Origin of the sequence: Streptomyces colonosanans, from assembly GCF_001866645.1 — a bacterium.
GTDB classification, from domain to species: Bacteria; Actinomycetota; Actinomycetes; order Streptomycetales; family Streptomycetaceae; genus Streptomyces; species Streptomyces colonosanans.
Genome location: NZ_MLYP01000029.1, coordinates 57,496 through 99,963 on the forward strand (window position 1 = coordinate 57,496; position 42,468 = coordinate 99,963).

The window sequence follows — 42,468 nt, forward strand, 5'->3', positions numbered from 1 at the left end:
GGATCAGGTGGCGCTGCCGGCGCTGACGTCCGCTTCGACGAATCCGGTGCCCGGCCGGCTCGTGCTCATCGACGAGCTCGGACGAATGGAGTTGGCTTCCGCCTCATTCAGGGAGGTCGTCCGGTCCGTTTTCGAGGCCGACATGGATGTCGTCGCGACCGTTCACGCCCACAGCGACCCGTTCACCGACGCGCTGAAACGGCGCCCCGACGTCGAACTCATCGCCATCACCAGGGCGAACCGGGACGCTCTCCCCGGCGAACTGGCGACACGGCTGGAGAACCGGTGACAGACACCTACGAGCACTGCTCAGCGACTGCGGCGCGGCATACTCGCCATTGAGCCGGAGGCAGCATGCCGCCCACCCCTACGCGGCTCCGTGGGATCCCGCGATGGCACAGCGTGCTGAACGTCCCAGAGCCCCACCGGCTTCAGCCGGCGGGCACCGTACGGGCGGCGGTGATGAACGCCTCCAACTCGTGGGCGATGTCCGGTCCGGTTGGCTGGTAGACGATCTCGGTGATGCCCTGCTCTGCGTATTCGGCGAGGCGGTCGGCCAGTTGTGCGGCCGATCCGGTCACTGTGGTGGTCGGGATCGCGGCCCAGCTGCCGGCTGCCCAGGCGGCCCGGTCGGCGGCGTTGAGGGCGACCAGGTGCTGGTCGTGGACTGCTAGGTGCCGCTCTCGTTCGGGAACCTGGTTGACCACGTCCAGCCATGCTTGCCCGCCGGGCAGCGTGGTCACGTCGCCGCCGAACTCGTAGGCGGCGTGATAGGCCAGCGCGTTGCCCGGCCCGGCGGCGGCGCGGACTCGGGGCGAGTCCAGGGACTCGCCCTCGGCCAGCACGGTGCCGTGCACGCCGAGCGCCGCCCAGGTGAACTCCTTGGCGAACGCGGTCTCGCCGTTGACGGTGAACAGACCGTCGGCAAGTTCCTTCGCGACGGCGAAACCCTTGGGACCCAGCGCCGAGATCAGCACGGGCACGTCGATCGGGCGGGACGGGGCGTGGCCGACCGGGTGCAGCATGCGCATGCGGCCGCCGCCCCAGTCGACGATCTCGCCGTGCAGCAAGGCGCGGAAGACACGGACGTACTCGCCGAGATAGGCCCAGGTTGTGGACTTGGCACCCATGGCCCGGGCACCGGTGAATCCGGTGCCGAAGGCGACGGCGACCCGCCCCGGTGCCAGGGCGCACAGGGCGGCGGCACCCGAGGCGTTGACCATCGGCTGACGGAGGTTGGGCACCAGCACGCCTGGCCCCAGTCCGATGCGTTGGGTGCGTTCGGCAGCCAACGCCAGCATCATCCACACGTCCGGGCTCTGCTGGGGAGTGTCGAACAGCCAGGCTCGGTCGTAGCCCAGTTGCTCGGAAACGGCAATGTGCGCCGGTGCGTCGAGGGAGGTCGGGAACTGGCTGGAAATCTTCATGAGGTGCCCTCTGATTCGAACCACGTTGTTCATGGTCATCTCCAGATACTCCACCCCTTGCGGGTCGTTCCTCTGATACCCCACGCACTCGTCTCGATCATCGATCAACGTTTTTGACGCGCCCCGCAGCATCGCCGAACGCGCCGCCATCAACCCGACCGGCCCAACACCGAAGCCCGGGTCGGGCTACGCCGGGTATGCCGTCTGCAGGATGCGATCGGCTGTATACACCGAGTCGACCAGCGGATGCAGCGCCAGCGCCCGCAGCGCGAGAGTGCGTTCACCGCTCGCCGCCGCCTCGATCACGGCCCGCTCCACCGCCTTGACGCTCAGCATGAGCCCGAGCTGGTCGGGCGCTACGGCGCCGGTGGCGAGCGGGGTGGCGCCGACGGCGTCCACCAGGCAGGGCACCTCCACGACCGCCTCCGAGTCCAGGCCCGGGACGGCCGTGCGGTTGCGGACGTTGAGGATGAGCGTCGTGCGCTCGTTGCGGGCGATCGCCCGCATCAGGGCCAGCGCGACGCGGTCGTAGCCGCCGCCCTCGAGGTCGCAGGCGTCGCGCTCCCAGCCGCCCGTGCTCTCCCGGCTCTCGGCCATGTACGTCGCCTCGCGCTCCTGGCGCGTACGCTCCCACACCTCCAGCGCACCGGCGGGCTCGGCGGCCGCCTGAGCGTAGAAGACATCCTGCTGGTCGCGCAGGAACTCCCCACGGGTGGCCGGTGCCTGGCGCAGCGCGGCGACCGCTTCGCGGTTGAAGTAGTAGTAGTGCAGGTACTCGTTGGGCAGCGCGCCCAACGTTCGCAGCCAGTCCGCGCCGAAGAGCTTGCCCTCCTCGAAGGACTCCAGCGCGGCGGCATCGGCAAGCAGTTCGGGCAGCCGGTCGTGGCCGTCGACGGTGATCCGGCGCAGCCAGCCGAGGTGGTTGAGCCCGACGTAGTCGTAGCCCGCGCGGTCGGGGTCGGCGCCCACCGCGCGGGCGGCGCGCCGGCACAGCCCGACCGGCGAGTCGCAGATGCCGATGACGCGGTCGCCGAGGACGCGCTGCATGGCCTCGGTGACCATGCCCGCCGGGTTGGTGAAGTTGATGACCCAGGCGTCCGGCGCGACGGCCGCGACCCGCTCGGCGATCCGCACCGCCTCCGGCACGGTGCGCAGGCCGTACAGCACGCCGCCCGCGCCGACCGTCTCCTGGCCGAGGACGCCCTCGTCCAGGGCGGCGCGCTCGTCGCGGCTGCGGCCCTGCAGGCCGCCGACGCGGATCGCGGAGAAGACGAAGTCCGCGCCGCGCAGGGCCTCGTCGAGGTCCGTCGTGGTGCGTACGGCCGGGCCGGGCGGGCGGCCCGTCCCCGGCCCGGTGAGCTGTGCGGCCTGCTCGGCCAGCACCGCGGCGATCGCGTCGAGGCGCCGCCGGTCGGTGTCGTACAGCACCAGTTCGGTGCACCGGCCCGCCGCGTCGCCGTCGTCCGTCAGCAGCGCGCGGTACACGAGCGGTACCCGGAACCCGCCGCCGCCCAGCAGAATCAGCCTCATACGGTGATTACCTCCGTCCCGGCCTCGCGGAACGCCGCGAGCGTGGCTGGGTCCGATGTGTCGTTGGTGATCAGGACGTCGATCTCCGGCGCCCCGCAGACAAGGGCGAGACCACTCTCGCCGGGGAACTTGCCGGCGCTCGCGAGCAGCACGACCTGCCGCGCGGCGGCGATCATGGCGCGCTTCACGGGCACCTCCACGTGCGTGCTGTCCAACACGCCGCCGCTGGACACCACGCCGCTCGCGCCGAGGAAGAGCCGGCCGACGTACAGCTCACGCAGATTGGACTCGGTGAGGAAGCCCACCAGGGAGAGGTAGTTACGGCGCACCTCCCCGCCGAGCAGGATCAGCCGCACCTCGGGGTCGTCGCGCAGCTCCTCGTACACCGCGAGGTTGCTGGTGACGACTGTGACGGGGCGGCCGCGCAGCAGCTTGGCGAGCTGGTGCGTGGTGGTGCCGATGTCCAGCAGGAGCGTGTCGCCGTCCTCGACCAGTTCGGCCGCACGGGCGGCTATCGCGGTCTTGGCCGGCAGGTCGTCCACGGCCATTTCGGCGAAGGGCCGCTCGTCGTCGGTGCGCGCGGCCACCGCCCCGCCGTAGACGCGAGTGAGCCGGCCGGCGTCGTCGAGCTCGGTCAGGTCACGGCGGGCCGTGGCCTCGCTCACGCCGAGCCTCTTGGCGATCTCCCGGACCGGGAGCACGCCTTCCTCGCCCAGGATGGTCAGCAGACTGCGGTGCCGCGTCTCTCGCAACATGCCCGCAATGTACTGCAGTTGAGCGACTGTGCACGAGTCTGATCGATCTCTTGCATGTACACGACTCTCGGTGCAAGGTGTCGGTCAACATGCAGCTCCGATCAGGAAGGGCGCGCAGGTGAGCACTCCTTCGACGGTCGCGAAATCCGTCGACCCGCTGGCAGACATACGCCTCCCCGGCGACCCCGAGTACGACGTGTACCTGACCGGGACCGTGTTCCTCGACATCATCTTCACAGGCCTGGACCACGCCCCCGTACGCGGCACCGAGAACTGGGCCCGCGGTATGGGGCTGAGCCCCGGCGGCATCGCAAACATGGCCACCGCGCTGGCCCGCCTCGGGCTGCGCACCACGCTCGCGTCCGCCTTCGGCACCGACCTGTACGGCGATTACTGCTGGGACAGCCTCTCCCGCAGCGAGGGGGTCGACCTCGGCCACTCGCGCCGGGTGGCCGGCTGGCACTCGCCGGTAACGGTGTCGATGGCGTACGAGGGCGAGCGCACGATGGTGACGCACGAGCACCCCGCTCCCCCGCCGTGCCTCTGCGGCCCGCCGCGCACACGGGCCTGCGTGGCCACGCTGGAGCCCGGTCGGCAGGACGACTGGCTGCGCGAGACGGAACGGCAGGGCGGCAAGATCTTCGCCGACGTGGGCTGGGACGACAGCGGACGCTGGGACCTGGCGGCGCTGCATGATCTCGATCGCTGCCACGTCTTCCTGCCCAACGCCACGGAGGCCCAGCACTACACGCGTACCGACTGCCCGCAGGAGGCCGTGCGCGCGCTGGCCGAGCTGGTGCCGATCGCGGTCGTGACCATGGGCCCCGAGGGCGCGGTCGCCATCGACTCGGTCACCGGCGAGACGGCGGAGGTGCCCGGGGTGCCGGTGATGGCCATGGACCCGACGGGCGCGGGCGACGTCTTCGTCGCGGGCTTCATGACGGGGACGCTCGCCGGATGGCCGCTGGACGACCGGATCGCGTTCGCCAACCTGACCGCCGCCCTGTCCGTGGAGCACTTCGGCGGCTCGCTGGCCGCGCCGGGCTGGCCGGAGGTGGCCGCCTGGTGGCAGACGGTGCGCCGGCCGCACGGCTCCGACGAACTGGCCCGGCGCTACGCCTTCCTGGACGAGCTGATCCCCGCGGTGCAGGTCCCAGGGCTGCGGCTGCGCGCGGTGCCGACCATCGGCTTCCGGGACGAGCGAGCCCGACGAGACGTCCCCGACGACGTCCCCGGCGAAGTCCAGTGAGGCCCCATTGAGACGAGGAGTGGGAATGCGAGGAGTTCGCGCGATGGTGCCGCGTACCGGCACACGACGCGTCAGGCGGAGCATGCTGCCGGTCACCCTCGTCGCCAGCCTGACCCTGCTGGCCACCGGGTGCGTGCCGGGCACCGACGGGTCGCAGGCCGGCGGGGCAGCCGGGGCCGGGAGCACGGCCGTGCCGGATCCGGCGCGCGCCGGCAACGTCACGCTCACCGTGTGGGACCAGGAAACCCGCGGCGGCACGAACGGCGAGATCGAGCAACTCAACAAGGAGTTCGAGAAGAAGTACCCGAACGTCCGCATCAAGCGGGTCTCGCGGAGCTTCTCCGACCTCAAGACCACCTTGAAGCTCGCGATTTCCGGCAACAACCCGCCGGACGTGGTGCAGGCGAACCAGGGCTACCCGGACATGGTGTCCTTCGTCCAGGCCGGGCTGCTCGCTCCGCTGGACACGTACGCGGGCATCTACGACTGGAACACCCGCTACCCCACCACGCTGCTCAATCTCAACCGGGTCTCGACCGACGGCCACCACTTCGGCACCGGCCGGCTCTACGGGATATCCCAGACCGGTGAGTTCGTCGGCATCTACTACAACAAGGACGTCCTGGCGAAGGCCGGCGTGCAGCCGCCGAAGACCTGGGCGGACTTCACCACGAGCCTCGGCACGCTGAAGCAGAGGGGCGAGCTGCCGATCCAGTTCGGCAACCTGGACAAGTACCCGGCGATCCACACCTTCGGCGTGCTCCAGGACCAGCTCGGCGGGGCGCAGGCACGTGACACGGTCCTCGGCCGCGGCCAGGGCTTCGACAACGCCTACACCAAGGACGCGGCCGCCACCCTGTCCGACTGGGTCAAGAAGGGCTACCTGCCCAAGGGCGCCAACGGGCTCGGCTACGACGACGCCGCCAAGAAGTTCACCGGCGGCGACGGCGCGTACCTGATCACCGGCACCTGGCTGCAGGCCGACCTGAAGAAGCCGATGGGCGGCAAGCTGGGCCTCATCCCGCCGCCGCCCGCCAAGACCGACGCCACCCCGATGACCACCGGCGGCCAGGGGCTTGCCTGGTCGATCACATCGCGGTCCCATCACCCCGAAGTCGCCGCTGCCTACCTCGACTTCATCACGAACCCGCACGCGTCCGATGTCATGACCGAGCACGGCGTGCTGCCCGCGCTGCTCGATCGGGCCGCGGCCAAGATCGACCCGGAGAGCAGCGAAGGACAGATGATCGCCGGCTGGCGGCGGCTGACCGCGGGCGACGGCCTGGTGCCGTACCTCGACTACGCCACGCCGAGCTTCTACGACACCACGTCCAAGGCGCTGCAGGACCTCATCGCCGGCAACAGCGACCCCGAGGAGTTCGCGGCGTCCCTGCAGAAGGACTACGGCGGCTTCATGAAGAAGCAGCGCGACAATTCGGCGGGGTCGAAGTGACCGCCCTCCGCGACCGCTACCGCCGCCGCGCGCCCGGCGAGCCGCGCGCCATCGGCTACCTCTACGTGCTGCCGGCGCTCGCCCTGTACGGCGTGTTCCTGCTGTACCCCTTCGGCCAGTCGGTGTGGCTGTCGCTGCTGCACTGGGACGGGCTGACGCGGGCCACCTGGGCCGGGTTCGGCAACTACGCGGACCTCTTCACGGATCCGAGCCTGCGCGCGCCGTTCGTCCACGCGCTTGTCCTGCTGCTGTTCTACGCCGCCCTGCCGGTGGCCATCGGCCTGCTGCTGGCGGCCGTGATGTCGCGGATCCGGGTGAAGGGCATGACCTTCTTCCGCACCGTGCTGTTCCTGCCGCAGGTCCTCGCCATGGTCGTGGTCGGTGTCGCCTGGCGCTCCATCCTCGCCCCCGACGGCCTGCTCAACGACACCCTGAAGGCTGTCGGTCTCGGCTCGCTGACCCGGGCTTGGCTGGGCGACTACGACTGGGCGCTGCCGGCGGTCGGCGCCGTCGGCACCTGGGTGGAGACCGGGCTGTGCATGGTGCTCTTCCTCGCCGGCACGCAGCGCATCCCGCGTGAGCTGTACGAGGCGGCGCGGATCGACGGCGCGGGCGCGATACGTGAGTTCTTCAGCGTCACGCTGCCCGGCCTGCGGGCGGAGACAGCGGTGGCGCTGACCCTCACCATCGTGGCGGGCCTGCGCAACTTCGACCTGATCTACATCACCACCAGCGGCGGCCCGGGCAACTCCACGTCGGTGCCGGCGTACGAGGTCTACCACCGGGCCTTCGAGACCAACCAGGTCGGCTCGGCGGCCGCCGTCGGCGTCGCCCTCACCGTCCTGATCTTCGCACTGACCGTCACGGTCTCCCGGCTCGTCGAAGGGCGGCGGTCATGATCTCGCGCACCGAACGCGGCGCCACGTACGCGATCCTGACGCTCTTCGCGGTCATCTCGCTGACGCCGGTGATCGGCATCCTCTCCACCGCCTTCGGCCGCCAGGGCGCGCTGGGCACCGGCTTCTCACTGCCCGAGGGCGGGCTGCACTGGGGCAACTTCGCGGACGCCTGGACGCGCGGACATTTTGCTACCTATCTGAGCAATTCACTGCTGGTGACCTTGGTCGTGGTGGTGGTGACGGCGGTGCTGGCGATCCTGGCCGGCTACGCATTCGGCGTGATGAGCTTCCCCGGCTCGACGGTGCTGTTCTACCTGTTCGTCATCGGCCTCACGCTGCCGCAGGAGGCGCTGGTCGTCCCGCTCTACTTCGACCTGCGGTACGTGGAGCTGACGGACACGTACTGGGCGCTGATCCTGCCGCAGATCGCCCAGTCGCTGGCCTTCGGCGTCTTCTGGCTGCGCGCCTACTTCCGCGGCAGCGCCCGCTCCGTCATCGAGGCGGCGCGGTTGGACGGCGCCTCCACCTGGACCACGCTGTGGTGGATCCTGGTGCCGATGGGCCGACCCGCCATCACCACCATGATCGTCATCACCTTCATGTGGACATGGAACGAGTTCCTCATGGCCCTGGTGATGATCAGCAACGAGTCCCTGCGCACGGTCCCGCTGGGCCTGGCCTTCTTCCAGGGCCAGCACACGGCTGAGACGTCACTGCTGGCGGCGGCGTCGGTGCTGATCGCGCTGCCGGTGGTGGTCGTGTACGTGGCGCTGCAGCGCCGCTTCATCGAGGGCATACTGACGGGCGCGGTGAAGGAGTAGGGCCCGCCGCACACTGACGGCGCGCCTCGCGCCGATCCAACCAACGCGTCCAGCACTGGAGTGCTGGACGCGGTGCTTTCGGCGCGCTCGACGCCTGCGTTCCCGTCCACGTGGCGGTGCGAGCGCACGCTTCGTCCTGCGCCCATCGGCCAGGACCGCCGTGCACGGTGTGCGCGTGAGACCTTCGGAGCAGCGTCGCAGACCTGCCGCGCTCATGGTGCACGGCGGTCTCTTACGTCGTCTGGGGGCCGTACTGACTACCGCGCTGATGCTCTGCGCCTTCCTGGTGACGGGTGGTGGCACCGCACAGGCAGCCGACCCGGACACGCACCGGGTGGCCACGTGGAACATGCAGGTCGGCAGCGACCGCTGGCAGGGCGCTGCCGTGATCGCCCGGGAGAACTCGGTGCTCGCGCTCCAGGAAGTCCCCAGAACCCCTCCGGCCTCGGCGACCTACACAGGAACCATCGGCAATATCGACACGTACTTCTGGGACGTCGGCGGCGGCAACTTCCCGCATTCAGCCCTCCCGAAGCCTGCAGTGCCGGGGGCGTCGTGGGTGCTGTCGCCTGGCCGACGCGGGCGTACGCTGCGGGAGCCGGCCGGGGCTGCCCTGAGGACCGGTCACTTTCGCCAGAACAGGTGGTGTGTCACGCCACTCGGGCTGGGCACGACCTCAAGGTGGAACCGGTCGAGCAGCTCATCGGGTAACTCCCAGAGGCGTAGTCCGGTTCCGAGTTTCACCGGCGAGACCGCCACGTGCATGGTGTCGACGAGGTCGGCATCGAGGAACTGCCGGATGGTGGTGACCCCGCCGCCGAGCCGGACGTCCTTGCCCTGCGCCGCCTCCCTCGCCTGCCCGAGGACCGTGACCGGATCGCTGTCGACGAAGTGGAACGTGGTGTCGGAGAGCGTGATCGAAGGTCGCTTGTGGTGGGTCATGACGAACACCGGGGTGCGGAACGGGGGCTCGTCACCCCACCAGCCACGCCACTCATGGTCCTGCCAGGGTCCGCGCTGGGGCCCGAACTTGTTGCGGCCCATGATCTCGGCACCGATGTTGCGCGCGTAGTCCCGGGTGAAGTAGTCGTCGAGGCCCCGGCTGCCCCCAGGATCGGTGCGCATGGGCCAGCTCGCCGTGGCACCGGCCCAGGCGAACAGCCGCTCGGGATTGGCATGGCCGAACGGACTCTCAAGGGCGCAGGTCATGTGGCGGAGCCACCTGTCCTGCGGCGCCGTGCGGCATGGGGGTCCCCCCTGCTCGAGCTAAGCCGAGAGCTTGGGGGAGTGCGTGCCGGGCGTCGGGGCGCAGACGGGGAACTCAGAACAGGCCCTAGAGGCCGCTGTCGGCGTACACCCCTGCTCCCAGTCGCGTACGGCCCAACGTCCCCAGCCGGTGCCGCCCCATGTGCCGATAACTCGGCGCCCTGGAAGTGCACTTGCTACCGTCGAGCCCGCTGCTACGCGGCCGGGCCGCCGCCATGACGGCCACGGCACGACACCGGAAAACAACAACCCGCGAGATCGCCGGGCGGGCAGGTCGGCGGGCGCCGCGGCCCTTGTCCGAGATCACGATGCGAGGACGCGGCCGGCGGCGACGGCTGACGCCACGGTGCCGCCGATGACGACGGCCCAGGCGGCGACCATCGGGACGCGGGTGCTCCAGGTGCGCAGCGCGGGCGAGTTCGTGGCTCGGGCGAGGAACGCGTCGCGACCGCGCAGTACCGCGAGGCCGACGCCGGTCAGGGTCAGCGCCATGCCGGCACCGAACGCCGCCACCATCGCGATTGCCGCGCCTACCCGGCCGGTCAGCAGTCCGCTGAGGAGGACCAGGAACGCCGACGGGGAGGGGAGCAGGCCGCCGGATGTGCCGAGCAGCAGGATGCCGCGCCAGGTGAGCAGGGACTTGGACGTAGGGATGTGGTGACTGTGGCCGTGGTGGTGTTCGTGGCCACGCCCGTGTTCGTGACCATGCCCGTGTTCGTGGCCATGCCCGTGGTGGTGACCGTGACTGTGACCGTGCTTGCGGTTGGTCAGGTGGCGTCGGAGCAGGCCGATGCCCACGGCGACCACGACCAGGGCCGCGATCAGCTGCAGCCAGTTCGTGACCGCGGCGACGTCCGGTGCGTGCTCGGCGGCGAGCCAGAAGGCCACGGCGAGTACGGCGACCGACGCGGTGTGCATGAGGGCCACGATGGCGCCGAGCCACACCGCGTCCCGCGCCTTGCCCCGGCCGGCCAGGAGGTACCCGGCCGCCAGCGACTTTCCGTGGCCGGGGGCGCAAGCGTGGAAGGCACCCACGGCCGCCGAGACGAGGAGGGCCAGTGGCAGGACGACACCGTGGTCCAGCAGTGCGGCAAGGTCCGTGGTCCATACGGTCGCCGGACCCGTGGATGCGGTGGCGGTGGAGTTGCCGGCTCCGCCGAGGGCGAGGGTACGGGCGGGGTCGCTCGCCGTGTGCAGGCCGCCGCCACCCTTCTGTGTCACGGAGATCGTGCGATAAGCCGGGTTGACGTCGGTCAGCGCGGTGATGGTCACAGCGACCGTGTCCACGGCGTGCGGGCAGGTGTAATGGATCAGGGCGCCCTTGCTCGCGAGCTGCGCGGTGTCCACGGCGCCCAGTCGGCACTCGCGCCCGTCCTGGCGCACGGTGATGTGCGAGCCGAGGTAGGCCGCGTCGTCCCCCTGGGCCGCCTGGTGCAGGACGTCCAGGTCGTTCTGCTGGGCCGACCAGGTGATCTCGACGGTGCGGCCTTCGGCCCTGACCTGGGCGACCGGTGGTGCGCCGAAGGGGTGCGCCTCGGCCGTGCCTGTGGTGCCGAGCAGCGCCAGTGCGGCGGCCAGGCCGATCAGGAGGAGACGGGCGGCGTGGGTCCGGAGGGTGCGGAGGATATGCACAGTGGTGGTCCCGTCGGGAGTGGAGCGCCGCGAGTTGCCTCCCCTGGCGGGGGAGGCAACTCGCGGACGGTGGATCAGTGGCCGTTACCGCGCAGGTGGCGGGCAGCCAGTGCGTGGAGTGTGCCGTCGTCGGTGGGGGCGAAGACATAGTCACCGCTGACGGAGAGCGCCGAGGTCACGGCGGCACCGAGGTTGTACTCGGACAGCAGCTTGCCGGTGGCGCGGTCCAGGACGACCAGGCGGCCGTCGCGGGTGCCCGCGTACACCAGGTCCTTGGTGACCAGGGCGTGCATCGCGGGCGAGTTGAGGTCCCCGCTGCACCCCACGGGGGTCCTGCCGTGCTGGTAGCCGACCTTGGTCTCCCAGATCGGCTTGGACGGGTCGGCCGCGGTGGTGTCGTAGGCGCGGATGGCGCCGTCGCGGCTGGCGACGTAGGCGGTGGTGCCCCAGATCGCGGGGCTGGTCAGCGGGGCCGGGCCACTCTCGCCGCAGCCGCTGCCGCCGCCCAGCGGGGACTGCCACTGCACCGCACCGGTGCTGACGTTGTGCCCGCGGACGCCGCTGTTCGTCATCGTCACCAGCTGGGGGTCCCCGTTGGCCGGGTCGGTCAGGGCCGGGGAGGAGTGGCTGGCGATGTCGCCGTTGGTGTCCTTCGCCCACAGCTGGTGGCAGCCGACGAGGTCCATGGCGACCACCGTGTTGCTGGAACCGGTGTGCAGGTAGGCGATGTCGGAGCCGGGCTGGCGAACCGCCGTGCTGTGGAACTGGCCCCAGCTCGTCGCGCCGTTGAAGCCGCCCAGCAGGTCGCCGGTGTTGGCGTCACGGCACTCGACCTTGCTCCAGTTCTGGTAGACGGCGACGGTGCGGTGCTCGGCGTTCAGGTCGAAGACGGTGACCGGACCACCGGCGCGCCCATAGCGGCGGACGGTGTCGCCGTACTGCTTCTCGTCCTCGATCTGCTGCCAGACGACGTGGCCGTCCTCGGCGTCCAGAGCGTAGATCCGGCCGACGGCGGTGGTCAGGTAGACCTTGCCGTCGTGGTAGGTCGGCGCCGACTCGGCGTCACCGTCCAGGTAGGTGCGCCAGATCTCGCGGCCGGACTTGATGTCGTAGGCCAGCATCATGTGGTGCGGCGAGTCGAACGCCCGGGAGGAGACGATCACCTTGCCGTCCACGACGACCGAACCGTTGAGGTTGAACTGCTCGCCGGTGTTGGCCGCCCACTGCAGGTCGAGCTCGGTGCCCGGGTCGTCGGCGCTGGCGGAGCGACCCGCCTCGTCGCGACCCTGACGCAGCCAGTCCTGGCCGGCCTTCGGCTCGGCGACCTTGCCCTCGGGCACCACCGTGAAGGTGTTGGTGACGGTGGGCCACGCCTTGCCGCGAGTGTCGACCGCGGTCATCTCGGCCGTGTAGGTGTCCGGCTGCATGCCGGGGAGGCTGCTGCTGATCCGGGTCCAGGAGGTCCGGGCGGCCGGGCAGGGCTCCGGGGTGCCGCCGGGGGCCGTGTAGCAGTTCTCGATACCGGTCTTGCGGACCTTGGTGCCGAACTTCATCCGCTCCTTGTGCCAGCGGACGTGGCCGCGCGAGTCGCGGATGGTCAGCGAGGCCGTGGCCGGGGTACGACCGGCGTCCTCGGTGTACAGCTCGATCGGGATTCCGGCGCTGTTGCCGTGCACACTGCCCTGGGCGGGGCTGACCAGCCCGACCGCATTGCGGACGTCGAACTGGCGGTGGGTGCCCATCACATAGCCGGTGTCCTCGTTCTGCTTCGTGTTCGGGTCATCGTAGATGCCCTTGAAGTCGAGGATCTTGAAGTCCGCGCGGGCACCGTCGATGCCGTACTCGCCCTGGTTGTTGATCTCAACCGAGCGGTCGAAGGCACCACGGCGGTACTCGGCCTGCTGGTTGTGGCCCGCGGCGAAGAGTCGCACGTCGTACTTCGACAGCTCGTCGACGGTCGGCTGCATGCCGGCCCCCGGACCCCACTGGGTGAACAGCGAGCGGTGTGCGAAGACGAACACCTGCTTGCCGACTGCGTGGCGCTGGAGGTCCTCGCGCAGCCAATCCAACTGCGGCTTCAGGCCGCTGGAGTCGTAGTTGTCCTCAAGGACGACGATGTGACGGCCGTTGCGGTCGAAGCTGTACCACTCCGGGCCGAGGTTGCGGCGGTAGTACTCCAGGCTGCCGCCATAGCCCTTGGAGGTGGCGGTGCCGCCGACGTCGTGGTTGCCGACCACGGGGTAGAAGGGCATGCCGAGCTTGCCCTCGGTCAGGCCCTTGCGCAGGACGTCGTAACCGCCCTGGCGGCGCGGCTCGTCCGCGTAGTCGGTCACGGTGTTGTCGCCGGTCGTGATCGCCATGGTGGCGCCGTCGACCTCGGACATCGCCTCGACTTGCTTGGGCCACCACTTCGACGCGCTCTCGGCGGCGCCGTCCGTGGTGTTGCTGACCTCGATGTCGGAGTTCATCACCCACTTTTCGGTGGGGTTGGCGGCGTTCCTGTCCTTGACGAGGGCGAAGTCGATGCCGGAGCCGCCCTCCTCCGGGACCTTGTGGAAGAACTGCGGGATGTAGTCCTCACGCAGTGCGGGGGTGTAGCCGTTCGGGGAGACGATGCTGATGAGGTCGGTCTCCCGGCGGGTCGGGTCCATCTGAAGGCTGTACGAGCCGTCGGGGCCGGTCGTGGTCCAGACGGAGCCGTCGGTGACGTCGACCCCGGGCATCAAAGCCTCGCCGGCGTCGCGCTTGCCGTTGCCGTTGGTGTCCTCGAACACCGTGCCGGTGACGGTGACGGTGTTCGCGGTTGCCGCTGCGTCCTCGAGGAGCGGAGCCGCTGCGGCCACCTGGGGAGCCAGGCAGGACAGCGCGACGGCGCCGACGGTGGCCAGCTTGACCCGCTTGCGGTTGGCGCCGACCTTGGCGACCAGCTGGGCGAGCTGGAGCCGCCCGGTGCGGATCTGCCACACCGCGAGCAGCAGCGCGGCGGCCAGCGCGATGCCGAGCGCCACCGCTGCCCACGGGAAGGTGGGGAGCGCGTGGGCACCCGATGCGTCGACAACGGGAGTTGCTGCGTTGGCGTTGACGGTGGTGCCGTCGAACTCGGTGACGACCTGGGTCAGCCCGCCCTGCTTCAGCATGGCGCTCAGGTCGAGCTTGTCGACGTGGCAGTTCCACGCGAGCTCGACCACGACGCCGCCAGGGACGCCGCCGGAGTCTCCGGCGACGCCGGAGCCCGTGGCGGGGCAGCTCGTCGTGCTCAGCAGGCGCGAGGCCCAGACGCCCGCGTTCTGCGGTGACACCACGTCACGGTGGACGATCAGCCGCCCGCTGGTGACGTCGGTCTTGGTGGAGACGACGAGTTCGCCGTGCTCCGGCGACACATGCGCCGCGGCGGGCTGCACACAGATACCCAGCATGGAAAAGAGCACCGCAAGGCCAAGCCCTGCTGCTCTGCGTAGGAATTTCATAGGCAAGGAAGCTAGCTTGACTGGACAAGTTTCGGATCCCAGAGAGAGTGATCTTCATCGAACGGCCCCGGGGAATTCACGTGAGGACGCGTCAGGTCTCGACCTCACCCCGCAGTCCGCCCGCAAACCGACAGGTCAGCCCTGGAATTGTGTGGACGAGCCGGGCAGGTTCGGATGTACTGACTCTGCCGCCCGCTGCGCTCAACCGCCTGACGGAGACACGCAATGTGCGTGCACGGTATGCCGCTGCAACACCTACCAGACACCTGCCACGGATCTCCTGCGGTTAGCAGATTTGTCCGGACAACTCTCCCTATCTCAAGGCGCGTAGCGTGCGCCGGGTAGGGACGGCCGACCAGGTGAGGACACCGTGGGCGGCAACCGTCTGCTGACGGGCAGTGGATTCGATCGCAACAACGTGCATCCGGTCGCCTGCCCCGGCGCGGATCCGCCGCCTCTCACCTGCAGGAGCACCACGCGCAGAGAGACCGTCCTCCCTCACCCAGCAGGGCCGCACCCGAGGCGTCGGCACGATCCATCAGCCGCTCGACGACCTCGTCCACCAGCTTGTCCTCGACCGGCTCGGCGACGGGCATCTCCCTGTCGTTCATGTTCGTCCGTTCCGGCTGGCGAAGGCCCCGGCCAGGCCCCAGCCAGCCTGTCACAGCGCGGACTTACACGATCTTTCAGGCACACCCTCGTCACACTCCTCCGCCACGTCGCAACCGCGACGTCGGCCGCAAGTGTGGCGTAGTGGAGGGCCCGTCCGGGCGAGTTGGGTGTCCCTCGAACGTGTGTTGACGATGTCCCGGGGCCGTCGGGAGGGCTTACGCCTTGTCGTGGGCGTCGAGGAACGCTTCGAGGCCGGTCAGGTCGTCGGTGTTCAGGAAGTCGACTCCGGCGGCGAGCAGTTCACGCCAGAGCGCGTCGCGGGCCGGGCCAGGCCGGTCCGGCGTGGCCCAGAAGCGGACCTGCTGTCCGCGCGCGTGGGCGGCGGAGACGATGCCGCGCAGCTTGTCCCGCTCGGCGGCGGGCATCGGGCCGTCGCCCTGCCAGGTGAAGTTCAGGGTCCAGTTGTCGCTGATCAGCGAAGTGAAGGTGGCCGGGGTCGCCGTGCCGAGGTCGGACAGTCGCCCGTCGTAGAAGGCGTGACGCACCTGCTGGGCCTGCATCGGGCCGCGGGCGGCACGGTCGCCCGAGATGACGGCCGTCAGGGCGGCGGGGCGCACCTTGCCGTGCGCGTACGTGGTGAACAGGTGCCGATAGCGCTGGAGGTGGCGGTCGAGTTCGAGGTACGTCGACGAGCCCTCCGTCTTGATGTCGATGAGGAGCTGCAGGGGTTCGCGCCAGCCGCGGTAGACGGAGCCGTGGTTGGCCTTGATGCGCTGCGCCAGTGGTTCGAGGTAGAGCGATTCGAGGGTGCGGGAGGGGTCGAGGTCCACCGGATCGTGGGCGACGAGCAGCTGCCCGCCGACGAGGTAGATGTCGGCCTCGACGCTGCCGAAACGGTGGTCCAGCGCGTCGAAGAGGGGCCGGGTGTGCTCGTAGTCGTTGTGCGCGTGGGCATGGAGCAGTGGACGGGGACCACGGCCGCGCTCGCTCGCCTGCGCGTACGCAGCGGGGGCTGCAACAGCGCCGACGAGGGCGGCGCCGAGGGTGGTGAGGGCTCTGCGGCGGGTGGTGTGGAGCATGCTCTGCCTCCCTGGAGTACCGTATGTGACGCCAGTGAGTATGGGGCCAATGCACTCCAAAGGGTGTGCGTGGAACCGGAGTTGGCCGGATCGACTTCACCGGTTCACTTCTGCGGACGGTGTTGTCGACGGGTCAGGCTGGTGCATGAGTTGAGTTGTGTGGGGTGTGGTGGGGCCGGGAGGTGACCCCAGGGGTCAGGCCCCTGTGAACTGGGCGGTGACGCCGGTGATGCGGTCCCCAGGCGGCGAAGCGGACCCGTTCCGGGCTGGCTGCACCGCAGTCCCTCCGGGAGGCCTCGGGCCGGCGCCTGGCCGCCGGTCAGCGCAACGGTCGCCGCCGGGGTCACCGTGGTGACCCCGGCGGCGACAAGAACGGCCCCGAGGCCGACGGCCAGGCCTCGCACCCGGGGCGGGCGGGCGGGGGGCCTGCGGATCCTGTCGTCACGTCGCCTGTCGATGGGGGTGGTACGGACCGGATGGTCCCCGCACCCGCTTGGTGCGACGCCGTTCTTGGGCGCCGCGCCTCAGTGCTGCGGCGGTGCGGTGGTCGGCCCGAGGTCGGGCTCTTCGCGCAGTTCCACCGTGAGCGGGGCGCTGGTTCCGCCGAGGTCGAGCACGAGGATCTCGTTGCCCGCTGCCCGCCACAGTGGCGCCGGGGCGTAGAGGGTGCGCTGGGGGCCCTTCTCGGTCCACAGGCGGCCGAGGAGGAAGCCGTTGAGCCAGACCAGGGTGCGGTCGCTGCCTGGGACGGCGAGGAAGGCGTCCGCCGGTTCCGGTAGATCGACGACGGCGCGGTGGAAGACGGGGCCGTCAGCAACCTCGGTGGCCGGGGTGGTGGGCAGAACGCTCAGATCGTCGAGGGTCAGGACCCGCACGTCCCAGCCGAACAGGTGCTGGTGGTCCAGGCGCACGCCGGCGATCAGACCCTTGCGGTCGGCCAGGTGCGGCCCGTAGTTGACCCGGCCGAAGGGTTCGACGAGGATCTCCAGCTCGGCGCCGCCCTCGGGGACGACCAGCTCCAGGGTGGGGGCCGGGTTGTCGCGTTCGAGCACGCCGACCAGCTGTCCGTCGAGGAAGACCTGCGCGAGGTCCCGGACGCCGTCGACGGTCAGCGTGGCGGGTCCGGCAGGTCCGTTGATGCGGTGACGGTAGTGGACGAGCCCGTGGTGGTGGCCGAGCTTCTCGATCGGTTCGGGAGCCGGGCGGCGCAGCGGGGTGGAGAGGAGATCCAGGCTGTCGCGCAGGGCCGCGACGGGAGCGGCGGCGACGGTCCGCGGGCGGACGCGGCGCGCCTGCCTGGGCAACTCGCCCTCGGGCAGCGGCACATAGCGGCCGATGACCTCGCGGAACCGATGGAACTTCTCGGTCAGCTCGCCTGCCTCGCCGATCGGGGCGTCGTAGTCGTAGCTGGTGACGGTGGGCATGTAGCCGGGGTCAGCGAGGGTCTTGCCCGTGTGGTTGGCGCCGGCCCACCAGCCGAAGTTGGTGCCGCCGTGGCCCATGTAGATGTTGACCGATCCCCCGGCGGCCAGAATTCCTGCCAGCGCCTCAGCGGCGTCGGCGGCATCGCGGACGTGGTGCACGTCCCCGAAGTGGTCGAACCAGCCGTTCCAGAACTCCATGCAGACCAGCGGGGAGTCGGGCCGGAACTTGGCGAGCTCGGCGAACGCCTCCTTGGGGTGGGAGCCGAAGTTGACGGTGGCGAGCACCCCGGGCAGCGTTCCGCCGGCGAGCATGCGCGGTTCGGGGCCATCGGAAGTGAAGAGCAGGCAGTCGATGCCCCGGGCGATGAGACCCGTCTTCAGATGCTCGAGGTAGTCCGCGTCGTTACCGTAGCTGCCGTACTCGTTCTCGACCTGGACGGCGACGATGGGGCCACCCTGTGAGACCTGGAGTTCGGCGAGGACGGGGATGAGCTGGTCGAACCACTGGTCCACTGCGGCCAGGTAGGCCGGGTCGGCGGTACGCAGGTGCAGGGACTCGTCGGCGAGCAGCCAGGCGGGCAGGCCACCGAGGTCCCACTCGGCGCAGATGTAGGGACCGGGGCGGGCGATGACGTCGAGTCCGAGCGCGTCGGCCTGGCGGATGAACGCGGCGACGTCGTGCCAGCCGTCGAAGCGGGCCGGGCCGGCGGTGGGCTGGTGGAAGTTCCAGGCGATGTAGATCTCTACTGTGTTGCAGCCCATGGCCCGCAGCCGTGCCAGCCGGTCGTGCCACAGGTCGGGGTGAATGCGGAAGTAGTGCACGGCGGCCGAGACCACGCGGTGCTCGCGGCCCCCGCGCAGGAAGCGATGGCCGTCAACGGTAAGTGCTGGTCGTGTGTTCATGCGTGGTGCCTTCGGTGATGGTCGGCGGGGTCCGGCTCGGACGGCGGTAGGCAGGGTCGGGCGGGCGGCGGGCACCGCCCAGGGATCGATGGTGCCCGGCGCCGACCGGTGAAAGGGGTGTCAGCAGGTCCACTGCTGGTTGGTGCCGGCGGCAAACGGTGGCGATGTGCTGAGCAGCCCGGCGCGGTTCCTGCGCCTCGTGATCGGTGCATGGACCGCTCTTTGCGAGAGTGGTCCGGTTACTTGACGGCACCTGCCGTCAGACCGCTGCGCCAGAAGCGCTGCAGTGCGACGAAGGCGACGAGCAACGGGACCAGTGAGACGAACGCCCCGGTGATCGGGAGTATCGGCGGGACGCCATTGGCGAACGACGAGCGCCACTGGACCAGGCCGACGGTCACGGGCAGCTTGGAGGCGTCGTTGAGCATGAGCGCGGGCAGCAGGTAGTTGTTCCAGACACTGACGAACTGGAACAGAAAGATCGTCACCAGGGCCGGGGACATCACCGGCAGCGCGATGCGGAAGAAGGTCCGCTGCTCCCCCGCTCCGTCCATACGCGCCGCCTCCAACAGTTCGTCCGGCACGGACGCGGAGGCGTATATACGCGACAGGTACACCCCGAACGGGCTGACGAAGCTGGGCAGAAGAATGGCCCAGTAGGAGTTGGTCAGTTGGAGCTTGGCCATCATCAGGAAGAGCGGCAGGGCGAACATCGGCGCGGGGATGAGCACCGACGCGAGAATCACGTTGAAGATCGCCTCGCGGCCGCGGAACCGGTACTTGGCCAGTGCGAAACCGGCCATGACCGACAGCAGGGTGCTGACCGCGGCGCCGACCAGGCTGTAGAGCGCACTGTTGGCCAGCCAGGAGGAGAACACCCCTCCCTGGAAAGAGAAGACCCGGCTGACATTGGCCCCCAGGTCGAAGTGTGAGAACCACAGCGGGCTGCCCTGATAGAGGTACCCCTCGCCCTTGGTCGCGGAGACCATGAGCCACCAGAGCGGGATGAGGGTGTAGAGGGCCATCAGGCCGAGCACTGCGTTGACGACCAGGCGTCCGGTGAGCGGGGTCCGGGTGGCGGTCATGCGTCGGCCGTCCTTCGCTGAGTGAACTTCAGGAACCCGAAGGAGAGGACCAGCGTCACGAGAGCCAGCAGGACGGACTCGGCCGCGGCGAGGTTCGGGTCCGCCTGCGAGGCGTTGAGCGTGGTGTTCATGATCGGGCTGAACTTGTTGGATGCCCCGGGGATCCGCGCGGCCGCCAGCACGGCGGGCTCGGTGTAGAGCTGGGCGGTGCCGATGATGGAGAAGACCGTGGTCAGCACGAGTGCCGGGCGGACGAGCGGGATCTTGACGTGCCAGGCCAGGCGCCAGCCGGTGCAGTTGTCGAGCGTGGCGGCCTCGATGACCTCGCCGGGGACGGTCTGGAGTGCCGAGTAGATGATCAGCATGTTGTAGCCGGTCCAGCCCCAGGTGATCATGTTGCCGATCGACGCCGGGACCCAGCCGGCGGACAGGAAGTCAGTGTGGATGCCGATCGCGGCCAGCGGCCCGGTGAACGGCGAGAGGTCCTTGACCAGCAGGAACGACCACATCACGGCTGCGATCGCGCCCGGCAGCGCGTAGGGCAGGAAGAAGGTCAGCCGGAAGGTCTTCCTGAACCGGGCCGAGCGCGAGTCCAGCAGCAGTGCGAGCAGCAGGGCCAGGCCGAGCATCAGCGGCACCTGGAGGACACCGAGCAGCGCGACCCGTCCGAGCGAGCCCATGAAGTCGCCGTCGTGCAGCGCGTCGACGAAGTTGTCGAAGCCGGCGAACTGCGTGGTCTGCGCCCCGCCGAACAAGCCCTGACGGTGCACCTTGAAGAAGCTCTGGTAGAGGGCGTAGCCGATCGGCGCGAGCATCATCGCCGTGAACAGGACCCCGAAGGGGACCAGGAAGCCCGCGGCGTTCAGGGATGTGCGGCGACGGTATCGGCGGCTCGGCCCCGCGCCCGAGCGCGGACGCGGCCGCGCGGGCGATGGCGCGGTCTGTGTGCTCATGATGTTCCTCGCGCGGATGCGGTGCGGACTGAGATGGCAGGGCTCGCGACGCCGCAGGCGGCAGCGACGCCGCGAGCCCTGGGGAGCTGCTGACGGCCCTCGGCATCAGCCGCCGGTCACGGAGAGCCCCAGGCTCTTGATCTTGTCGATCGTCTTCTGCTGGACCGTCGTCGTCGCCTGGGCGTAGGTGCTCTTGCCGATCGCGTCCGAGTAGTCGGCCTCGACCTGACCGAACGTCGGCCCGACGACCCAGGTGGTCGGGATGTTGGCCGAGGACTCCTTGAAGACGTCGTAGATCTTCTGTCCGCCGAAGTAGGGGTCGCCCTTGGACAGCAGCGGGTTGTTCAGACCGGCCTTCGACGCCGGGTACAGGCCCCCGACCGTGATGCCGGTGCTGACCGCGTCCGGGTCGCTGGAGAGGAACGCGGCGAACTCCACGGCCTCCTTGGGCGTCTTGCAGCCGGACAGCACGGAGGTGGCCGAACCGCCGGAGTTGGAGCTGGTCTTGTCGCCGGCAGTCCAGGTCGGCATCGGGGCCACGGCCCACTTGCCGGAGAGGTCCTTCAGGTCGCCCTTGATGCCGGGGGCGGCCCAGGCGGCGTTCACGAAGGTCATGACCTTGCCGGCCTCGGACGCCTTGTCGAAGTTCGGATCCCAGGCGTTGCCGTTGTTCATCACCTGCTTCTTCGCCTTCAGGTCCTGCCAGAACTTCGCGACCTGCTGCGTGCCCGGGTTGTCGATGGACACCTGCCAGGAGCTGCCCTGCGTGCCGAACCAGGACTTGCCGGTCTGCCAGGTCAGGGCAGCCATGTCGTAGGCGTCCTGCGGCGCTGTGCCGAAGGCGACGCTCGGGTCGGCGGCCTGGACCTTGGCGGCGTCGGCGGCGTACTCGTCCCAGGTCGCCGGGGGCTTGGCGATGCCGAACTTCTTGAACAGGTCGGTGCGGTAGTACAGGGCCATCGGGCCGGTGTCGACGGGGATGCCGTAGACCTTGCCGCCGGCCGAGGACGCCGCGACGGTCCAGTCCAGATACCTGCCGGTGTCGCCGGAGGAGTACGACGTGATGTCCATCAGCGCGTTCTTGACCAGCATCGACGGGATGTCGTTGTAGGTGACCTGCGCGAGGCACGGCGCCTTGCCGGCGGTGATCGCGTTGGTCATCTGGTCGTAGCCGCCCTTGGCGCCCGACGGAATCTGCTTGAACGTCACCTTGGTGTCCGGATGGGCGGCGTTCCACTGGGCCGTGATCTTGTCGTAGCCCGGGGCCCAGCCCCAGAACTCCATCGACACCGGCCCGGCGTGGGACGCCCCGCCGGAAGCGCCGGCCGAGGCGGAGCCGTCGGAGCCTGAACAGCCGGTCGCCAGCAGTGCGAGGGAGACAGCTGCCGCCGCCGCGGCGGCGGATCCGAACGTGAACGTGCGCATGACTTCCTCATTCAACGGTCGCGAAAACAGGAAAGGTGAAACGCGGCACGGCCAGAAAGGTTAACCGAGCAAGCGAGTCAGATAATCGCAGGTGAATTATTAAGCACGACCGCACCAGCGGGTCAATGGTCGCGTCGGATATTTCCAATTCTTTATGAATGCGACTGACTCAGGGCAGACGTCGCCGACACACGGCTCTGACCAGCCAATTGATAGCAGGAGAAAGCACGTGTGGCCTATTGATGGATTGAGATGCCCAGTCGTACGGAATTCGGCAACGTCGACAAGCCGACATGCATGAACATGAAAAGCCGAGCGCATGCTTCTCAATCGTCCGGAGAATTCAGCAGCCAGGAGCACCCCTCCTCGGCACCGGTTAATACGGGGAAAAATCGGAGCGGCGCGCGCGCTCAGGACAGCCGGGCACGAACGGACTCCCTGATCACCAGACAGGCGGCGCCGCGCGCCCAGAGCCCCTCGCTCGCCTCGTCAACCTTGATGACGCAGTCGCGCGCCGCCGTGGAGACCGCGCACCGTTCCAACGCCGCCGTCATGGCCGGCCCGAAGTACTCGTAGGCGACCGTTCCCTCCCCCGCGATGACGATCAGCCCGAGATTGAGCAGATTGCACAGGCAGGCGAGGCCTCGGCCCAGGGCATCCCCCGCCACCGCGAACGCGTCACGCGCAACCTGACGCTCAGCCCTGGCACCGGACCGCGCCAGCTCCGTCACAGCGTCGAAGTCGGCCTCTGCTGAGCCACCCGCCTCCCGGAACATGCGCAGCACCGCGTCGGAAGAGGCCAACGCCTCCACACAACCCCGGTTGCCGCAGGCGCACTCGGGGCCGTTCGGCTCGATCGGGAGATGTCCGAACTCGACAGCGAGTCCACTCACTCCGGAGTGCAGCACGCCATGGAGCATCAGCGCACCACCCACGCCGCGCCCGACCGAGACCACCGCGAAGGAGTCGACGTCCCGCCCCTCGCCGAACCAGCGCTCGGCGATGACAAGGGCGTTCACGTCGTTGTCGACGACCACCGGGAGCCCGGTCGCAGCGCTCAGCGGTCCCGCGACGTCGACATCCTTCCACCCCAGCCGGACGGCGGAGCGACAGATGCCGGCCGCCGCATCGACGTGTCCGCCGACCCCCACGCCGATGCCCAGCACCGCCGCGCCGGGATCGGGGGCGAGCGCAAGGAGTTCCGCCGTCAACGCAGCTGCCACGGACAGGACTCGCTCGGGCTCGAGCGAGTCGAGCGGAGCGACGAGACGCGCGAGCTGCTCCGCCCCGATGTCGGTGAGCACGGCGGCCACGTGCGTGCGCGCGATCTGGACGCCGACGACCAGGTGCTGTTCGGTGTTGACCCGCAGCAGCCGCTGCGGCCGGCCGGGCCCCGTCACGCTCTGCTGCCCGGTCTCGCTGAGGTAGCCCCCTTCGATGAGCGGCGACAGCAGCCGCGTGACCGTCGACGGCGACAGCCCCAGACGCTGGGCAATCACCGTGCGCGAGATCGGCCCGGCCGTGAGCACCTGCGCGAAGATCTCGGCCCCTGTCTGGTCAGGGACCAGTGCCCTCATGACGGTCACCCATGCCTCCCACACACGGTTAACTCCATCGTCACCGAGAGTGTCACCTAAATATTTTTGTGTGTCAAGAAAAGAACTAGGCTCCCAGCGGCCTCCAACAACGGCACCCCGATGCTGGGCGGTACCGGTGCGGCGGACGGAGCCATCGACGCGCTGATCCGACAGTTCGCGCAGGAGGTCGGCCCCGCCGGTGTCCGCGTGTGCGGGACCCGGACCGCCGGCGTCATCGACAGCCTCACACCGGAAGGGCTGGCCGCGACCGGTGCCACCGGCATGGACGATGCCGCGATGCAGGGCCTTCGCGCTCACCTCGACAGCTTGCGCATGACCAGGTGCTCACCGCGCATCGCCGACATCGCAGCCCTGGCCACGTTCCTCGCATCCGACGCGGCCGTTTCCATCACCGGATCGTGGATCGACGCCACCTCGGGAATGTTCCCCAGCTGACGAGCCGCCCCGGACCGCCCGAAGGCAGCCGAAGGAACTCATCCACGTCCGCCGGCGCTCCCCTCTGACGCATGCGCGCCCCGCCACGGCCTGAAGGGCCCTGGCGGGGCGTGCTGTCCTTGGCGAGTCGACCAGCCGGCTGGTCAACTGGTCGTCCAGAGCGTCCGTCTTCCGCGCCAGGGGCTGAACATCCCCCATGGCCTCTGCCCGCACGGTCATGTCTGTGATCGGGTGTTACTTCCCACTCGAAGATCCACCGTTGACCGTACAGACCCACCGATCCCGGTTCACGGCACTCAGTTCGTCGCGTCCGGCTTCACGATGTCCGGCAGCTTCGCCTCGAACAGCTCGTCGAACTTCAGCGAGGGCAGGATGTGGCCCTGGTTGGCGGCGTCATTGGCCACGCTCGCGGCCCACGAGGACGCCGCCAGCCGCTGGTTGGGCGTGCCGTGGTGCCCCACGCTGCTGAAGCTGCAGTCGCCGACCTGGTAGAAGGACTTCTCGGAGTCCAGCACCCGCTTGGTGTTGAGGGACTCCCCGCGCGAGTGCGTGACGTAGTACGTGCCGAACGCGTCCGCCATCAGCTCGACGCGGCGGCTGGCCTCCGGCCCGGTGAGTGTGGTCTTGTCGATCAGCTTGTCCTCGTACTGCACGTGGTGGCCGAACTCGTGGGCGAGGATGGCGCGCGGGGCGACGTCGCCCAGGCCCACGGCCTTCAGGGCCTGAAGGATGCCGTCGCCCACGACAATGCGGTCCGAGATGCCCATCGGCTGCGGGTCGCCCTCCTCGGAGTAGGCGAACGCGTTGAAGGTGAAGAACGGGTTGTCGCCGCCCTGGAGGACGGGGTCCATGTTGACGAGCGCGTTGAACAGCCAGGCCAGGTACTTCGCGTCCTCACCCTCGACGCCGTACAGCACGCCGAGCACGCGGGTCAGCCGCTCCGGTGAGGAGAAGGTCTCCCCGCCGTGCATCGGCACGATCTGGATGTCGTCGGAGTAGATGTCCCAGAACCTCTTCAGGTTCTTTCCTTCGGACGTCAGCTGGTTTGTGTATTCGCCTTTGTAGCCGAAGGTGTTGGACTTCGACTCGCTGCCGAAGAGCAGCGCGTCATAGGTGGGCAGGTCGAACGCACCGATCCAGGAGAGGAAGATGGCCAGGCCGGGATCGGCGCCTGCCAGCAGGGTCCTCGAGTAGTCCCTCATCGCGGTGTCCGTGCACTGGTAGTCACCCGGGTTGATGGCGTTGTCGAGGAAGCCCGCCCACTGGGAGTCGTGGATACCGTACTTGGCGGCGGCGGCCTCGCGACGCTGCTTCCAGTCGGCCGGCAGTGCGGCCAGGAGCTTGTCGGCGACGGCCTTCGCCTCCGGGGAGAGTCTGGAGGTGTCGAACGTGGAGCCGGGGGACGCGGCGGACGTGACGGCGGTGGACGTCGTGCCGCCCGCCGCCGCGGCCGGAAGGGCGGCACCGAGGGTGCAGGTGGCCGCGGTCACGAAGGTGACGGCCCAGGCAAGGGTCTTCTTCACGGGGAACTCCTTGGTGTGCTCGAGCCGACGCGCGGAAGTGTCCCTGCGGGGTGAGGGGCGGTCAGCTGTGCGGTACACAGAGTTTGCAAGGAACCGACGCGCCGGTGAAGAGTTCGCGTTGTCGGAATCCGGCACGACAAAAACACGACAGACCGCATGCTCTTGGAGAGCACCCGACCCACAGCACCTGACGTGCTGTAACGCTCGCAGAGCACTGTGTCGGACACCACTCACCTCGTCCGGGCGCCCGCGTGCGATGGTTTGGGCATGTATTCGCTCAACGGCATAGGTATTAGCACAGCAGCCGAGGACGCCTACCTCGCCCTCGTCGAGGGTGGCCCGATGGCCCCGACCGAACTGGCGAGCACCCTGCGCGTGACCTCGCACGCCATAAGCACGGCGGTCGGCGAACTGACCGACCTCGGCCTGGTGGAACCCGACGGCGCACAGCTCGTCGCCCGCCCCCCGCGTTCCGCGCTCGACGCCGTAGCGGAAAGCCGCACCAAGGAACTCGCCGCCCTGCGCGACGGCATCGAGGAGTTGTCCCGCTTCTGGCGCGACCACCACGCCGAAGGAGCCACCTACATCGAGATCGCTCGGACGCAGGCGGCCCGCAGCGCACTCGTCCGGCGGCTCTACGACGAGGCCACCGAGCAGCTCCGCTGCCTGACCATCGGCTACACCGGCCGATCGGCGGAGCCCAACATGATGGCCCCCGGCTGTTGGGAGGCACTGACGCGCGGCGTCAAGGCCTCGGTCGTCTACGGGGCCCATGTGCTGCGTGACAAGCCCGCCCGGGAGGCCGTCCAGACCTCCGTCGACCTCGGTGAGCGAGCACGTGTCTTTCCCGACGTCCCGCTTAACATGGGCATTTGCGACGACCGCTTCGCCCTCGTGTGTCCCCCCACGAGTGACTGGGGCCGTCGTCACCACATCCTCGTGCAGCGATCGGACCTCCTGGAGGCGCTGATCGGCGTGTTCGAGTCGTTCTGGCAGTTCGCCGTCCCACTGCCCGCCGCCGTCGAGACAGCGGACGACTTCGGCAGAGCATCCACCGACGAGACCCGGCAGCTCCTCACCTATCTCAGCGGCGGCCTGACCGACGAGTCGATCGCCCGCGAGCTCGGCGTCAGCGAACGGACGGTGGCCCGCCGCATCACCCGTCTCCAGCAGATGCTCGGCGCACGGACCCGCTTCCAGCTCGGCGTCCAGGCGAGCCGTCGCGGCTGGCTCTGATGGGGTCCCTCTGCTCGAGCGAAGCCGAGAGTTCGGGGAGGACGTCACCCCTGTTCGCGCAGCTTGCGCCACTCGGGGGCAAGCACCGACCAGATGTCGGTGTCCTGCCGTACGCCGCGGTGGGGGCAGCTCACGCAAGACGCCGTCGCGGGTCATACCGAGCCGCTTGGCGGCATTGATGCTGAGGATGCCGGTGGATGACACCGGCCACTCGATGTTCCCGCGCATGATGCCTTGCAGTCAGGCGGCGCCATCACCGGGGTCGCCGCGCCCCGTAACCGCCCCGTTTCGGACCGGCTGCCCTTCGGGAAGGCGCGTCGTGCGCGCCTGCGGCCGCCCCCCGTCAGGGGGGCCGCCATGGACCCTGTCGGAGGCACGGCCGCAGGTCACGGAACGGATGCCTGGCCGTGTCCCGGCCGGCGCGCGGCCTGTCAGCCGTCACGCGCCGGCCGGTCCGCGCACTCAGTTCGTCGCATCCGGCTTCACGATGTCGGGGAGCTTCGCCTCGAACAGCTCGTCGAGCTTGAGCGAGGGCAGGATGTGGCCCTGGTTGGCGGCGTCGTTGGCGACGCTCGCGCCCCACGCGGACGACGCGAGGCGCTGGTTGGGCGTGCCGTGGTGCCCGGGGGAGTCGAAGTAGCAGTCGCCGACCTGGTAGAAGGACTTGGCGGAGTCCAGCACCCGCTTGGTGTTGAGGGCCTCGCCGCGCGAGTGCGTGAGGAAGTAGGTACCGAACGCGTCCGCCATCAGCTCGGTGCGGCGGGTGGCCTCCGGCCCGGTGAGCGTGGTGTTGGCGAACAGGTTGTCCTCATACTGCACGTGGTGGCCGAACTCGTGGGCGACGATGGCGCGCGGGGCGGTGCCGCCCAGGCCTATGGCCTTCATGGCCTCCAGGATCCCGTCGCCCACGACGATGCGGTCGGAGATACCCAACGGATGCGGGTTGCCCTCCTCGGAGAAGGCGAACGCGTTGAACGTGAAGATCGGGTTGTCGCCGCCCTTGAGGGAGGGAAAGTAGTTGACGAGCTCGATGACGTCCTTGGCCAGGCGCAGCGCCACCGCATCGCTCTTGATCCCGAACAGCACCTTGTAGACGCGGGCCACCCGCTCCGGGGAGGAGAAGAGGTCCCGGCCGTGCATAGGCACGAGCTGGATGTCGTCGGATTGGATGTCCCAGAACCTCTTCAGGTCCTTGCCTTCGGACGTCAGCTCGTTGGTGTACTCGCCGTTGACGCCGAAGGTGTTGGACTTCGACTCACTGCCGAAGAGCAGCGCGTCATAGGTGGGCAGGTCGAACGCGCTGAAGACGTAGAGCCAGTCGAGCAGATCGGGATCATCGACGCCTGCCAGCAGGCTCTTCGAGTAGTCCCTGAATTCCGTGGTCTGGCACTGGTGGTCGCCCGGTTTGATGGCGCTGTTGAGCAGGCCCGCCCACTGGGTGTCGTGAATACCGTACTTGGCGGCGGCAGCATCGCGCCGCTCCTGCCAGTCAGCCGGCAGATCGGCCAAAACCTGGTCGACGAGGGCTTTCGCCTCCGGGGAGAGCTTGGAAGTGTCGAGCGGGGAACCGGAGGACGCGGTCGCGGCAGAGGCCGTCACGTCGTCCGCGGCCGCTGCCGGCAGGGCGGTGCCGAGGGCGCAGGTGGCCGCGGTCACAAGGGTGACGGCCCAGGCGAGGGTCTTCTTCACAATGAACTCCTAGAGGTGTGCTGAAACCGACGCGCCGGTCCTCGTTACGGGCGAAAGAGGCCGTCGGCTGCGCCGTGAGCCAGAGTCTGCAAAGAAAGCACCCTCCCGAGAAGCCGTTGGCGCTGGCGGAATCCGGCGTGTCAGGAAGGCGTCGGACACCACTCATCCACTGTGGTGCCCCCCTGGCCTGCTCCTTGGCCGCCGTCCACGAACAACGACAGGCCCTGGACGCCCGGATTGTGCCCGTGGCGCGAAGGGCGCCGCACGGGAGTTCCCGTGCGGCGCCCTTCGCTGTGGGTGGGGCGTGTTACTTCAGCGCGTACGCCCGGGTGACGGCCTGGACCGTGCGGTTGCCCGCCTTGTCCCAGACCTCGGCCTTGATGCTGACGTAGCCGTTGGAGTCTGACAGTTCAGCATTGGTGAAGCGGGCCTTGAACGAGTTGTCGTCGGTGCGGTCGACGTCGACGCTCTTCCAGGTGGCGCCGTCGTCGTAGCTGACGGAGAACTTCGCCCCGGCCATCCGGCTGTCGCCGGCGAAGCCCTTGGCACGGGAGGCGTCCACGGTGATCGTGAAGGGTTTGCCCGCGGCCACCTCGTTGAGCAGGGAGGCCTTCATCCGGTAGTCGAGCTGGATGACGGGCAGTGTCTCGCAGGCGGTCGCCTGGGGGATGACCGCCTTGCAGTCGGGTGCCTCCATCGACTTCGGTGCCTCGGAAGCGAAGTTGTACTCGGTGACGACCTTGCCGCCGAGCTTCACCGTGCTGTCGGCATGGGTGTCGGTGGAGACAAAGGTGTAGTCGGCCTTCTCCGGCACGAACACCTTGGAGTTGGTGACGTCGATCTGCTCGCCGTTGCGGTAGTACGCCCAGGTCCGGTTCACACCGAAACGCGTCGCGTGCGTCGGATCGCTGTCACCGCCGAGACGCGGAGAGAAGAAGGTGCCCACGTCGGAACGGCAGAACGAGCAGGCGAAGCTGGGATCGACGGACGGATGCTGCACGGGCGCCCACCAGTGCGCGGCGACCGAGGTCCCGGGCCGGTAGCTGCGCGCCGACTCGAGCATGGCCATGGCCCCGCCGCTGCCGGAGGAAGTGACCTGGGCCCGGTAGGTGAGGTCCGGACGGGCCAGCATGTAGTCGTCGCGTTCGGTGCCCAGCTGGACACTCCGCCACAGCCGGGAAGGGTTCCAGGGGGCCGGACCCCAGGCGTCCATGACGTAGAAGCCTATCTTTTGGGCGCCGTCGCTGTGGAACGAGCTGCGGACCTTGGCGTAGTCCTCCTTCTTGCTGGGGGTCGACAGGTTCGCCGGGATGCCGGTGTTCCAGTCGTACTGGCCCGCGTACTGGTAGCGCGACTCCTTGATGCCCCGGACGTCGATCGTGGTCCGGCCGGCCGCGACATCGGCAGTGAGCCTGCGGCCTTCGTCGTAGTTGACGCCGAAGTACGGCACGTTCACCCCGTCGACGTACACGCTGAGTGTCTCGTCGACGCTGGGGGCGAGGACGATCGCGGCGGCGCCGGCCGCCTCCACGCGCTGGACCGGCGAGCTGTTGCCGAAGAAATTGTCCAGGTGTAGAAGGGCCGCCTTGCCCTTGAGGTCGATTCCCGCCAGGTCCTCCTCGGTTCCGGCGCCGACGTCCACGAGGTCATAGCGGCCGTGGCCGTCGAACCGGTTGAGATACTCGGAGGGGATGGGCGTCAGTGCATACGAGTCCGGCCGGGTCACCGATGCCCGGATCAGCGGCTCGCGGCGTGACTGGTAGAACGAGGCCCACAGCTCGCCGTCACCCTTCTTCGGTGCCTCGACCGGGATGGCGCCCGCGTGCTGCTCACTGACGGCCAGGTACACCAGGCCCCAGCCCTGCAGCAGGCTCTTGTCCTCCCCCGTGCGGCTGAGGATGTACGAGTAGTCCGCGGTCTCCAGGGGCCGCTTCTCGTCGCGCACGTCCAGCTTGAAGTCAGTGGCTGTGGTGCCGTCGACGGTCAACTCGGCGTCATGGGAGGTGAGGTCGATCGTCGGAAGGGCGAAGAGATCGAGGGCGTAGTCCGTGAACTTGTCCCCGCTGCTCTCGGTGTCCACCGAGCCCATCATGCTGTAACGATCCGCGGGCAGGCTCAGTTCGACCTTCCCTGTTTTGGAGCCCCCGAACTTGACACTGCGGGTGCTCATCCCCGTGAGGGAGTAGCTGAAACTGCTCGGCGTCTGACCCTTGCGGTCCTTGAAGTGGACGGTGAGCTTGTGCTGTTCGCGCTGCTTGTCCAGGCCGACGGCGGTGTGCGCGGTGGCGCCCGACGAGCTCGTCAGAGTGAGGGTGCCGTTGGTCAGACCGGTCGGGGCGAGGTTCGGGTCGAGGGTGACGGGGATCTCGGCGCTGGCGCCCGCGGCCACCTCGACCGGTTCCTGGACGGTGACCGCGCCCTGCGGGATGTTCCCGCTGAGTGCCGGGGTCACGGTCGTGGCACTGTTTGTGGTGTTGGTGACGGTGAGGGTACGGGTTTCCTTGTCGTACGTCCCCGGATGCCACTCGACCGTCCCGAAGTCGGCCGTACCGGACAGCTCCAGCGCCGGGTCGAGCGCGGCAGGCACATCCACCCGGCCGTTGCCCTGCTGGTAGGCGGAGTAGGCGCTGCTGGGCTTGGCGTGCGTGACGAGTGCCGCCTTGATGCGCCGGCCACTCCAGTCCGGGTGGCGCTGGGCCAGCAGGGCGGCGGCGCCCGCGACATGCGGAGTCGCCATCGATGTCCCGCTGGCCGAGGTGTAGTGCGCGTCGACGGGCGTGCCCATGGAGGTGCCGGCGGCGCGGGCCGCGACGATGTTGACGCCGGGCGCGGTGATCTCGGGCTTGATGGCGCTGTCGCCGACGCGCGGGCCGCGGCTGGAGAATCCGGCGAGGACATCGGACTTGTCGACCGCGCCCACGGTGAGCGCGGAGTCGGCCGTGCCGGGACTCTCAATGGTGGTCGCTCCGGGGCCGGCGTTGCCGGCGGCGATGACGAACAGGGTGCCGGTGGTTGCCGACAGCCGGTCCACCGCCTGCGTCATCGGGTCTTGGGGAGTGCTCGTGGCGCCGCCGAGGCTCATGCTCACCACATCGGCGCCCTGGGCCGCGGCCCACTCCATGCCGTTGATGATCGACGAGGCAGGGCCGAAGCCATTGTCGGCGAGCACCTTGCCCACCAGGAGGTCGGCGCCGGGGGCCACACCCCTGTACTTGCCGCCCGAGTTGGCGCCGCTGCCCACGATGGTGGAGGCGACGTGGGTGCCGTGGCCGTGTCCGTCCTGGACCGTGGCGGCGCCGTCCACAAAGCTCCGAGTGGCTGTCAGCCGCCCCTTGACGTCGGCGTTGTTGAGATCCACTCCGGTGTCGAGGACGGCGACCTTGACGCCCTTGCCGTCAACGCCCTTCGCCCAGGCCTCGGGAGCGCCGATCTGCGGCACGCTCTTGTCGAGGGATGCCCGGACCTTCCCGTCGTACCAGAGGCGGGAGACCTTCGATGCGCTCGGGGCGGTGACCATCCGGCCGTGCCGGGGCGTCTTGGAGACCGGCTTGACGGACCGCCAGAAGTCTTCGGCGTTCTTTTTGTCGACCTTCATGCCCGCCATGTCGACGGTCTCCAGCAGCGCACCGAGGTCGGCGGCGGGCAACTTGTCGGCGCGCGCCCTGAGCGTGGCATCCGACGGCTTGTCCCCATAGCCGACGATCACCGGCAGGCTGGCACTGCGGGAGTCGGCGTAGCCGTCCTTGATGAGCCGGGTGACATTGAACAGCTCGCGGTCGACGGCGTCGGAGGCGATGGCGTCCATCGCGTCCGCGGGGATCACATACAGGGCCCCGTCCGGCCCGGACATCGTCTCGAAGTGCTTGCTCGCGCTGTCGGTGTCGGCGATGTGCACCGACTGTCTGCCGCTCGCGTCCTTGACGACCTCGACGGTGTCGCCGGTGACCAGCGTGACCCGGGTCGTGACGGCCCCCTCGGCGGGGGCCGCGGGCTGCACCAGGCCCGTGTTCTGCTCCGAAGCCCCGGCGGCACCTGCCAGGCCGGGCAGCGCGGCGACAGCGGCCAGCACCACCCCCGTTGCCGCAAGTCGTTTGTATCGGGTTGCTCTTGGGTTGTCCACGTGCTCCCCTTCACTCCTTTTGCGAGCGGAAGCCGACTGCCCCACAAAGACGACAGACGCGTCGCGGGAGAGGCGGTCGGCTGTGCCGGACCAGGGTGTACGGGGATCACTTCTCGGAGAAAGACGTCGGCGCTGCCCGAATCCGGCGTGGCAGGACCCTGACAAAAAGCTCGGCGTCCACGCATCCTTGTCAAGGCCGGACGTGACCGTCTCTCACCTGATGGAAGGTCACTGGCCGTGCGAATCAACCAACTTGATGGCCGCCGTCATGGGACAGGACACCTCTAGGGCCTGTTCTGAGTTCCCCGTCGTCCGCGCGGAGCGCGGGCGCAGCGGCGTTCGGTGCGTGCGATCGGCGTGCGGTGTCGCAGGTCATGTGGCGGAGCCACCTGCAGGGTTCCGTCAAGTCGCTCGTGCCGACAGACCCCGCCACCGCTGGTCGGCCTTGCCGGTGCAAGTCCCGCAGTTCGACGCGGTGCCCGGTCTCGCGGCCGCCCGGCGCGTACAGGCACAGGCCGGTCCCGACGGGTAGGTGTCGTCGTTCGAACGGACCTTGCCGGCCGGCGGCCCGGAGTGTGTCAGACGGCGATCACGGTGACGCCCGCGTCGGTGAAGCGGGCGGAGGACTCGGCGGTGATGCCGGTGTCGGTGACCAGCACGTCGACCTGGCCGAGACTGCAGACACGGGCGAAGGCGCGCTTGCCGACCTTGGAGGAGTCGGCTGCGACGACCACCCGCTGCGCCCGCTCGGCGAGCAGCCGGTTGATCCTGGCCTCGCCCTCGTGATGGACATACGCCCCGCGCTCGATGTCGATCGCGTTGACCCCGAGCACCGCGATGTCCAGGGTGATCTCCTCAAGCACCCCGCTGGCCAACGGGCCGGTCAGCTCGTAGGACTGCGGCCGGGCGACACCGCCGGTCACCACCATCTTGATCTGCGGTCGGATCACCAGCTCGGTCGCGATGTTGAGGGCGTTGGTCACCACCGTGAGGGCCGGCGGGCGCCCCATCCCGGCGGTGGAGTCGGCGGCGATGTCGGCCCGTACCGCGAGCGCACGGGCGACCTCGGTGATCGTGGTGCCGCCGGTCAGCCCCACCACCTCGCCGACGGCCACCAGATCCGCCGCGGCCCGGCCGATCCGCTGCTTCTCCGAGGCGTGACGCGCCGTCTTGTAGCGCAGCGGCAACTCGTAGGAGACCCCGTGCGCGACCGCGCCGCCACGGGTGCGGGTGAGCATCTGCTGCTCGGCGAGCTGGTCCAGGTCGCGGCGGATGGTCGCGGCAGAAACGTCCAGCTCGGTGGCGGCGTCCTCGACCTCCAACCGGCCGTGCTGGGCCAACAGCTCCAGCAGTGCGCTCCACCGGGCATCCCTGGACACGGGCACTCTCCTCGCTCTGCGGCTTTCCGCCGCCAAGGGTCGCACAGAGCCTCGCCCCTACAGCCAATCTGCAAGAACAATGCTTGATATTGATCATAAGACCTAGATATCGTGCACAAACAAGCATTCAGTATCAGGGCGGAGTACAGAGATGTCCCATGTCGAGGTTGAGACAGCAAGCCAACCGGAGTGCTGGCGCCGCGCGGCAGACCTGGCTCCCTCCCGGCGGGACGCACTGCCGGCTTCGGGCGAGCGGATCGCCGTCGTCGGCTGCGGCACCTCGCTCTACATGGCCCAGGCCTACGCCGCGCTGCGCGAAGCCTCCGGTCAAGGCGAGTGCGACGCCTTCGCCGCCTCGGAGTTCCCCACCGGCCGCAGCTACGACCGGGTGGTGGCGCTGACCCGGTCCGGCACCACGACCGAGGTACTGGAACTACTCGCGCAGCTCCGCGGCACCACCCGCACCTCGGCGATCACAGCGGACCCCGAGACCCCGGTGATGACGGCGGCCGACGACGTCACGGTCCTCGACTTCGCCGACGAGCGGTCCGTGGTGCAGACCCGCTTCGCCACCACCGCCCTCACCCTGCTGCGCGCCCACCTCGGCCTGCACACCGACTCCGTCGTGGCGGACGCGGAGACCGCGCTGACCGAACCGCTTCCCGAGGGCCTGGTCGACTGTTCGCAGTTCACCTTCCTCGGCCGGGGCTGGACGGTCGGCCTCGCCAACGAGGCCGCGCTCAAGATGCGTGAGGCGTCGCTGTCCTGGACCGAGTCCTACCCGGCGATGGAGTACCGGCACGGTCCGATCAGCATCACCACCGACACCACCGCCACCTGGATGTTCGGCGAGGCTCCCGAGGGTCTCGCCGAGCAGGTCCGGGGCACCGGTGGCCACTGGGTGGAGGGCCGGCTGGACCCGCTGGCCGAACTGGTCCGGGCGCAGCGGCTGGCGGTCGCCGTGTCGGCCGCCCGGGGCCTGGACCCGGACAGCCCGCGTCATCTGACGCGCTCCGTGATCCTCGCCAACGGCTGACCGCCATGGCGCACGTCATCGCTCTCGACGTCGGCGGCACCGGCATCAAGGCCGCACTGCTCGACCGGGCCGGGCAGGTCGTCCAGCAATCCGGGCGGCCCACCAACCGGGAACGCGGCCCGGAGGCCGTGGTGCGCGGCATCGTGGACTTCGCCGCGGACCTGCACCGCGAGGCGGCCGAGGCCGGGCACCCGGTGTCCGCGGTCGGCCTCGCACTTCCGGGGATCGTGGACGGAGCCGCCGGGCGCGGCGTCCACTCCGCGACTATCGGCTGGCGGGACGTCCCGTTCCGCGACCTGGTCTCCGAGCGGACCGGCCTCCCCACCGCCGTGAGCCATGACGTTCGCGCGGGAGGCGTGGCTGAGGCACGGCTGGGCGCCGGGCGCGGGCAGCACCGCTTCCTGTTCGTACCGGTGGGCACCAGCATCGGTGCGGCACTCATGACGGACGGTCAGGCGGAGCCCGGTGCCCACAACCGGGCCGGCGAGATCGGCCACCTCGTCGTGCGGCCCGGCGGGGAGCGGTGCGTCTGCGGCGCCGCCGGATGCGCGGAGAACTACGCGTCGGCCGCCGCCGTCGAGCGCCGCTACACCGCCGCGACCGGAGAGCGCGCCGACCCGGCGCTGATCGCCCGGCGGGCGGCCGACGGCGAACCGGCGGCCGTCGCCGTCTGGGACGAGGCGGTCTCCGTCCTCGCCGACACGCTGCTGCTCTGCTGCACGGTCGTGGACCCGTCGCTCATCGTCCTCGGCGGAGGGCTGGCCGAGTCCGGCGACCTGCTGCTCGCCCCAGTGCGCGCACGGATGACCGAGCGAGCCACCGTCCCGGTGGTACCGGACCTCGTCCGCGCACAGCTCGGCGACCGGGCAGGCTGCCTGGGCGCCGGACTGCTGGCCGGGGACCTGCCGACGGCGCAGCCGGCCAAAAGGGGCGCACAGCCGTGATCGTCACCGTGACTCCCAACCCTGCACTGGACATCACGTACACCGTGCCCGGATTCCGGCTGCACACCACCCACCGGGTGGCCGAGGTCGCCGCGCAGGCGGGCGGCAAGGGCATCAACGTCGCCCGGGTACTGCATGCGCTGGGCCGCAGGACCACTGCCGTACTGCCACTCGGCGGTGCCACCGGCGCAGCGGTCGAGGCGGATCTCGTCCGGTCGGGGATCCCCCACCTCTGCGTACCGATCGACGGCGAGACCCGCCGTACCGTCGCCGTCGCGGACACCACCGACACAACCATGCTCAACGAGGCCGGGCCGGAGGTCGGCGCGGCGGAGTGGGCGGCGCTGCGCGGCCGGGTGCGTGACTTGCTGCCGGAGGCCCGGGTGCTGGTCGTCTCCGGCAGTCTGCCGCGCGGCCTGCCCGAGGACGCCTGCGCAGACCTGGTCCGGCTCGCCCGGGACCGCGGGGTGCCGGTGATCCTCGACGCGGACGGCCCGGTGCTGCGCGCCGGCCTGGCCGCACGACCCACAGTCGTCAAGCCGAACGCCGCCGAGCTGCTCGCCGCGACCGGCATCCAGGACCCGGCCGGGGCCGCAACCGCCCTGCTGGCGGCGGGGGCTGAGGCGGTGGTGGCCTCATTCGGGCCGGACGGCCTGCTGGCCGCCACCCCGGAGGGCTGCCTCCGGGCGCGGCCCCCGGAGCGGGTGGCAGGCAACACCGCCGGGGCGGGTGACGCGGTGGTCGCGGCACTGGCGGCCGGCCTTGCCGACGGCGCGGCCTGGTCCGACATGCTCGGCGACGCGGTCGCGCTTTCGGCGGCGACCGTGCTGGCTCCGCGCGCCGGGGTGTTCGACCCCGACGCCTATCGGCGCTTCGCCGCAGCCACCACGGGCGCCACTTCGACCTGACGTACTGTCACTTCACTTTTCCTGGAGCACCCATGCCCCTCGCAGCCACCGGCACGCTGGTAGCCGAAGCAGCCGCCGGACACCGCGCCGTCGCGGCGTTCAACGTGATCACCCTGGAACACGCCGAAGCCATCATCGAGGGAGCCGAGGCCGCCGGGGCGCCGGTGATCCTCCAGATCAGCGAGAACGCCGTGAAGTTCCATCACGGCCGGCTCTCACCGATCGCCCGCGCCGCAGGCGAGGCGGCCCGCCTGGCCGCCGTCCCCGTCTCCCTGCACCTGGACCACGTCCAGAGTCCCGAGCTGCTGCGCCAGGCGGCCGACTGCGGGTTCAGTTCGGTGATGTACGACGCGGCGCACCTGACGTACCAGGAGAATGTGGCCGCCACCCGCGATGCAGCCGACTGGGCACACCGACAGGGACTGTGGCTGGAGGCCGAACTCGGGCAGGTCGGCGGCAAGGACGGGGCCGCCCCGCTCAGCGCCCACGCCCCCGGCGCCCGCACCGACCCCGACGAGGCCCGCGCCTTCGCCACGGCCACCGGCGTCGACGCACTGGCCGTCGCGATCGGCAGCTCCCATGCCATGACCACCCGCACCGCCCGCCTGGACCACGACCTGCTGGCCCGGCTGCGCGGCGCGCTGGACGTGCCGCTGGTCCTGCACGGGTCCTCCGGGGTCTGCGACCCGGAGCTGCGCAGTGCGGTCGCTGCCGGAATCACCAAGGTCAACATCGGGACCGCCCTGAACAGCGCGCTGACCGCGGCGGTGCGAGTGCATCTCGCGGCAGACACCCACGGCGTCGACCCCCGGGCCTACCTCACGGAGGGCCGTCGCGCCATGGCCCGGACGGTCACCGAGCGCATCACCGCCCTCGGTGGAGCGGACACCACCCCGGCAGCCACGGCTCAGTAGAGCCTGCCCGGTGGCTCTTCGCCCCACCGGCGGCGTCCCCACCGACCCGAGGGGACGCCGCGCGAGCAAAACGACCCAGGCCAAGCAAGCCGCCCATCGGGCCGAACTCCCGTATCCCACCGGTCCCACTGCCAAGTGCATTGTCCCGGACGGCACTTGTGCTGGCCGTCCGGTTCGCAACCCACGTGCGGCCGTGCATCGCAGCGGACGCTGGCGGGTAGCCGACATGGCCCCTCCCCGCCAAGACCCGCCCATGGACCAGGCATCACAGACCCACCACACTCTTCGCAGCACTCGGGAATCACCCCCTCCGGGTCCGATGAAGAGAGGGATACATGACCAGAGTTCCCCCGAAACGAAGAGCCGGGCTGTTGTCTGCCGGACTCGCGCTCATCCTGCTTCCAACCGGTGTGGCAGGGCAGGCCGCCGCGGCCGGACCGGACGGCGGCGGCCAGGCGGCCGGCCACACCAGGGCCGAAGCCGCCGCACGCCCCACGGCCACCGCCCATGCCACCCACACCGTCACGCTCGTCACCGGCGACAAAGTCACCGTCACCGACCTCGGCCAGGGCAGGAAGACAGTCAGCGTGGACCGCCCGAAGGGCGCCACCGGCACCGTCCGCACCGAGACGACGAACGACCGCGTCACCGTCGTCCCGGACGAGGCGCTGCCCTATCTGCACGCCGGCACCCTCGACGCGCGGCTCTTCGACGTGACCGAGCTGATACGCCAGGGCTTCGCCGACCAAGACGAAGGCGCAGCGGACGGACTGCCGTTGATCGTCACCTACGGCAGGAGCGCGCGGACGGCGCCGAGTGTGCCACAGGGCGCCAAGAAGGTGCGGTCCCTGCCCAGTGTCGGAGGCTCAGCGGTCCGCGCCGGCCAGGAGCGCGAGTTCTGGCGGTCTGTGGCCCCGCAGGCCGCCAAGCCCGCCGCGCGCGCGGCGACTTCGGGCGGCGCGCGCTTCGCCGACGGCATCGAGAAGATCTGGCTCGACGGGCGCGTCAAGGGCGACATGGCCGAGTCCAACGCGCAGATCGGCACACCTCAGGCCTGGGAGTCCGGACTCACCGGCAAGGGTGTGACGGTCGCCGTGCTGGACACCGGCGTCGACGCCGGGCACCCGGATCTCGCGGGACGCATCTCCCAGTCGAAGAGCTTCATCGAGGGGCAGGAGGTCGCCGACCGCAACGGACACGGCACCCATGTCTCCTCCACCGTCGGCGGTACCGGCGCCGCGTCGGACGGCAAGGAGAAGGGTGTCGCGCCCGACGCCACCCTCGCCGTCGGCAAGGTCCTCAGCGACCAGGGCTTCGGCAGCGAGTCGCAGATCATCGCCGGGATGGAGTGGGCCGCGCGGGACGTGCACGCCAAGGTCGTCTCGATGAGCCTCGGCTCATCGGAAGGCAGTGACGGCACCGACCCGATGGCGCAGGCCGTGAACACGCTCTCCAAGGAGACCGGCGCCCTCTTCGTCATCGCCGCCGGAAACTCCGGCGCCCCCGGCACGATCGGCTCGCCCGGCGCCGCCGACTCCGCGCTCACCGTCGGCGCCGTCGACTCCGCCGACCGGGCCGCGTCCTTCACCAGCCAGGGCCCCCGCGCAGGCGACAACGCCCTCAAGCCCGACGTGTCCGCGCCCGGCGTGAACATCCTCGCCGCGCGCTCCGAGCTGACCAGCGGCAGCGGCTACTACACCTCGAAGAGCGGTACGTCGATGGCGACGCCGCATGTCGCGGGCGTCGCCACGCTGCTCGCCCAGCAGCACCCCGACTGGACCGGCGCGCAGCTCAAGGACGCGCTGATGTCGACCTCGAAGCAGCTCGGCGCGTCCGCGTACGCACTGGGCGCGGGCCGGGTCTCCGTGCCCGCCGCGATCAACGCGCAGATCACCGCGACCGGCAGCGCCGACCTGGGCTTCTACAGCTGGCCCTACGCGGACAACAAGCCGGTGACCAAGACGCTCACCTACTCCAACTCCTCCAACCAGCCGGTCGAGCTGAGCCTGGCCGCGCAGGGCGCTCCCGACGGCGTCGTCTCGCTCGCCGACACGTCGCTGACCGTGCCCGCGCACGGCACCGCGTCCACCACGGTGACCGGTGACGGCGCGAAGGCCGCCGTCGGCAACACCAGCGGACAGATCGTGGCGAGCGCCGACGGTGCCCCCGTCGCGCACACCGCCTTCGGCCTGGTGAAGGAGAACGAGCGGTACACGCTCACCGTCCACCTCAAGGACCGCGACGGCGCCGCGACCTCCGGCTACGTCACGCTGCAGCAACTCACCAAGGGCAGCGACCCGTGGCCGGCGTATGTCGGCGACTCCGGCACCCTGAAGCTGCGGCTGAACCCGGGCATGTACAACCTGACGTCCTTCCTCAACGTGCGCGGCAGCCACGGCGCCGACTCGCTCGGCCTCGGCTTCCTCGCCGCCCCCCAGATCACCCTCGACCAGGACCGCGAGGTCACCCTGGACGGGCGGCAGCTGAAGGAGATCAGCGCCAAGGTCGACCAGCGCACCGAGACCCGCCAGCGGCTCATGGAGTACAGCCGCAAGGCGAACGGCGCCGACCTGCTCGGCGCTGTCCAGGTGCCCCTGACCTACGACAGCATCTTCGCCGCCCCCACCGACAACGTCACCGACGGCACCTTCGAATACCGCACGGTCTGGCGGCTCGGCAAGCCGCACCTGGAGGTCGAGGCGGGCGGCAGGCCGCTGGACGATGCCACCGTCCAGTCCGGTAGCACCCTCACCGACGGCCGCAGCACCGTGCCCGTCGTCGACGCGGGCAGCGGGGCACCGGCCGACTACACGGGCAAGGACGTGCGCGGCAAGGCCGTCGTCGTCCGCGCGACCGGCGCGATCTCGCCCATCGAGCTGGCTCAGGCGGCCCAGGACGCGGGCGCCAAGGCCCTGTTCGTCACCGACGACAAGCCGGGCCGGCTGATGGCCTGGTTCGGCAACGCCGACCGCACCGACCGGTCGCTGCTCATCGCCACGGTCAACGCCGCGGACGGCGCCCGGCTGCTGGCCGCGGCCAAGTCCGGCGAGCGCGTCAAACTCACGAGCACCCGCAACACGCCCTACGTCTACGACCTGTCCGACGGCCACCCCGGCGCCATCCCGGGCAACCTGGCATACACCCCGAAGAAGAGCGAACTCGCCCGGCTGGACGACAGGTTCCATGCGGTGAAGCCCGCCCCGGGCGGTGAGTTCCGCTTCTCCATCACCGACACCTTCCGTTACGGCGTCGGCTTCCTGGAGCGCATCGACTACCCGGCCGAGCGCACCGCCTACGTCTCCACCGGCCCCGGCCAGCAGTGGCACGAGTCCGTGATCACCGTGCCCCGCGCCATCGAGCAGCGCAGCGGCCTGGTCACCTACCGGGGCGGCACGCGCAGTGAGGTCGACTGGTTCAAGCCGGTCTGGCACCCCTGGCTCGGCACCGGGCTCGGCTGGGGCCAGCAGCGGGCGGGGAAGGACCTCCAGTTCAACACCCCCGGCTGGGGCGACTCCGGACCCGACCACACCGGTTTCGGCGACGTGTGGAACGACACGTCCCTCAAGCAGACCACCGAGGTCTACGTCGACGGGGTGCGTGTCGACCGGCGCACCGGCTCGGCCGGGTACGTGCGCAACGCCGATCCGGCCGAGCGCACCTACAAGGTCGTCACCGACACCGCGCTCGACCCCGCGCGCTGGAAGCTGTCCACGAAGGGCCACGCCGAGTGGACCTTCAAGTCCGCCGAGACGCCCGCCGACAGGTGGACGTTCCTGCCGCTGCTCAACCTCGGCTTCGACGTCGACACCGACCTCGCGGGCGACGTCCGCGCCGGGCAGCGCCTGCCCGTCGGGATCTACTCCGAGTACGTCAAGGGCGCGCCGGACACCGGGACCATCGGCGACGGCACCCTCCAGGTGTCCTTCGACGACGGCCAGACCTGGACGTCCGTCGGCCTGGACCGCGACGGGAACAAGGCCGCCTGGCGCGGCACCCTGAAGGTGCCCGCCGACGCCCAGTTCATCTCGCTGCGTGCATCCGCCCGCGACGACCGAGGCGGCCAGGTCACCCAGGAGATCATCCGGGCGGTCGGCGTGAAGTGACGCGCCCCGGCCGCTGGAGCCATGAGTTGAGCCGCACGCGGCGCAACCCCGAGTGACAGGACGGCGCCGTCTCCCGCGGGACCCGGGAGGCGGCGCCGCTCGTGCGATTCAGCCCGTCGGTTCGACGATGCCGCGGACGACACCCAACTCCACCAGGTCCTACGGACGCACTGAGGTCGTCCGCGGTCCGCCGCACCTGGAGGCTCGGCCGAGGAACGCATCGTCCGCGCTCGCCTCCTACCCCGGCAAGGGGACCCACACCACTCCCGGCGCCCCAGCCGCATCCCCTCTGACCTGCACAGACCGGGGCCGTCGCGTTCAAAATCTTGATGCACTGACCATCCGGACACAGAGCCCTCACAGTCAAGGGGACACCAAAATCGGACAAGTGGTCGCCCGCCCACACGACCCCCATTGAAGAACTGGGAGCAAACCGCCCCCTTGACCAGTAAAGCCGGGATCGGCAGGGCCACCCCCCCCCCGTGGGAGCGCAGCCATCTCGACCGGATCGGGCGATAGCCGGTCAACATCAATTGACGCCGTCGGCCACGGCTGGGAGCGATGGGAGTACGGGGAGCGGAAGAGGGCTCCCAGCCCGCTCCC

General features: G+C 69.8%; 29 protein-coding genes (1 of these 29 only partly in view). 12 read left to right on the forward strand and 17 right to left on the reverse strand.

Features of this window, described 5'->3' with window-relative positions; all coding sequences use genetic code 11:
• Positions 1-289, forward strand: the 3' portion of a protein-coding gene (locus tag BIV24_RS11400) for an NTPase (RefSeq protein WP_071366131.1). 242 nt of this gene lie to the left of the window's left edge; the window shows 289 of its 531 coding nt (coding positions 243-531); the start codon falls outside the window, past its left edge; it ends in the stop codon at positions 287-289.
• 142 nt (positions 290-431) lie between these two features.
• Here BIV24_RS11400 and BIV24_RS11405 read toward each other — a convergent pair whose 3' ends face one another.
• The 3 genes from BIV24_RS11405 to BIV24_RS11415 all read right to left on the reverse strand — a co-directional run bounded on the left by BIV24_RS11405 (position 432) and on the right by BIV24_RS11415 (position 3,712).
• Positions 432-1,427: an LLM class flavin-dependent oxidoreductase gene (locus BIV24_RS11405; protein ID WP_071366159.1), complete on the reverse strand. Its 996-nt coding sequence runs from the start codon at positions 1,425-1,427 to the stop codon at positions 432-434.
• Positions 1,428-1,613: 186 nt separating this feature from the next.
• The gene (locus BIV24_RS11410) at positions 1,614-2,957 is read right to left on the reverse strand and encodes a 6-phospho-beta-glucosidase (protein WP_071366132.1); all 1,344 of its coding nucleotides are present in this window, start codon (positions 2,955-2,957) and stop codon (positions 1,614-1,616) included.
• Complete coding sequence (locus BIV24_RS11415; RefSeq protein ID WP_071366133.1) at positions 2,954-3,712, reverse strand: DeoR/GlpR family DNA-binding transcription regulator; 759 nt, start codon at positions 3,710-3,712, stop codon at positions 2,954-2,956. The genes BIV24_RS11410 and BIV24_RS11415 overlap by 4 nt, the downstream gene beginning before the upstream one ends.
• A gap of 118 nt (positions 3,713-3,830) precedes the next feature.
• Here BIV24_RS11415 and BIV24_RS11420 point away from each other — a divergent pair, with 118 nt between their 5' ends.
• The 4 genes from BIV24_RS11420 to BIV24_RS11435 are packed head-to-tail and all read left to right on the forward strand — an operon-like array spanning position 3,831 to position 8,134.
• Positions 3,831-4,961 (forward strand): carbohydrate kinase family protein, encoded by a 1,131-nt coding sequence (locus BIV24_RS11420; protein WP_071366134.1) that lies wholly within the window; start codon positions 3,831-3,833, stop codon positions 4,959-4,961.
• Between the two features lie 43 nt (positions 4,962-5,004).
• The gene (locus tag BIV24_RS11425) at positions 5,005-6,414 is read left to right on the forward strand and encodes an extracellular solute-binding protein (protein ID WP_218149300.1); all 1,410 of its coding nucleotides are present in this window, start codon (positions 5,005-5,007) and stop codon (positions 6,412-6,414) included.
• Complete coding sequence (locus tag BIV24_RS11430; protein WP_071366135.1) at positions 6,411-7,313, forward strand: carbohydrate ABC transporter permease; 903 nt, start codon at positions 6,411-6,413, stop codon at positions 7,311-7,313. The genes BIV24_RS11425 and BIV24_RS11430 overlap by 4 nt, the downstream gene beginning before the upstream one ends.
• Positions 7,310-8,134 carry a carbohydrate ABC transporter permease gene (locus BIV24_RS11435; RefSeq protein WP_071366136.1) on the forward strand — a complete coding sequence of 275 codons (825 nt, stop codon included), beginning with the start codon at positions 7,310-7,312 and terminating at the stop codon, positions 8,132-8,134. Before BIV24_RS11430 ends, BIV24_RS11435 begins: the two co-directional genes overlap by 4 nt.
• Positions 8,135-8,758: 624 nt before the next feature.
• On the opposite strand, the gene BIV24_RS11440 is transcribed toward BIV24_RS11435, so the two are convergent.
• From BIV24_RS11440 to BIV24_RS11480, 10 genes are all read right to left on the reverse strand, one after another.
• Positions 8,759-9,343, reverse strand: a complete 585-nt coding sequence (locus BIV24_RS11440; RefSeq protein ID WP_071366137.1) for a dihydrofolate reductase family protein — start codon at positions 9,341-9,343, stop codon at positions 8,759-8,761.
• Between the two features lie 360 nt (positions 9,344-9,703).
• Positions 9,704-11,032: a hypothetical protein gene (locus BIV24_RS11445; RefSeq protein WP_245766760.1), complete on the reverse strand. Its 1,329-nt coding sequence runs from the start codon at positions 11,030-11,032 to the stop codon at positions 9,704-9,706.
• A gap of 74 nt (positions 11,033-11,106) precedes the next feature.
• On the reverse strand, positions 11,107-14,448 hold the full coding sequence (locus tag BIV24_RS11450; protein ID WP_079168181.1) for an outer membrane protein assembly factor BamB family protein: 3,342 nt from the start codon (positions 14,446-14,448) through the stop codon (positions 11,107-11,109).
• Positions 14,449-14,957: 509 nt separating this feature from the next.
• Positions 14,958-15,110, reverse strand: a complete 153-nt coding sequence (locus BIV24_RS34315) for a hypothetical protein (RefSeq protein WP_177198684.1) — start codon at positions 15,108-15,110, stop codon at positions 14,958-14,960.
• Positions 15,111-15,326: 216 nt separating this feature from the next.
• Complete coding sequence (locus tag BIV24_RS11455; protein ID WP_071366139.1) at positions 15,327-16,190, reverse strand: phosphatidylinositol-specific phospholipase C/glycerophosphodiester phosphodiesterase family protein; 864 nt, start codon at positions 16,188-16,190, stop codon at positions 15,327-15,329.
• Positions 16,191-16,714: 524 nt separating this feature from the next.
• A complete protein-coding gene (locus tag BIV24_RS11460) occupies positions 16,715-18,517 on the reverse strand; it encodes a glycoside hydrolase family 35 protein (RefSeq protein WP_071366140.1) in 1,803 nt (600 codons plus the stop codon).
• Positions 18,518-18,756: 239 nt separating this feature from the next.
• Positions 18,757-19,602 (reverse strand): carbohydrate ABC transporter permease, encoded by an 846-nt coding sequence (locus BIV24_RS11465; protein ID WP_071366141.1) that lies wholly within the window; start codon positions 19,600-19,602, stop codon positions 18,757-18,759.
• Positions 19,599-20,555, reverse strand: coding sequence for a carbohydrate ABC transporter permease (locus BIV24_RS11470; RefSeq protein WP_071366142.1), 957 nt, complete (start codon positions 20,553-20,555; stop codon positions 19,599-19,601). The genes BIV24_RS11465 and BIV24_RS11470 overlap by 4 nt, the downstream gene beginning before the upstream one ends.
• A 105-nt stretch (positions 20,556-20,660) precedes the next feature.
• Entirely contained in the window at positions 20,661-21,980 is a 1,320-nt protein-coding gene (locus BIV24_RS11475) for an ABC transporter substrate-binding protein (RefSeq protein WP_071366143.1), read from the reverse strand.
• Positions 21,981-22,390: 410 nt separating this feature from the next.
• Complete coding sequence (locus BIV24_RS11480) at positions 22,391-23,557, reverse strand: ROK family transcriptional regulator (protein WP_071366162.1); 1,167 nt, start codon at positions 23,555-23,557, stop codon at positions 22,391-22,393.
• Between the two features lie 66 nt (positions 23,558-23,623).
• On the opposite strand from BIV24_RS11480, the gene BIV24_RS11485 reads away from it, so the two are divergent.
• Positions 23,624-24,013 carry an SDR family oxidoreductase gene (locus BIV24_RS11485; protein ID WP_281247729.1) on the forward strand — a complete coding sequence of 130 codons (390 nt, stop codon included), beginning with the start codon at positions 23,624-23,626 and terminating at the stop codon, positions 24,011-24,013.
• Between the two features lie 296 nt (positions 24,014-24,309).
• Here BIV24_RS11485 and BIV24_RS11490 read toward each other — a convergent pair whose 3' ends face one another.
• Positions 24,310-25,536: a hypothetical protein gene (locus BIV24_RS11490; RefSeq protein ID WP_071366145.1), complete on the reverse strand. Its 1,227-nt coding sequence runs from the start codon at positions 25,534-25,536 to the stop codon at positions 24,310-24,312.
• A gap of 267 nt (positions 25,537-25,803) precedes the next feature.
• Between BIV24_RS11490 and BIV24_RS11495 the strand changes: the two genes are divergently transcribed.
• Positions 25,804-26,772 (forward strand): helix-turn-helix transcriptional regulator, encoded by a 969-nt coding sequence (locus tag BIV24_RS11495; RefSeq protein WP_071366146.1) that lies wholly within the window; start codon positions 25,804-25,806, stop codon positions 26,770-26,772.
• 462 nt (positions 26,773-27,234) lie between these two features.
• On the opposite strand, the gene BIV24_RS11500 is transcribed toward BIV24_RS11495, so the two are convergent.
• The 3 genes from BIV24_RS11500 to BIV24_RS11510 form a co-directional block, all read right to left on the reverse strand.
• Complete coding sequence (locus BIV24_RS11500; RefSeq protein ID WP_071366147.1) at positions 27,235-28,461, reverse strand: M48 family metalloprotease; 1,227 nt, start codon at positions 28,459-28,461, stop codon at positions 27,235-27,237.
• Between the two features lie 307 nt (positions 28,462-28,768).
• Entirely contained in the window at positions 28,769-32,581 is a 3,813-nt protein-coding gene (locus BIV24_RS11505) for a S8 family peptidase (RefSeq protein WP_143064596.1), read from the reverse strand.
• Between the two features lie 578 nt (positions 32,582-33,159).
• Positions 33,160-33,960, reverse strand: coding sequence for a DeoR/GlpR family DNA-binding transcription regulator (locus BIV24_RS11510; protein WP_071366149.1), 801 nt, complete (start codon positions 33,958-33,960; stop codon positions 33,160-33,162).
• Between the two features lie 151 nt (positions 33,961-34,111).
• Between BIV24_RS11510 and BIV24_RS11515 the strand changes: the two genes are divergently transcribed.
• From BIV24_RS11515 to BIV24_RS11535, 5 genes are all read left to right on the forward strand, one after another.
• Positions 34,112-34,996 (forward strand): SIS domain-containing protein, encoded by an 885-nt coding sequence (locus tag BIV24_RS11515; RefSeq protein WP_071366150.1) that lies wholly within the window; start codon positions 34,112-34,114, stop codon positions 34,994-34,996.
• Positions 34,997-35,001: 5 nt separating this feature from the next.
• Positions 35,002-35,940 (forward strand): ROK family protein, encoded by a 939-nt coding sequence (locus BIV24_RS11520; RefSeq protein ID WP_071366151.1) that lies wholly within the window; start codon positions 35,002-35,004, stop codon positions 35,938-35,940.
• Positions 35,937-36,848, forward strand: a complete 912-nt coding sequence (locus BIV24_RS11525; protein WP_071366152.1) for a 1-phosphofructokinase family hexose kinase — start codon at positions 35,937-35,939, stop codon at positions 36,846-36,848. Before BIV24_RS11520 ends, BIV24_RS11525 begins: the two co-directional genes overlap by 4 nt.
• 32 nt (positions 36,849-36,880) lie before the next feature.
• On the forward strand, positions 36,881-37,762 hold the full coding sequence (locus BIV24_RS11530; RefSeq protein WP_071366153.1) for a class II fructose-bisphosphate aldolase: 882 nt from the start codon (positions 36,881-36,883) through the stop codon (positions 37,760-37,762).
• Positions 37,763-38,097: 335 nt separating this feature from the next.
• Entirely contained in the window at positions 38,098-41,865 is a 3,768-nt protein-coding gene (locus BIV24_RS11535; protein ID WP_071366154.1) for a S8 family serine peptidase, read from the forward strand.
• The last annotated feature ends 603 nt before the right edge of the window (positions 41,866-42,468 follow it).

What these genes read in the sequence shown, in the direction of transcription:
- BIV24_RS11480 (WP_071366162.1), bottom strand. Translation starts at nt 23,557, where the DNA reads ATGAGGGCACTGGTCCCTGACCAGACAGGGGCCGAGATCTTCGCGCAG.
- BIV24_RS11415 (WP_071366133.1), bottom strand. Translation starts at nt 3,712, where the DNA reads ATGTTGCGAGAGACGCGGCACCGCAGTCTGCTGACCATCCTGGGCGAG.
- BIV24_RS11495 (WP_071366146.1), top strand. Translation starts at nt 25,804, where the DNA reads ATGTATTCGCTCAACGGCATAGGTATTAGCACAGCAGCCGAGGACGCC.
- BIV24_RS11465 (WP_071366141.1), bottom strand. Translation starts at nt 19,602, where the DNA reads ATGACCGCCACCCGGACCCCGCTCACCGGACGCCTGGTCGTCAACGCA.
- BIV24_RS11410 (WP_071366132.1), bottom strand. Translation starts at nt 2,957, where the DNA reads ATGAGGCTGATTCTGCTGGGCGGCGGCGGGTTCCGGGTACCGCTCGTG.
- BIV24_RS11455 (WP_071366139.1), bottom strand. Translation starts at nt 16,190, where the DNA reads ATGCTCCACACCACCCGCCGCAGAGCCCTCACCACCCTCGGCGCCGCC.
- BIV24_RS11450 (WP_079168181.1), bottom strand. Translation starts at nt 14,448, where the DNA reads ATGCTGGGTATCTGTGTGCAGCCCGCCGCGGCGCATGTGTCGCCGGAG.
- BIV24_RS11435 (WP_071366136.1), top strand. Translation starts at nt 7,310, where the DNA reads ATGATCTCGCGCACCGAACGCGGCGCCACGTACGCGATCCTGACGCTC.
- BIV24_RS11470 (WP_071366142.1), bottom strand. Translation starts at nt 20,555, where the DNA reads ATGAGCACACAGACCGCGCCATCGCCCGCGCGGCCGCGTCCGCGCTCG.
- BIV24_RS11405 (WP_071366159.1), bottom strand. Translation starts at nt 1,427, where the DNA reads ATGAAGATTTCCAGCCAGTTCCCGACCTCCCTCGACGCACCGGCGCAC.
- BIV24_RS34315 (WP_177198684.1), bottom strand. Translation starts at nt 15,110, where the DNA reads ATGAACGACAGGGAGATGCCCGTCGCCGAGCCGGTCGAGGACAAGCTG.
- BIV24_RS11515 (WP_071366150.1), top strand. Translation starts at nt 34,112, where the DNA reads ATGTCCCATGTCGAGGTTGAGACAGCAAGCCAACCGGAGTGCTGGCGC.
- BIV24_RS11535 (WP_071366154.1), top strand. Translation starts at nt 38,098, where the DNA reads ATGACCAGAGTTCCCCCGAAACGAAGAGCCGGGCTGTTGTCTGCCGGA.
- BIV24_RS11440 (WP_071366137.1), bottom strand. Translation starts at nt 9,343, where the DNA reads ATGACCTGCGCCCTTGAGAGTCCGTTCGGCCATGCCAATCCCGAGCGG.
- BIV24_RS11460 (WP_071366140.1), bottom strand. Translation starts at nt 18,517, where the DNA reads ATGAACACACGACCAGCACTTACCGTTGACGGCCATCGCTTCCTGCGC.
- BIV24_RS11520 (WP_071366151.1), top strand. Translation starts at nt 35,002, where the DNA reads ATGGCGCACGTCATCGCTCTCGACGTCGGCGGCACCGGCATCAAGGCC.
- BIV24_RS11425 (WP_218149300.1), top strand. Translation starts at nt 5,005, where the DNA reads ATGGTGCCGCGTACCGGCACACGACGCGTCAGGCGGAGCATGCTGCCG.
- BIV24_RS11530 (WP_071366153.1), top strand. Translation starts at nt 36,881, where the DNA reads ATGCCCCTCGCAGCCACCGGCACGCTGGTAGCCGAAGCAGCCGCCGGA.
- BIV24_RS11475 (WP_071366143.1), bottom strand. Translation starts at nt 21,980, where the DNA reads ATGCGCACGTTCACGTTCGGATCCGCCGCCGCGGCGGCGGCAGCTGTC.